This window comes from Noviherbaspirillum album (genome assembly GCF_035916955.1).
Lineage (GTDB): Bacteria > Pseudomonadota > Gammaproteobacteria > Burkholderiales > Burkholderiaceae_D > Noviherbaspirillum > Noviherbaspirillum album.
On sequence record NZ_JAWIIV010000031.1, the window covers coordinates 1 to 55743 of the forward strand.

Annotated in this window: 57 protein-coding genes and 1 riboswitch (1 of these 58 only partly in view); of the genes, 21 read left to right on the forward strand and 36 right to left on the reverse strand. The window is 61.0% G+C overall.

Annotation, left to right across the window (positions count from 1 at the left end; translation table 11 throughout):
• A partial coding sequence (tssI, locus tag RY831_RS25295; RefSeq protein ID WP_326509153.1) for a type VI secretion system tip protein TssI/VgrG occupies positions 1-1295 on the forward strand: 1295 nt, incomplete at its 5' end.
• Positions 1292-1597, forward strand: a complete 306-nt coding sequence (locus tag RY831_RS25300; RefSeq protein ID WP_326509154.1) for a contact-dependent growth inhibition system immunity protein — start codon at positions 1292-1294, stop codon at positions 1595-1597. The genes tssI and RY831_RS25300, both read left to right, overlap by 4 nt.
• 132 nt (positions 1598-1729) lie before the next feature.
• Here the strand turns inward: RY831_RS25300 and dxs are convergent, their stop codons facing one another.
• From dxs to RY831_RS25315, 3 genes are read right to left on the reverse strand one after another with little or no spacing between them, the layout of a single operon-like run.
• Positions 1730-3598 carry a 1-deoxy-D-xylulose-5-phosphate synthase gene (gene dxs / locus RY831_RS25305; RefSeq protein WP_326509155.1) on the reverse strand — a complete coding sequence of 623 codons (1869 nt, stop codon included), beginning with the start codon at positions 3596-3598 and terminating at the stop codon, positions 1730-1732.
• A 1-nt stretch (position 3599) separates the two neighbouring features.
• Complete coding sequence (locus RY831_RS25310) at positions 3600-4508, reverse strand: polyprenyl synthetase family protein (protein WP_326509156.1); 909 nt, start codon at positions 4506-4508, stop codon at positions 3600-3602.
• Positions 4505-4768, reverse strand: coding sequence for an exodeoxyribonuclease VII small subunit (locus RY831_RS25315; protein ID WP_326509157.1), 264 nt, complete (start codon positions 4766-4768; stop codon positions 4505-4507). Before RY831_RS25315 ends, RY831_RS25310 begins: the two co-directional genes overlap by 4 nt.
• Before the next feature lie 442 nt (positions 4769-5210).
• Between RY831_RS25315 and RY831_RS25320 the strand changes: the two genes are divergently transcribed.
• The 3 genes from RY831_RS25320 to RY831_RS25330 all read left to right on the forward strand — a co-directional run bounded on the left by RY831_RS25320 (position 5211) and on the right by RY831_RS25330 (position 8421).
• Positions 5211-6311: an aromatic ring-hydroxylating oxygenase subunit alpha gene (locus tag RY831_RS25320; RefSeq protein WP_326509158.1), complete on the forward strand. Its 1101-nt coding sequence runs from the start codon at positions 5211-5213 to the stop codon at positions 6309-6311.
• A gap of 273 nt (positions 6312-6584) precedes the next feature.
• The gene (locus RY831_RS25325) at positions 6585-7538 is read left to right on the forward strand and encodes a DMT family transporter (protein ID WP_326509159.1); all 954 of its coding nucleotides are present in this window, start codon (positions 6585-6587) and stop codon (positions 7536-7538) included.
• A 28-nt stretch (positions 7539-7566) separates the two neighbouring features.
• On the forward strand, positions 7567-8421 hold the full coding sequence (locus RY831_RS25330) for a sulfurtransferase (protein WP_326509160.1): 855 nt from the start codon (positions 7567-7569) through the stop codon (positions 8419-8421).
• A 22-nt stretch (positions 8422-8443) separates the two neighbouring features.
• Here RY831_RS25330 and RY831_RS25335 read toward each other — a convergent pair whose 3' ends face one another.
• From RY831_RS25335 to polA, 3 genes are all read right to left on the reverse strand, one after another.
• Positions 8444-9226: a ZIP family metal transporter gene (locus tag RY831_RS25335; protein WP_326509209.1), complete on the reverse strand. Its 783-nt coding sequence runs from the start codon at positions 9224-9226 to the stop codon at positions 8444-8446.
• Positions 9227-9377: 151 nt separating this feature from the next.
• Complete coding sequence (locus RY831_RS25340) at positions 9378-10262, reverse strand: dienelactone hydrolase family protein (RefSeq protein WP_326509161.1); 885 nt, start codon at positions 10260-10262, stop codon at positions 9378-9380.
• Positions 10263-10375: 113 nt separating this feature from the next.
• On the reverse strand, positions 10376-13126 hold the full coding sequence (gene polA, locus RY831_RS25345; RefSeq protein ID WP_326509162.1) for a DNA polymerase I: 2751 nt from the start codon (positions 13124-13126) through the stop codon (positions 10376-10378).
• Here polA and RY831_RS25350 point away from each other — a divergent pair, their 5' ends adjacent.
• The 5 genes from RY831_RS25350 (at position 13127) to RY831_RS25370 (ending at position 17549) form a co-directional block, all read left to right on the forward strand.
• On the forward strand, positions 13127-13864 hold the full coding sequence (locus tag RY831_RS25350) for an LOG family protein (RefSeq protein ID WP_326509163.1): 738 nt from the start codon (positions 13127-13129) through the stop codon (positions 13862-13864).
• A gap of 117 nt (positions 13865-13981) precedes the next feature.
• Positions 13982-14422, forward strand: coding sequence for a DUF2782 domain-containing protein (locus tag RY831_RS25355; protein WP_326509164.1), 441 nt, complete (start codon positions 13982-13984; stop codon positions 14420-14422).
• A 35-nt stretch (positions 14423-14457) separates the two neighbouring features.
• A complete protein-coding gene (locus tag RY831_RS25360; protein WP_326509165.1) occupies positions 14458-15414 on the forward strand; it encodes a homoserine kinase in 957 nt (318 codons plus the stop codon).
• A 2-nt stretch (positions 15415-15416) separates the two neighbouring features.
• Entirely contained in the window at positions 15417-16208 is a 792-nt protein-coding gene (locus RY831_RS25365) for a BPSS1780 family membrane protein (protein WP_326509166.1), read from the forward strand.
• Positions 16209-16322: 114 nt separating this feature from the next.
• Entirely contained in the window at positions 16323-17549 is a 1227-nt protein-coding gene (locus RY831_RS25370) for an HD-GYP domain-containing protein (protein ID WP_326509167.1), read from the forward strand.
• Positions 17550-17835: 286 nt separating this feature from the next.
• Here the strand turns inward: RY831_RS25370 and RY831_RS25375 are convergent, their stop codons facing one another.
• The 3 genes from RY831_RS25375 to RY831_RS25385 all read right to left on the reverse strand — a co-directional run bounded on the left by RY831_RS25375 (position 17836) and on the right by RY831_RS25385 (position 19365).
• Positions 17836-18045: a cold-shock protein gene (locus RY831_RS25375; protein WP_151638882.1), complete on the reverse strand. Its 210-nt coding sequence runs from the start codon at positions 18043-18045 to the stop codon at positions 17836-17838.
• A 269-nt stretch (positions 18046-18314) separates the two neighbouring features.
• Positions 18315-18575: a translation initiation factor IF-1 gene (gene infA, locus RY831_RS25380; protein ID WP_326509168.1), complete on the reverse strand. Its 261-nt coding sequence runs from the start codon at positions 18573-18575 to the stop codon at positions 18315-18317.
• A gap of 517 nt (positions 18576-19092) precedes the next feature.
• On the reverse strand, positions 19093-19365 hold the full coding sequence (locus RY831_RS25385; protein WP_326509169.1) for a DUF1488 family protein: 273 nt from the start codon (positions 19363-19365) through the stop codon (positions 19093-19095).
• A 470-nt stretch (positions 19366-19835) separates the two neighbouring features.
• Here RY831_RS25385 and RY831_RS25390 point away from each other — a divergent pair, with 470 nt between their 5' ends.
• Positions 19836-20219, forward strand: a complete 384-nt coding sequence (locus RY831_RS25390) for a hypothetical protein (protein ID WP_326509170.1) — start codon at positions 19836-19838, stop codon at positions 20217-20219.
• A 92-nt stretch (positions 20220-20311) separates the two neighbouring features.
• Here the strand turns inward: RY831_RS25390 and RY831_RS25395 are convergent, their stop codons facing one another.
• Both RY831_RS25395 and RY831_RS25400 read right to left on the reverse strand, forming a co-directional pair.
• Positions 20312-21529 (reverse strand): extracellular catalytic domain type 1 short-chain-length polyhydroxyalkanoate depolymerase, encoded by a 1218-nt coding sequence (locus tag RY831_RS25395; protein ID WP_326509171.1) that lies wholly within the window; start codon positions 21527-21529, stop codon positions 20312-20314.
• A 20-nt stretch (positions 21530-21549) separates the two neighbouring features.
• Positions 21550-21963, reverse strand: a complete 414-nt coding sequence (locus tag RY831_RS25400) for a CopG family transcriptional regulator (protein WP_326509172.1) — start codon at positions 21961-21963, stop codon at positions 21550-21552.
• A 185-nt stretch (positions 21964-22148) separates the two neighbouring features.
• On the opposite strand from RY831_RS25400, the gene RY831_RS25405 reads away from it, so the two are divergent.
• Entirely contained in the window at positions 22149-22406 is a 258-nt protein-coding gene (locus tag RY831_RS25405) for a hypothetical protein (RefSeq protein WP_326509173.1), read from the forward strand.
• A gap of 345 nt (positions 22407-22751) precedes the next feature.
• Here the strand turns inward: RY831_RS25405 and RY831_RS25410 are convergent, their stop codons facing one another.
• Entirely contained in the window at positions 22752-25025 is a 2274-nt protein-coding gene (locus tag RY831_RS25410; RefSeq protein ID WP_326509174.1) for a UvrD-helicase domain-containing protein, read from the reverse strand.
• An 83-nt stretch (positions 25026-25108) separates the two neighbouring features.
• The gene (locus tag RY831_RS25415; RefSeq protein WP_326509175.1) at positions 25109-25486 is read right to left on the reverse strand and encodes a cupin domain-containing protein; all 378 of its coding nucleotides are present in this window, start codon (positions 25484-25486) and stop codon (positions 25109-25111) included.
• Positions 25487-25629: 143 nt separating this feature from the next.
• On the opposite strand from RY831_RS25415, the gene RY831_RS25420 reads away from it, so the two are divergent.
• Positions 25630-26571: a LysR family transcriptional regulator gene (locus tag RY831_RS25420; RefSeq protein ID WP_326509176.1), complete on the forward strand. Its 942-nt coding sequence runs from the start codon at positions 25630-25632 to the stop codon at positions 26569-26571.
• On the opposite strand, the gene thiE is transcribed toward RY831_RS25420, so the two are convergent.
• From thiE to thiC, 5 genes are all read right to left on the reverse strand, one after another.
• Positions 26514-27122 carry a thiamine phosphate synthase gene (gene thiE / locus RY831_RS25425; RefSeq protein ID WP_326509177.1) on the reverse strand — a complete coding sequence of 203 codons (609 nt, stop codon included), beginning with the start codon at positions 27120-27122 and terminating at the stop codon, positions 26514-26516. The two genes, RY831_RS25420 and thiE, sit on opposite strands and share 58 nt — an antisense overlap.
• Positions 27119-27910 carry a bifunctional hydroxymethylpyrimidine kinase/phosphomethylpyrimidine kinase gene (thiD, locus tag RY831_RS25430; RefSeq protein ID WP_326509178.1) on the reverse strand — a complete coding sequence of 264 codons (792 nt, stop codon included), beginning with the start codon at positions 27908-27910 and terminating at the stop codon, positions 27119-27121. Before thiD ends, thiE begins: the two co-directional genes overlap by 4 nt.
• Positions 27907-28707, reverse strand: coding sequence for a thiazole synthase (locus tag RY831_RS25435; protein ID WP_326509179.1), 801 nt, complete (start codon positions 28705-28707; stop codon positions 27907-27909). The genes thiD and RY831_RS25435 overlap by 4 nt, the downstream gene beginning before the upstream one ends.
• Before the next feature lie 574 nt (positions 28708-29281).
• Positions 29282-29482 carry a sulfur carrier protein ThiS gene (thiS, locus tag RY831_RS25440; protein ID WP_326509180.1) on the reverse strand — a complete coding sequence of 67 codons (201 nt, stop codon included), beginning with the start codon at positions 29480-29482 and terminating at the stop codon, positions 29282-29284.
• 3 nt (positions 29483-29485) lie between these two features.
• Positions 29486-31399, reverse strand: coding sequence for a phosphomethylpyrimidine synthase ThiC (gene thiC, locus RY831_RS25445; protein WP_326509181.1), 1914 nt, complete (start codon positions 31397-31399; stop codon positions 29486-29488).
• A gap of 61 nt (positions 31400-31460) precedes the next feature.
• Positions 31461-31577: riboswitch (TPP riboswitch) on the reverse strand.
• Positions 31578-31688: 111 nt separating this feature from the next.
• Here thiC and RY831_RS25450 point away from each other — a divergent pair.
• From RY831_RS25450 to RY831_RS25460, 3 genes are all read left to right on the forward strand, one after another.
• Positions 31689-34502, forward strand: a complete 2814-nt coding sequence (locus RY831_RS25450; RefSeq protein WP_326509182.1) for a valine--tRNA ligase — start codon at positions 31689-31691, stop codon at positions 34500-34502.
• A 90-nt stretch (positions 34503-34592) separates the two neighbouring features.
• Positions 34593-35054 carry a DUF2147 domain-containing protein gene (locus RY831_RS25455; RefSeq protein ID WP_326509183.1) on the forward strand — a complete coding sequence of 154 codons (462 nt, stop codon included), beginning with the start codon at positions 34593-34595 and terminating at the stop codon, positions 35052-35054.
• 212 nt (positions 35055-35266) lie between these two features.
• A complete protein-coding gene (locus tag RY831_RS25460; protein ID WP_326509184.1) occupies positions 35267-36247 on the forward strand; it encodes a phytanoyl-CoA dioxygenase family protein in 981 nt (326 codons plus the stop codon).
• Between the two features lie 52 nt (positions 36248-36299).
• Here the strand turns inward: RY831_RS25460 and RY831_RS25465 are convergent, their stop codons facing one another.
• The 3 genes from RY831_RS25465 to ruvA form a co-directional block, all read right to left on the reverse strand.
• Positions 36300-37130 carry a 2-keto-4-pentenoate hydratase gene (locus tag RY831_RS25465; RefSeq protein ID WP_326509185.1) on the reverse strand — a complete coding sequence of 277 codons (831 nt, stop codon included), beginning with the start codon at positions 37128-37130 and terminating at the stop codon, positions 36300-36302.
• A 386-nt stretch (positions 37131-37516) separates the two neighbouring features.
• Positions 37517-38578, reverse strand: a complete 1062-nt coding sequence (gene ruvB, locus RY831_RS25470) for a Holliday junction branch migration DNA helicase RuvB (RefSeq protein WP_326509186.1) — start codon at positions 38576-38578, stop codon at positions 37517-37519.
• A 30-nt stretch (positions 38579-38608) separates the two neighbouring features.
• Positions 38609-39187 (reverse strand): Holliday junction branch migration protein RuvA, encoded by a 579-nt coding sequence (gene ruvA / locus RY831_RS25475; RefSeq protein WP_326509187.1) that lies wholly within the window; start codon positions 39185-39187, stop codon positions 38609-38611.
• A gap of 125 nt (positions 39188-39312) precedes the next feature.
• Here ruvA and RY831_RS25480 point away from each other — a divergent pair, with 125 nt between their 5' ends.
• Positions 39313-39888 (forward strand): hypothetical protein, encoded by a 576-nt coding sequence (locus tag RY831_RS25480; RefSeq protein ID WP_326509188.1) that lies wholly within the window; start codon positions 39313-39315, stop codon positions 39886-39888.
• Between the two features lie 46 nt (positions 39889-39934).
• On the opposite strand, the gene ruvC is transcribed toward RY831_RS25480, so the two are convergent.
• From ruvC to tyrS, 8 genes are all read right to left on the reverse strand, one after another.
• Entirely contained in the window at positions 39935-40477 is a 543-nt protein-coding gene (gene ruvC, locus RY831_RS25485; protein ID WP_326509189.1) for a crossover junction endodeoxyribonuclease RuvC, read from the reverse strand.
• A 250-nt stretch (positions 40478-40727) separates the two neighbouring features.
• Positions 40728-42293, reverse strand: a complete 1566-nt coding sequence (gene purH, locus RY831_RS25490) for a bifunctional phosphoribosylaminoimidazolecarboxamide formyltransferase/IMP cyclohydrolase (RefSeq protein ID WP_326509190.1) — start codon at positions 42291-42293, stop codon at positions 40728-40730.
• 158 nt (positions 42294-42451) lie between these two features.
• Positions 42452-42685, reverse strand: a complete 234-nt coding sequence (locus RY831_RS25495) for a Fis family transcriptional regulator (protein WP_326509191.1) — start codon at positions 42683-42685, stop codon at positions 42452-42454.
• Between the two features lie 26 nt (positions 42686-42711).
• The gene (dusB, locus tag RY831_RS25500; RefSeq protein WP_326509192.1) at positions 42712-43728 is read right to left on the reverse strand and encodes a tRNA dihydrouridine synthase DusB; all 1017 of its coding nucleotides are present in this window, start codon (positions 43726-43728) and stop codon (positions 42712-42714) included.
• A gap of 99 nt (positions 43729-43827) precedes the next feature.
• On the reverse strand, positions 43828-44481 hold the full coding sequence (locus RY831_RS25505; protein WP_326509193.1) for a histidine phosphatase family protein: 654 nt from the start codon (positions 44479-44481) through the stop codon (positions 43828-43830).
• A 34-nt stretch (positions 44482-44515) separates the two neighbouring features.
• A complete protein-coding gene (locus RY831_RS25510; RefSeq protein WP_326509194.1) occupies positions 44516-45154 on the reverse strand; it encodes a YbhB/YbcL family Raf kinase inhibitor-like protein in 639 nt (212 codons plus the stop codon).
• A 59-nt stretch (positions 45155-45213) separates the two neighbouring features.
• Complete coding sequence (gene dtd, locus RY831_RS25515; protein ID WP_326509195.1) at positions 45214-45669, reverse strand: D-aminoacyl-tRNA deacylase; 456 nt, start codon at positions 45667-45669, stop codon at positions 45214-45216.
• 4 nt (positions 45670-45673) lie between these two features.
• Positions 45674-46930: a tyrosine--tRNA ligase gene (tyrS, locus tag RY831_RS25520; RefSeq protein WP_326509196.1), complete on the reverse strand. Its 1257-nt coding sequence runs from the start codon at positions 46928-46930 to the stop codon at positions 45674-45676.
• 262 nt (positions 46931-47192) lie between these two features.
• Between tyrS and RY831_RS25525 the strand changes: the two genes are divergently transcribed.
• Positions 47193-48575: a M23 family metallopeptidase gene (locus RY831_RS25525; protein ID WP_326509197.1), complete on the forward strand. Its 1383-nt coding sequence runs from the start codon at positions 47193-47195 to the stop codon at positions 48573-48575.
• Positions 48576-48654: 79 nt separating this feature from the next.
• Positions 48655-49791, forward strand: a complete 1137-nt coding sequence (locus RY831_RS25530; RefSeq protein ID WP_326509198.1) for an anhydro-N-acetylmuramic acid kinase — start codon at positions 48655-48657, stop codon at positions 49789-49791.
• 82 nt (positions 49792-49873) lie between these two features.
• Here RY831_RS25530 and erpA read toward each other — a convergent pair whose 3' ends face one another.
• The 6 genes from erpA to rplM form a co-directional block, all read right to left on the reverse strand.
• Entirely contained in the window at positions 49874-50224 is a 351-nt protein-coding gene (gene erpA, locus RY831_RS25535; protein WP_326509199.1) for an iron-sulfur cluster insertion protein ErpA, read from the reverse strand.
• 56 nt (positions 50225-50280) lie between these two features.
• Complete coding sequence (locus tag RY831_RS25540; protein ID WP_326509200.1) at positions 50281-50670, reverse strand: bactofilin family protein; 390 nt, start codon at positions 50668-50670, stop codon at positions 50281-50283.
• An 11-nt stretch (positions 50671-50681) separates the two neighbouring features.
• On the reverse strand, positions 50682-51410 hold the full coding sequence (locus tag RY831_RS25545; protein ID WP_326509201.1) for a DUF6776 family protein: 729 nt from the start codon (positions 51408-51410) through the stop codon (positions 50682-50684).
• Between the two features lie 51 nt (positions 51411-51461).
• Positions 51462-52505, reverse strand: coding sequence for an N-acetyl-gamma-glutamyl-phosphate reductase (argC, locus tag RY831_RS25550; protein ID WP_326509202.1), 1044 nt, complete (start codon positions 52503-52505; stop codon positions 51462-51464).
• 230 nt (positions 52506-52735) lie between these two features.
• Positions 52736-53128 (reverse strand): 30S ribosomal protein S9, encoded by a 393-nt coding sequence (gene rpsI, locus RY831_RS25555; protein ID WP_194725346.1) that lies wholly within the window; start codon positions 53126-53128, stop codon positions 52736-52738.
• Positions 53129-53137: 9 nt separating this feature from the next.
• Complete coding sequence (gene rplM / locus RY831_RS25560; protein WP_326509203.1) at positions 53138-53566, reverse strand: 50S ribosomal protein L13; 429 nt, start codon at positions 53564-53566, stop codon at positions 53138-53140.
• 292 nt (positions 53567-53858) lie between these two features.
• On the opposite strand from rplM, the gene RY831_RS25565 reads away from it, so the two are divergent.
• The gene (locus RY831_RS25565; protein ID WP_326509210.1) at positions 53859-54305 is read left to right on the forward strand and encodes an OsmC family protein; all 447 of its coding nucleotides are present in this window, start codon (positions 53859-53861) and stop codon (positions 54303-54305) included.
• Between the two features lie 103 nt (positions 54306-54408).
• Here RY831_RS25565 and coq7 read toward each other — a convergent pair whose 3' ends face one another.
• On the reverse strand, positions 54409-55035 hold the full coding sequence (gene coq7, locus RY831_RS25570) for a 2-polyprenyl-3-methyl-6-methoxy-1,4-benzoquinone monooxygenase (RefSeq protein ID WP_326509204.1): 627 nt from the start codon (positions 55033-55035) through the stop codon (positions 54409-54411).
• Positions 55036-55434: 399 nt separating this feature from the next.
• Between coq7 and RY831_RS25575 the strand changes: the two genes are divergently transcribed.
• Positions 55435-55743, forward strand: partial view of a porin gene (locus RY831_RS25575; RefSeq protein ID WP_326509205.1) — the 5' portion only. It continues 750 nt past the right edge of the window; only the first 309 of its 1059 coding nucleotides appear in the window; its start codon is at positions 55435-55437; its stop codon lies beyond the right edge, outside the window.

The following is a 55743-nucleotide window of genomic DNA, read 5'->3' on the forward strand; positions in this document are numbered from 1 at the left end:
ATGCGTATGGCCGCATCAAGGTGCAGTTCCCCTGGGACCGCTATGGCCGGCATGACGAGCGCAGTTCGTGCTGGATCCGTGTGTCACAGCCATGGGCCGGCGCTGGCTGGGGGACGGTTGCGATACCACGCATCGGCCAGGAAGTGATCATCGATTATCTCGAAGGGGATCCGGACCGGCCGATCTGCACCGGGCGACTGTACAACAGCGCGCAGCCGCTGCCGTATGCATTGCCGGGCGCGGCGCACGTGATGGGCTTCAAGAGCCGCTCGACGCCTGGCGGAGGTGGCTATTGCGAGATGGTGATCCATGACAAAAAGGGTCAGGAGCTGATCAATATCCATTCGCAGAAGGACATGGTCACTACGGTGCAGCACACGCAGGCCACGGTGGTGAACGGGCCGCACCAGACCAATACGGTGACGAACGGCTTTCAGGTGACGAAGGTGAAGAAGCGTGTGGAACTGGAGTCGCAGACGGAGTTTATTCAGCTGAAGGCGGCGACGGAGATCGTGCTGGAGGCGGGGGCGAGCCGGATACGGATGGAAGCGAATGGGAAGATCACGATACAGGGCTTGCATGTGGATGTGATCGGGACGCAGCGGATTGATCTGAATACGAATGCAAACGCGGGAACAGCCCAACCATCGAAGGTAGCTGAGCCGGCAACCGGCAGGCATGGGCAACCGGTGGTCGGCTCCAAGGAGTGGCAGGCCGAGCGGCAGCGGGCGCAAGCCTTGCAGCAACCGATCATTGCGCCGGACGACTTGATTGGCGGGCCGCTCAAGCTGGGAGCGAAAGGGATCGCTGTGGGTGCTGGCGCGGTGATGGGAGCGATGAAGGGCATTGGAGCGAAAGAAAGCAGTGTATTGTTGCGAGGCGGAGCAAATACGGCAGCGCCTTTCAGCCGTCTTGTTGACGGCGGAGGGTTAGTTGCTCACGAAGCTGCTGGAGGGCATTTGTTGGAACGGCACGTCGGTAAGAAGGCAGATGATCTACTAGACCGATTGATGAAGGATCCGACGATTGCTGGCTCCTCATCGTTCTATAACCGTGCGACTGCTGAATCAGCGATTGCCAAGACGCTAGATGCAAATCAGGCAAAAATCAATAAATGGCTAAGTGGCGGCCAAAGGGATTTGAAGATTGAAAGCACCTTATCTGAAAACATAGGAGTGACTATCTCCAAAGGGAGCGCAAGTGCCCTAGACACAGCAAACATGCGGCTCATTCTGCGCCGCGATCCAACTATGCCTAACGGTTTCCGCATTCAAACAGGGTTTCCAACACGATGAATACTGACTACCCGAATCTCGATAATTTGATTGGCTGCTACTTCCATCAGGATTGGCAGACCGAAGGGCCAACTGTTGATATTGTCCTGGAAAATTATTTAAAGGAGTACTCAACGGAATATCCTCCGCTTGTTCTTGCTGAATTGCGCGCTCTTTTACGGAGAAGTGATGCAGAAGTAGAAGCTGAACTTGACAAGATGGGCTGCGAGTACGCCCCAGAAGGTGACAATACCACTTATCGGGAATGGCTTAATCGCATAGAGGCCCGGTTGAGCCAGGAAGTAAAATCGAACGGGGAATAGCCCTGAATCGAACGGTGTAACGAGAAAAAAGTGGGTAGGCGCAGTTAGCTCTCAAAAAAGATCGCCAGTACAGTCAGTCGAAAAACTTCCTGACGGCAGCAATGAAAACTGTTAACTGCGCCGCCCTACCCCTCAGTTGTTCACCACCAGCCGCGGCTCCCCCTTGCTGCCGAAACGCTTGCGAATCGATTCCACGATCCCTTTCGCATCCAGCCCGCACATAGCCAGCAACTGCCCTGCATCGCCATGATCGATGAACTTGTCCGGCAATCCCAGATGCAGGATGGGCTTGACGATGCCGGCTTCAGCCAGCGCTTCGGCGACGGCGGAACCGGCGCCGCCCATGACGGCGCCTTCCTCGACGGTGACCAGCGCTTCATGGGTAGCCGCCAACTGCTTGACCAGTTCCACGTCGAGTGGCTTGACGAAGCGCATGTTGGCCACGGTGGCGTCAAGTTCGTCGCCCGCGGCGAGGCTGGGCGCGACCATGGTGCCGAAGGCGAGGATGGCAATGCCCTTGCCTTCGCGCCGGATTTCGCCCTTGCCGAGCGGCAGCGTGGCGAGTTCCTTGTCGATCGCGGCGCCGATGCCGGAGCCGCGCGGATAGCGCACCGAGGCTGGACCCGGATAGTGATAGGCGGTGGATAGCATCTGCCGGCATTCGTTTTCATCCGACGCCGCCATGACTACCATGTTGGGAATGCAGCGCAGATAGGGAATGTCGTAATTGCCCGCGTGCGTCGCACCGTCGGCGCCGACCAGTCCGGAGCGGTCCAACGCGAAGGTCACGTCCAGGTTTTGCAGCGCAACGTCATGGATCAGCTGATCGTAGGCGCGCTGCAGGAAAGTGGAATAGATCGCCACCACCGGCTTCATGCCTTCGCAGGCGAGGCCGGCGGCGAAGGTCACCGCATGCTGCTCGGCGATGCCGACGTCATAGTAGCGGTTCGGGAAGCGCTGTTCGAACTGCACCATGCCCGAGCCTTCGCGCATGGCCGGCGTGATGCCGATCAGGCGCTCGTCCTGGGCCGCCATGTCGCACAGCCAGTCGCCGAACACCTGGGTGTAGGTCAGCTTGCCCGCCGCGGAAGGCTTGATGCCTTCGGCCGGATTGAACTTGCCCGGACCGTGGTACAGCACCGGGTCGGCCTCGGCCAGCTTGTAGCCCTGGCCCTTGCGCGTGACCACGTGCAGGAATTGCGGGCCTTTCAGGTTCTTCAGGTTCTGCAGCGTCGGCACCAGCGATTCGAGATCGTGGCCGTCGATCGGGCCGATGTAGTTGAAGCCGAATTCCTCGAACATGGTCGCCGGAACCACCATCCCCTTCGCATGCTCCTCCAGTCGCTTGGCCAGTTCCAGCATCGGTGCCGGCAGCACGGTCTTGCCGACGTTCTTGGCGGCGGCGTAGAACTTGCCCGACATCAGGCGCGCCAGATAGCGGTTGAGCGCGCCGACTGGCGGCGAGATCGACATGTCGTTGTCGTTGAGGATGACCAGCAGGTTGATGTCGTTGTAGACCCCGGCGTTGTTGAGCGCTTCGAAGGCCATGCCGGCGGTCATCGCGCCGTCGCCAATCACCGCGATCGCATGGCGGTTCTCGCCCTTGGTCCTGGCCGCCATGGCCATGCCGAGCGCCGCCGAGATCGAGGTCGAGGAATGCGCGGTGCCGAAGGTATCGAACTGGCTTTCGTCGCGGCGCGGGAAGCCGGAAATGCCGTTGAACTGGCGCAGCGTGTGCATGCGGTCGCGGCGGCCGGTCAGGATCTTGTGGGGATAAGTCTGGTGGCCGACATCCCAGACGATGCGGTCTTCCGGCGTATTGAAGACGTAATGCAGCGCGATGGTAAGCTCGACCGTGCCGAGATTCGACGACAGATGTCCGCCGGTCTTCGATACCGAATCCAGCACGAAGGCGCGCAGCTGGTCCGCGAGCGGCTTGAGCTGCCCCCGGGAGAGTTTGCGCAGATCTGCGGGTCCGTCAATATTCTTCAACAAGTCCATGCTAGGCTTTCCGTTGCACGATCAGATCGGCGATTTCGCGTAGCCGACGTGCTTTTTCTCCGAACGGCTCGAGCGCGCGATGCGCGTCATTCCGCAGTGTCTCCGCCAGCGTCCTCGATTCCTCGAGACCGAGGATCGATACATAGGTCGGTTTGTTGTCCGCCGCATCCTTGCCGGCGGTCTTGCCCAGGGTCACCGAATCGGCGGTGGCATCCAGCACATCGTCGACCACCTGGAACGCCAGCCCGGTCGCCGCGGCATAGGCATCGAGCGCCGCGTTCTCCTCCTGCGTCAGCGACTTGCCGGCCAGCGCGCCGAGCAGCACCGAGGCATGCAGCAGGGCTCCGGTCTTGAGCTGATGCATGTGCTCCAGGTCGGCAAGCGACAATGCCTTGCCGACGCTGGCAAGGTCGATCGCCTGGCCGCCGCACATGCCGGCCGAGCCCGAGGCCCGCGCCAGCAGCCGGAACATCGCCAGCCGGCGCTGCGTATCGGCGCCGGCTTCCACGGCACCCTCCGACAGCACGATGAAAGCTTGCGACTGCAATGCGTCGCCGACCAGCAGGGCGGTAGCTTCATCATACTTCACATGGACGGTCGGCTTGCCGCGACGCAAGGCGTCGTCGTCCATGCACGGCATGTCATCGTGGACCAGCGAATACGCATGGATCATTTCCACCGCCGCCGCCGCGCGCGCCAGCAGGTCGGCGTCGGCGTCGAACAGGTCGCCGGCCGCGAATACCAGCAGCGGACGCACCCGCTTGCCGCCGTCGAGCACCGCGTAGCGCATCGCATCGTGCAGCCGCTCCGGCACGTCTGCGGCTGCGGGCAGCAGGGCCGACAGCGCCTCTTCCATGGTCGACTGGATGTGTTTCATCCAGTCGCCGAATGCGAGTCCGGCGACATTCATTCGTCGGCCTCGCCGTCGTCGTCTTCACCATCGACGGCAAACGGCTTAAGCATTTCGCCTTCCAGCACCTTGACCTGGTGGTCGACCTTGTCCAGCTGCCCGGAACAGAACTTGACCAATTCCGACCCGCGCCGGTACGCCGCAACCGAGGCTTCCAGCGGCAATTCCCCTGCTTCCATCTGGGCAACGAGCTGTTCCAGCTCCGCCATGGCCGCTTCGAACGACGCCGGTTCTCCAGAAGGCACTGTTTTCTTTGACATATTGGACAATCTTGATAAGTAGCCCGTTATTTTAGAACAAACGACCTGATGCAGTTGAGAAGCAGAAACCGCAAAAGCAGCAAAAATCGCCTTGAATCCGGCGTTCTTATGCGCGGCATCAAGTCGAATTGAAGAATTTGCAATGCCGTTTCAAAAAAGAAGTAACATGGGCATCTTCTTCCTCGGTGCCCAGCCGCTACCGCCACTGCACCTGGAATCCGAACCCTGAACCCCGAATCTTTACCGGATTTCCCAATCCCTTTCCGACATGGCCCGGCGGCTTTTTATCCCTCTTCCTCGCGACGGACCCAAGACAGTCTGAAAAGCAATGTCTCGGGTATAATTCCCGGTTCTGTCCAAAATTTCCGTTTCATCTTATTTGATACTGGTTTTTGCGGATTCTTTCTCTCTTAGGTTGGTGCAAATTAATTTGGGGGTGGGGATGTCCGATCTGGCTACTGTCGCCAAGCTCGCGCGATCCAACGCGCAACTTCCTGTAAACGTCTATTTCGACGACACGCTGTTGCAGCAGGAAATACGACAACTCTTTCAAAACGGCCCGCGCTACGCCGGCCACGAACTCCAGGTGCCGAATGTGGGCGACTATGCCACACTGCCCTGGGAAAACGAAGGCCGGATGCTGGTGCGCAATGCGCACGGCATCGAGCTGCTTTCCAACGTCTGCCGCCATCGCCAGGCCAAGATGTTCGATGGCCGCGGCAATGCGAGCAACATCGTCTGTCCGCTGCATCGCTGGACCTACGATCTCAAGGGTGAACTGATCGGCGCGCCGCATTTCGGCGAAACGCCGTGCATGAACCTGTCACGCACGCCGCTGCAGAACTGGAACGGATTGCTGTTCGAGCAGAACGGTGTCGATGTCGCGCGGATCATGTCCAGGCTCGGCGTGACCAAGGACCTCGATTTCACCGGGTACATGCTCGATCATGTGGAAGTGCATGACTGCGATTACAACTGGAAGACCTTCATCGAAGTCTATCTCGAAGACTATCATGTCGAGCCCTTCCATCCGGGACTGGGCAGTTTCGTCACCTGCGACGACCTGCGCTGGGAATTCGGCGAGCACTACAGCGTGCAGACCGTCGGCGTCAATCATGCGCTGGCAAAGTTCGGCACGCCCAAGTACAAGAAGTGGCAGGAACAGGTACTCCAGTTCCGCAACGGCGTGCCGCCGCCCTATGGCGCGATATGGCTGACGCTGTATCCGAACATCATGGTCGAGTGGTATCCGCATGTGCTGGTGGTATCCACCGTCTGGCCGAACGGGCCGCAAAAGACCCGCAATGTCGTCGAGTTCTATTATCCGGAAGAGATCGTGCTGTTCGAGCGCGACTTCATCGCGGCGGAACGCGACGCCTACATGGAAACCTGCATCGAGGACGACGAGATCGGCATGCGCATGGACGCCGGCCGCCGGATCCTGATGGAGCGCGGCGTCAATGAAGTCGGGCCCTACCAGTCGCCGATGGAAGACGGCATGCAGCATTTCCACGAGTGGTACCGCAGGCGCATCGCGGTATAGGGAAAGGAAACCGCTCCCATATCCGCTGCAAAGCGTCGCTGCACAGCGCGGCAAACAACGGGCGTCACCGGGAGGTTTCGCCCGTTTCGCATCATGCACGCGCATTTGCCGATAATCTCCGTTGCAGCCGGCCCACTGCCTGACTGCCTGACTGCCTGACTGACTGACTGACTGACTGCCTGACTGCGCGAATCGGCGTATCATCGAAGGCTTTTCAATCATCCCGGTTATACGGCTGTACCTGCCGGGCTCATCCGTCTTTCCCGCCGTTCTATGCAATCACTCTGGATGCTGGTCGCCACCTTCATGTTTTCCATCATGGGGGTCTGCGTGAAGATCGCATCGGACATGTACTCCGTTTCCGAAATCGTCATGTACCGCGGCCTGGTCGGCACGGTGGTCCTGGGCGTGCTGATCGTTGCCCGCGGCGGCAGTTTCAGGACCCGTCTTGCCTGGCACCATGCATGGCGCGGCCTGATCGGCGTGGTCTCGCTGTGGCTGTGGTACTGGTCGATCGGCAAGCTGCCGCTGGCCACCGGCATGACGCTCAACTACATGTCGCCCATCTGGATCGCGGCGATTCTGTTCGCGGCCGGCTGGTGGCGCGGACAATCCCGCTTCGAGCCCGGGCTGACCGGCGCCATCCTCTGCAGCTTCGCCGGCGTGACCATGCTGCTGCAGCCTGCCTTCCATGCCGACCAGTGGCAGGCCGCGCTGGCCGGCTTGGCCTCGGGGCTGATCTCGGCCATCGCCTATCTGCAGGTGCGCCGGCTGGGGCTGCTGGGTGAGCCGGAGTACCGGGTGGTGTTCTATTTCTCCCTCACCGGCATGCTTGCCGGGCTGGCGGGCGCCTTTGTCGACGGCGACGGGCTGCGCACGCTGTCGCTGAGCAGCCTTGGCGGCCAAGGCGTCCACGGCATGAAGGGCTGGCTGCTCCTGCTGGCCATCGGTGTCAGTGCCATGGTGGCGCAGATGGCCATGACGCGCGCCTATCGTCTCGGCAAGACGCTGGTCACTGCCAACCTGCAATACACCGGCATCGTCTTTTCCAGCGCCTGGGGCATCGTGTTGTGGGGCGACGCGCTGAGCCTGCTGGCCTGGTGCGGCATCGCCGTCATTCTCGGCAGCGGCCTGGCTGCGACCTATTACAATACCCGCGTCGCTTCCGTGCCGGCCGCCAAGGCCAAGGTCACCGAAGCCAACGATCCCATCGCTACCGAAGTGTAGAGTAGAAAAGTATAGAGGAGACCCCGCCATGCCTTATACCACCCTGATCGCCGCGGAAGACTTAGCCAGACATTACCAAGACCCGAACTGGGTCGTCATCGACTGCCGCCATGACCTGATGAACCCTTCCGCCGGCGCGCAAGCCTATGCCGCCGGCCATATTCCGCTGGCGCAGCATGCCAGCCTCGATACCGACCTGTCCGACAAGAGCCCCGGCCCGAACGGCGAATTCCGCGGCCGGCACCCGTTGCCGGAGCCGCGAACCTTTGTCGAAACGCTGCGTCGCTGGGGTGTCAATCACGGCTCGCAGGTCGTGGTCTACGATGCTCAGGGCGCGATGTTCGCCGCTCGCCTTTGGTGGATGCTGCGCTGGGTCGGACATGAAGCGGCGGCGGTGCTCGACGGCGGCCTGCAGGCCTGGCAGGCGCTCGGCCTGCCGCTGTCCACCGCCGTCGAAACACGCCCGCGCGGCAATGTCGAGCCGCATGCGCCGCTGATGCGCACGGTGGATGTGAAGGATGTGCTCGCCAACCTGCAGACGCCGGCGCGCACCGTCGTCGATGCGCGCGCCCCGGACCGTTTCCGCGGCGAGAATGAAACCATCGATCCGGTCGGCGGCCATATTCCCGGCGCGAAGAACCGCTTCTTCAAGGACAATCTGGACGCTGCCGGCCGCTTCAAGCCGCCCGCGCAATTGCGCGCGGATTTCGCGGCGTTCATCGATACACCGCAAAATGCCATCATGCAATGCGGCTCGGGCGCGACCGCCTGCCACAACCTGCTGGCACTCGAAATCGCGGGCATGTCGGGCGCGGCGCTGTATCCGGGTTCCTGGAGCGAATGGTGCGCCGACCCGGCCAGGCCGGTGGCGCGCGGGGAATAGGAATAACCCAGGGCCCGGAGGCTCAATGCCCGTGGGTTTGTCCGGTCAGGAAGAGGACGATGCCCACGCCCACGGCGATGAGCACGATCTGCGGGATGGTTTCCCTGAGTGTCGCGCGGCGCTGCATCTGCGGCATCAGGTCGCTGACCGCGATATAGATGAAGCCCGATGACGCGAACACCAGCACGTAGGGAATCCAGTCGGTCGCGCGCTCCAGCATGACATAGCCGAACACGCCGCCTATCACCGCCATCAGGCTGCAAAGCAGGTTGTACACATAAGCCCGGGTGCGGCTGAAACCGGCATTGAGCAGGACGATGAAGTCGCCGATCTCCTGCGGAATTTCATGGGCGATGATGGCAACGCCGGTGATGATGCCCAGGCTGGGATCGGCCAGGAAGGCCGCCGCGATCAGGATGCCGTCGGTGAAGTTGTGCAGGCCGTCGCCTACCAGGATCATCCAGCCGGCCTTGCCGGCCTCGTGCGCATCGTGGCCATGCTCGTGGCCGTGGCCGTCGCCCTCGTAATGGTGGGAATGGCGCAGGATCGCGAATTTTTCCAGCAGGAAGAACGCGAGCAGGCCGCCCAGCAGCGTGGCGAACAGCGCATGCGTGTCGGCATCGGATTCGAAGGCTTCCGGCAAGGCATGCAGCAGCGAGGTCGACAGCAGGATGCCGACCGACAGGCTGACCATGCGCTCCACCACCTTGGAAAGCAGGGAAAAGGAAAAAATCGCCGCAGCGGAAATGCTGATGACGCCGGCGATCGTAGTAGCCAGCAGGATGGAAAGAAGCGCGGAATCGATTTTATGCCCCGTCGGATGTGCAACAAAGTTGCAAATTAAAGCACAGACACGAGATTTCGGCAAACGGGGCGATTAAAAACCGTGCCATTGCTTGAAAAATCCCGGCAGGCGCCGGGATTTTCAGATGGAGCGGGAAATGAAGCAGGCGGCCTCAGGCAACGCCATGCGTCTTGAACCACTCGGTGCAGCGTTTCCATCCTTCCTTTGCATCCGCCTCGACGAAGCTCGGACGATAGTCGGCATGGAAGGCATGGCCGGAATTCGGGAACACCACGAATTCGGACTTGCTGCCGCCCTTGGCCAGTTCCGCCTTCATCTTTTCGACGGAATCTAGCGGAATGCCGGCATCCTTGCCGCCGTACAGGCCGAGCACCGGCGTCTTCAGCGACGCGCCGATATCGACCGGATGCGCTGGCGCCAGCGCGGTCTTGTCGCCCACCAGGCGGCCGTACCAGGCCACGCCTGCCTTGACCTTGGGGTTGTGCGCGGCATACAGCCACGTAATGCGGCCGCCCCAGCAGAAGCCGGTGATGCCGAGCTTGTCGGTGTTGCCGCCGTTGTCCTTCGCATAGGCCACCAGCGCATCGAGGTCGCCCATCACCTGCGCATCCGGCACCTTGGAGATGATGTCCTTCTGCAGTTCGGGGATGGAGGTATAGGTCAGGGGATTGCCCTGACGGATGAACAGGTCGGGCGCCAGCGCCAGGTAGCCGAGCTTGGCGAAGCGCCGCGCGACGTCGGCGATATGTTCGTGCACGCCGAAGATTTCGGAAATCACCAGCACCACCGGCAGGTTGGTCTTGCCTTCGGGTTGCGCGCGGTAGACCGGCACTTTTTGCCCATTGACGGTGATGCTGACCTCGCCCGCGGTCAGGCCGGCGGTATCGGTCTTCACCACGTTCTGGGCAGAGACCGGCAGGACGGCGGCGGCAAAGCCGGTGCCCAGCGCGGTTTTCAGGAAGCCGCGGCGGTCCACGCCGTCGGACAAGGAGGTTTTGCCGACCAGACTATCGAAATCTTCTTTGAAATTCTGCATTGCCCATTCTCCGATTATTCATTGTTGTCACTGCGGCGGATGCCGCCTTCGTTCCCTGCACTGCATTTAACTGCATTTCACTTCGGTTCACTTCAGCTGCCAGGGCGCCGGCATCAATGCGCCTCGTCCCAGTTCTTGCCGATGCCGACTTCGGCGATCAGCGGCACCTTCAGCTCGGCAACGCCGCGCATCAGGTCCGGGACCTTCTGCTGGATGGTCGACAATTCGTCCTCCGGCACTTCAAGCACCAGTTCGTCATGCACCTGCATGATCATTTTCGACTGCATGCGCTCATTCTCCAGCCACTGCTGCACCGCGATCATCGACAGCTTGATCAGATCGGCGGCGGTGCCCTGCATCGGCGCATTGATCGCCGCCCGCTCGGCCGCCTGGCGGCGAGGTCCGTTGGGGGAATTGATCTCCGCCAGCCACAGGCGGCGGCCGAACACCGTCTCGACGAAGCCGTGCGCCTTGGCCTGGGTGCGCGTCTCGGCCATGTATTGCGCGACGCCGGGATAGCGCTGGAAATACTTGTCGATGTACATCTGCGCGGCGGAACGCTCAATGCCGAGATTGCTGGCCAGCCCGAATGCGCTCATGCCGTAGATCAGGCCGAAGTTGATGACCTTCGCGTAGCGGCGCTGCTCGCTGCTGACCTCGGCCGGCGCGACGCCGAAGATTTCGGAGGCGGTCGCCCGGTGCACGTCCTCCCCTTCGGAAAACGAGCGCAGCAGGCTGGCGTCGCCGGAGATGTGCGCCATGATGCGCAGCTCGATCTGCGAATAGTCGGCCGACACGATCACACTGCCCTCCGGCGCGATGAAGGCTTCGCGGATGCGCCGGCCTTCGGCGTTGCGGATGGGGATGTTCTGCAGGTTGGGCTCGTTCGACGAGAGGCGGCCGGTGACGGCCACCGCCTGCGCATAATTGGTGTGCACGCGGCCGGTATTGGGGTCGACCATCTTCGGCAGCTTGTCGGTATAGGTCGACTTCAGCTTGGACAGGCCGCGATAGTCGAGCAGGATCTTCGGCAGCGGATAATTTTCCGCCAGCTTCTGCAGCACTTCCTCGTCGGTCGACGGCGTGCCCGACGGCGTCTTCTTCACCACCGGCAATTGCAGGCGCTCAAAGAAGATTTCGCCGATCTGTTTCGGCGAGTTCAGATTGAAAGGCTGGCCCGCGAGTTCGTAAGCCTGCTTTTCCATTTCAAGCATGCGCATGCCGAGATCATGCGATTGCCGCGCGAGCTGTTCGCTATTGATCAGCACGCCGTTGCGCTCGATCTTCTGCAGCACCACCGAGGTTGGAACCTCGATCTTTTCATAGATGAACCTGAGCCCGTCGTTCTTCGCGACATGCGGCCACATTGCCTGGTGCAGCTGCAGCGTGATGTCGGCATCCTCGGCCGCATATTCGGTGGCGCGCTCGATGCTCACCTGGTCGAAGCCGATCTGCGACGCCCCCTTGCCGCACACTTCCTCGTAGCTGATGGTCTTGCGGTTCAGGTGGCGCAGCGCCAGGCTGTCCATGTCATGGCTCTTGTGCGACTCGAACACATAGGATTCGAGCAAGGTGTCATGCACGATGCCGCGCACCGTAATGCCGTAGTTGGCGAAGATGTGGCTGTCGTATTTCAGGTGCTGGCCGACCTTGGCCTTGCCCGCGTCTTCCAGCCAGGGCTTGAGCCTGGCCAGCACCGCTTCGCGCGACAGCTGCTCCGGCGCATCCTGATAACGATGCGCGACCGGAATGTAGGCGGCAATGCCGGGCGTGCAGCAGAGCGAGATGCCGACCAGCTGCGCCTGCATCGCATTGAGCGAGGTGGTCTCGGTGTCGACCGAAGTCAGTTCGGAGGCATCGATGACAGCGAGCCAGCGGTCAAGCTGCTCCTCGGTGAGCACCGTTTCGTATTCCTTGACGGTCGGCGCGGCCGGAGCCTCGATCAGGCTGCCCTGTGCATCGGCCTGCTCCGGCGCCGCGGTCGGACGGCCGCCGGCGGTGGGGTCGCCGGTGAGTTCGCGCAGCCAGGTCTTGAAACCGTAGCGCTTGAAGAACTCGATCATCGCGTCATTGTCGACCGGCTTGGCCACCAGCGATTCCGGGATCGACACCATGTGCTTGGCGAGGTCGCAGTCGGTGCGGATCGTGATCAGCTTGCGCCCCGTAGGCAGCCAGTCGAGCGCCTTGCGCAAGTTCTCGCCGACCGCTCCGCCGACGTCGGCTGCCTGGGCGATGATGTTGTCGAGCGAGCCGTACTGGGTCAGCCACTTGACCGCGGTCTTGGGACCGACCTTCGCCACGCCCGGCACATTGTCGACAGTGTCGCCGATGAGCGTGAGGTAATCGATGATGCGCTCCGGCGGCACGCCGAACTTGGCGATCACGCCTTCGCGGTCGAGCTTTTCATTGGTCATCGTGTTGATCAGCGTGACATGCTCGTTGACCAGCTGCGCCATGTCCTTGTCGCCGGTGGAAATCACCGCTTCCATGCCGTGCTCGACCGCCTGCGCGGCCAGCGTGCCGATCACGTCATCGGCTTCCACCCCTTCGACGCTCAGGATGGGCCAGCCGAGCGCGCGCACCGCTTCGTAGATGGGTTCCACCTGGCGCGACAGGTCTTCCGGCATCGACGGCCGGTGGCCCTTGTAGTCGGGATAGAGTTCATCGCGGAAAGTCTTGCCTTTTGCGTCGAAAACACAGGCCATGTATCCTGCGGCGTAATCGTTGCGCAGCCGGCGCAGCATGTTGATCATGCCGTAGATGGCGCCGGTGGGCGCGCCTTCCGGATTGCGCAGATCGGGCATCGCGTGGAACGCGCGGTACAGATAGCTTGATCCATCCACTAACAACAGGGTTTTATTCATATGGTGTCAAAGGGAAAAAACGTGCCGCGCCTGCGGCAGGTGGCTGACATTTCACGCGCCACCGAGAAGAAGGCGCGCGAGTCGTGGCATATGCTCACGATTATGGCAGAGTTTATCGAGTCGACCGAAAGGCTGGCCGAGCTGCGTCCGGCGGTCTCGATTTTCGGTTCGGCGCGCACCCCGGCCGATCACCCCGACTACCTGAAGGCCATCGATATCGCGCGCCGCCTGTCCGATGCCGGGCTGGCCGTCATCTCCGGAGGCGGGCCGGGCATCATGGAAGCCGCCAACAAGGGCGCGTTCGAAGGCGCGTCGTCGTCGGTGGGACTCAACATCCAGCTGCCGCGCGAGCAGACCAGCAACGCATGGCAGGATATCTCGATCAGCTTCCGCCATTTCTTCGCGCGCAAGGTTGCCTTCGTCAAATATGCCGATGCCTACGTGGTGCTGCCCGGCGGCTTCGGCACTCTGGACGAGCTCACCGAAGTACTAACCTTGATCCAGACCGGCACCTCGCGCCGCATTCCTGTAATACTGGTCGGGACGACGTTCTGGAAAGGCTTGCTGGACTGGTTCCGCAGCGCCCTGCTGGCCAATGGCATGATCGAGGCCAAGGACATGAACTTGTTGCAGGTAATTGACGAACCAGCCAACATCGTCGATGCCATTTTTGCATTTTATGAAGCCAGGGAAGATCTGCTATCGACGCAAAGCAAGGAACCGGGTGCCTATTTGTAACTTCAGGTGCGAACCCTGGAGTGGGCTTTGTTAAAATGTTGCAGTCAGGCGAGTTGCGCGCTTTCAAACACAGACTCGGACCCGCCTGCCGGCATCTTCATCAATCGACAACATATTATGCGCACACTCAAGGCCTGGCCGATGTACGCGGCCTGCATGGCCGCCGCCGTACTACCGCTGGCAGCATCGGCCCAGCAGCAATCCGGCAACACGGCACCGCCGCCGCCGCAACTCGAAAAGCTGGAAGAAGGCGAAGAACCCGCCGTCACGATCCGCCAGCCCGACCAGCAGCGCGCCCGCACCGTGGAAAAGCGCGCACCCGGCGGCAAGGTGACGGAAGTTCAGGTCACCAGCGGCAAGAGTACCTATGTGCTCAAGGCCAACGACTCTTCCGGCAGCGCCCTGCCCGGCGATGCCCAGGGCAGCTTCCTGCGCGCACCGCAATGGCAGGTGCTGGAGTTCGACCTGGGCCGCCCGCAGGAAGACAAGGAAGGCAGGGAAGCCGAGGCGGCGGAAGCTGCGCAGGTACCCGCTCCGCCCCCGCCGGCCGCCAAGTAATCGCCGATTTTCCGAACCCACTCTAGATTTCGCTCATGGCAGTTTTCACCCCGGTCAGCCTTGATGACCTTACCGACTGGATGCCCCAGTTCAATCTTGGCAAACCCCTTGCAATCAAAGGCATTTCCTCCGGCATCGAGAACACCAACTTCTTCCTGACCACCGAGACGGGCGAATACGTACTGACCATTTTCGAAAAGCTGACCTTCGCGCAGCTACCGTTCTACCTGCACCTGATGCGCCACCTCGCCGAGCGCGGCGTGCTGGTGCCGGCCCCGGTGGCCAACCACGCCGGCGAAATTCTCCACTCCCTGCACGGCAAGCCGGCCTCCATCGTCACCAAGCTGGAAGGCAGTTCGCAGCTCGATCCGCGTCCGGCGCACTGCGCGGCGGTCGGCGCGATGCTGGCGAAGATGCACCTGGCCGGCCGCGACTTCGGCATCCGCCAGCCCAACCTGCGCGGCCTGGACTGGTGGCGGATGACCACGCCGACCGTGCTGCCTTACCTGTCGGAGTCCAACCAGCACCTGCTGCGCGCCGAACTGCATGCGCAGGAAGCGTTTGCCGCCTCCGCAACCTACCGCGAACTGCCGAACGGTCCGGTGCATGCGGACCTGTTCCGCAACAACGTGATGTTCGACGGCGAGCGCCTGACCGGCTTCTTCGATTTCTATTTCGCCGGCTGCGACACCTGGATCTTCGACGTCGCGGTCACGGTCAACGACTGGTGCATCGATCTCGACACCGGTGCCCTCGATGCTGCGCGGGTGCGCGCCCTGCTGGACGCCTATCATGCGGTGCGTCCGTTCAGCGCCGCAGAACAGGAAGCCTGGCGGCCGATGCTGCAGGCCGGCGCGCTGAGATTCTGGCTGTCGCGCCTGTACGACTTCCACCTGCCGCGTGAAGCGGAAATGCTGACGCCGCACGATCCCACGCATTTCGAGCGTATCCTGCGCCAGCGCATCGACAACCCGGTTCCGGAACTGTTTTGAACATGGAAAAATTGCCCGCAAACGCTGGCTGGCTCTGGGTCAAGCAGGGATTCGCCCTGTTCCGCAAGCAGCCGGCCGAAATGTCGACGCTGTTTCTCGCCTACATGTTCCTGATGCTGGTGGTCGGCATCCTGCCATTGCTGGGGCAGATTTTGCCGATGGTGCTGATCCCGGTATTTTCGATGGCGTTCATGCAGGCCTGCCTGCAGGTCGAAGACGGCAAAAAGGTCTATCCCAACCTGCTGCTGACCGGGTTCCGCTCGCCCGCATTCCTGTCGCTGGTGAAACTCGGCTTTCTCTACCTGATTGCCGCGGTGGCCGCGATCGCGGCATCGGCGCTGATCGACGGCGGCGTGTTCTGGCAGGTCATGAGCAGCAACAAGGCGATGGATACCGAAACCATCCGCAACTCCAACATGTCGCTCGGCATGATGTTCTCGGCGCTGATCTACACGCCGATGGCGATGGCTTTCTGGTATGCGGCGCCGTTGATCGCCTGGCAGAAGATGGGCATCGCCAAGGCGATCTTCTACAGCTTCTTCGCCGTCAAGCGCGCCGGCAAGGCCTTCCTGGTGTACGGGCTGGCCTGGCTCCTGATCGGCGTGCTGGTGCCGGTGATCGTGAGCAGCATCGTGGCGCTGCTGATTTCCAAGGCTTTCATCGTGATGCTGGTACTCCTGCCGCTGTCGCTGATACTGACGGTGGTAATGTACTGCTCCTTCTATCCCACCTACACGGCCGTGTTCGGGCGGCCGGATGCGATTGCCGCGCCAGTGGCCGATTTCGAACGCTGACAGCGCCGATAAACGACGGCGCGGTCCGGGATTGGCATCTCCTGGCGATACGGGAATATACTTGCGCATGTTGCCAGGCCGCACTTATTCGACTGGCCAATCAGGGGAAATCCGGTGATCAAGAAAATCGGCGTGCGCGAACTGCGGGTAGGCATGTTCATTCATGACTTCAGCTGTCACTGGATGGATCATCCCTTCGCGCGCAGCCGCCTGATGCTCACGTCCGAAGATGAAATCCGCAAAATCATCGACGCCGGCATCCACGAAGTGTATATCGACACCAGCAAGGGCCTGGACGCCGCGCATGCGCCGACCGCGGAGGAAGCCCGCCGCGACCTGGAGAAGGAACTGGTCGCCATTGCCGGGCGCGAACCGGCTCCGGTGATCCGGGTATCGGTCGCCGACGAACTGGCCCGCGCCGCGCAGATCAGGAACCAGGCGCACCAGCTGGTGCGCACCGTGATGCATGATGCCCGCCTCGGCAAGGCAATCGAACTCGACCAGGTCGAGCCGGTGGTGCAGAACATTACCGAATCCATTCTTCGCAATCCCGGGGCGTTGACCGGCCTGCTGCGCATCAAGAACAAGGACGACTACACCTTCCTGCATTCGGTCAGCGTCTGCACCCTGCTGGTGGCCTTCTGCCGTTCGTCCGGCATGGATGCGGAGCTGACCCGCCAGGCCGGCCTCGGCGGCCTGCTGCACGATACCGGCAAGGCCCTGGTGCCCGACGAAGTGCTCAACAAGCCGGGCCGGCTGACCGATGAGGAATTCGAGATCATCCGCCGCCATCCGAAGGACGGCTACGACATCCTGCTGAAAACGCCCGGGGTCGGCGAGATCCCGCTCGACATCACTCTACATCACCACGAGCGCATGGACGGCAGCGGCTATCCCGACAAGCTGCCCGCGGACAAGATCAGCACCATGGCGCAGATGGCTGCGATCGTCGACGTGTATGACGCAATCACCGCCGACCGCTGCTATCACAAGGGCATGCCGGCGGCGGAAGCGCTGCGCAAGATCTTCGAATGGAGCAAGTTCCATTTCAATCCGCAGCAGGTGCAAAGCTTCATGCGCTGCGTCGGCATCTATCCCGTCGGCACCCTGGTCCTGCTGGAATCGGGCCGGCTCGGCGTAGTGACCGAGCCGCACGAGACCAACCTGCTGTCGCCCAAGGTCAATGTCTTCTTCAGCACCAAGTCCAATACCTACATCAAGCCGGTGCAGGTTGATCTGTCCAAGCCGCTGGGCATGGGCGGGGGCGACAAGATACAGAGCTACCAGTCGGCTGAGAAGTGGCGGGTCGATCCGATGAAGTTTTTTGTGCTGCCTGCATGATGGGATGATTGGGCAGGCACAGGATGTCGCAGATATACGTATTGTCCGCCCCAAATGAAAAAAGCCCGCCGAAGCGAGCTCTCTTGTCTACTACCGGAACAGGCCCGGCAACCCATGCTATCTGCGTGGTGTCACCGGTTTGGTATTTCTAGGGCCCATGCTATCTGCATGGTGCCTTTCCCGTTGCATGTCAGGTAAAGTGGTTTGGACAGGCTTCAGTCATGAAGGTCATGCGCAAACGTATTGCACACCTTTGGCCTTCTAAACCGAGCATGTTCCTGAAAATTTAGATAACGCGGATGTTGCTTGCCTTCTCGCCCTTCGGGCCAGTGCTGCGCTCGAACGAGACGCGCTGATTTTCGCTCAGGCTCTTGAAACCGTTCGATTGAATATCCTGGAAATGCGCGAACAGATCGCCGCCGCCATTGTCGGGTGTAATGAAGCCGAAGCCCTTGGCGTCGTTGAACCATTTGACCGTGCCGGATTGAGTACTCATTTGTTTGAATCTTTCTTAAAAATAGGGGTGTATCACCCAGGACGCACCTGACATCAAGAAAGACTACCGAAGGAATTCAAACAGGAATGGCTCAGCAACGAGCAAGACGGGAAAGAGACCAACAACAACGACTTGATACAAGCACGAAACCCACTATACAGGCCAAACCTGAAAAGACCTAGCGATACTTCGTTTATTTCCGGTCCGCGCTTGGATACGGAAAAAATTCTATCCATGTCAGGTTTGATGCCGCTGCGGGAAATCCGCAATCAGCGGCGGCGCTGGTAGCCGGTGGGTGCGGGACCGCGCTTTTCGAGATGGCGGAAGGTAATGCGACCCTTGCTCAGGTCATAAGGAGACATCTCAATGGATACCTTGTCTCCGGCGAGTATGCGTATGTGATGCTGGCGCATTTTCCCCGAGGTATAGGCGATCAGCCTGTGTCCGTTTTCGAGGTCCACGCGAAAACGCGAATCCGGGAGCACTTCGGCGACTTGGCCCATCATTTCCAGCAGATCTTCTTTTGCCATAAAAAATTCCAGTATCGTTTTCCGCTCGCAGTATCTGGCCGGAGGCCGAGCGACCGATCAACCGCAGGATCGTGTCCGGAGCGCGAATCTGCGCATCTGGCGGACATGCAAGCGACATCGTGAATGGCCAGCACATCTCTCGCCTGTCGCGGTGGACAGCCGGCTATGCTGGTGCGAATCGACTGCCTGTGACAGGCAGTGACGTAATGCAGTAGCGAACGATGAAGGTGGTCGGATCATGCATGGGACATCAACTTCTCCCTGCATGGCCGAAGGACGGGAAGAGACGGGATACGAACACCTGACTCTGACCTGACGGGCAAACTGCCATCGGACGGGCAGACTATAACACGGCACGGCAACTTACCCGCAAGCCTTTTCTCCCGCGGGCGACGCTCCGCGCTACCGTCCGTGCAATGGCCGATGCCGAACCGGCCATCATTTGCGGCTTATTGCGATTGCAAGCCATGACCTCACAAATGCGATCGATGGCTCGAGCTTGAGCACTGGCTTGGACTTAGCGCGGGGGAGCGGCAAAAGTATTGCGGCTCAGTACCAGCGGCGTGCCTTGCACGCCCGCGGCGACCAGGCGTCTCGCCACTCCATTGATCTTTCCTTCGAATGCATGAAAGACATCCATCATGCCGACGGTGGAAGCTTCGGTATTCTTCGATGACAGTTGCTGCAGCGCCTCTTCCTTGATCAGGCATTCGCGCTTGAGAGAATCGACGACAACGGTAAAGATCACGCCTTCACTGGTCTGGTAAGGTTCTTTGGTGAGTTGGCTCATGGCATGTTCCTTGTAAAAATAATTGATGGGAAGATGTTCGGCGCGCATTGATACCGGCGCCGTCAGTCCTGCGTGCGGTCTTGCAGAACGCCGCCCTGCGAATATTGGCAGGCCGGCTGGAGAAGAGGCGGAGATAAGAACGATTGGCGTCAGCGATGCGCAGACGATCTTCCTTGAGCCATGATGCGGGTCATCGGCACGGATAACCTTGATAATTCTCTCCCCTTGCATTCGTTCGGACATCAATCTCCTGCGAGGGTTCGGTTCGATTGTACCCGAGTCGAAACATTCACCTGCTGCATGAGCTTTCGCATGCCAACCGGGGAAGGTCAATGCCGGCCAAAATAAGCCTGGGCCAGTAGCCGACTGGCCACTATAGTGAAAGATGAAAACGGGACGTTGATCTCATGCGGCGCCCTGCTTCCTTGTCGCGCGGCGTAGAGCGCTTACTCTTTTTGCAGGGGTGGAACATGATGAATACCGATGCGGCAGGCTTGCCGTCACAGCCGCGACGCACTGCGGCGATCGACCTGTGTCAGCCGTCGGAAACCGATGCCGTGCAAATGTCGGATCTGAATGTTCGCTTCGACGGACGCGCTTACCGTTACGGTCCGTATTGCTACGACACCCTGAAGGATGCCCTGGCCTATGCAAGACTCGATCAGGGACGTCCCGGTTACCCGGCCGTTCCCAGCGACGATCTTCCGGTATGGACGCCGCCCGCACTGCCGACAGATGCCGAACAGCAGCAGATGGACCTGCTTGGCATCACGTTCGACGGCAGGCACTACCATTATCAAAGTTATCGCTATGATCGTCTTGCCGATGCGCTTGATTACGCGCACCGCGCATGAACCGTGAAGCGGCCTGATCTTGAGGCGAATCGTTCACCGCATGGAGAACGCTTCGCATCGTCATCCCGCCGGAGACCGCCGGGTGCCGCGCATCATTGCCGCGGCTGCTTGTTCGCATGCGCGAGGAAGAAGCGCATCATTTCGGAGGAAGCATCGGGCCCCTTCGGATCCGTATAGGAGCCGGCCTTGCTGCCGCCGAACCATGCATGTCCCGCTCCATGCGTGACCCAGTGCTCGGCAACGGCCTGTCCCTGCTGATCCAGATACACGGTTTGCGTATAGGCGCGCCCATGCGCAGTCTTGCCTTTCGTGGACGTGCTGCCGCATGCCTTCGCTTCCGCCGCTCCCATGCATTGGGCAAGGACCTTGCGGCCATTGTCGGGATGAACCGTGCGATCGCGGTCCCCATGAAAGACGATGATCGGAACGGGCCGGGAGTAGGCTGAACCGACCGATCCCGCTCCTCCGCTCATTGCACCAAAGGCCGATGCCACATCATGCGCCGAGCCGACCGGAAGACCGGAATGCACCGCGACTGCCGCATACACTTCGGGATACCTCGCCGCCATGATAGCTGCCATCGCCCCTCCCGCGGAGAGTCCTGCCACATAGACGCGCTCCGGATCGATGCTGTATTCCTTCATGATCTGCCGAGTCATGTCGGCAAGAATGGAAGGCTCCCCGTGGTCGCGGCGCTGGTCAGCCGGGCTGAACCAGTTCCAGCAATTGGAGCCGTTGGCTTTTGCAGCCTGGGCCGGATAAAGAACCAGGCAGTTATGCTGCTCGGCCAGGCGGTTCATTCCCGTGCCGGCGGCAAAGTCATCCGGATTCTGCTTGCAGCCATGCAGCATCACCACGAGGGGAAGCGGTTCGCCGCGGTAGGTGCTCGGCACATAGAGCCTGTAGGTTCGCGTTCCCGCGCGGCTGGTGCAGGATCCGGAGAGAAAACGGCCGCCTCCATTCTCGTTCGTGCGCTGCGTCCCGGTTGCCTCCGCATCGGCTTCGCCATGCACTTCCGCATCTTCGAATTCCGGGGTCGGGAATGGCGCCCGCCATTTTCCGCCGGTACGGCTGCGCAGGCGCTCAAGCAAGCCATGCAATCCCGCCTTCGGCGTCGCGGTTTCCTGCGAAGCAGGATTAATGTCGATGAAATCTTCGTGGCCGGGAGATGCGCCGCCGGGGTTGGTGCCGGTGAGACCCGCCGCACCCAGCGCGCGCTGGATGACGTCATTGGCCGCCGCCGGACCGGAAGTCTGGAGCAATGCGGTGGCTTCGCGCATCTGCGCGAGAAATTGTTCATTGAGTTTCATAAGAGACTTTCAGGGATTCGTTATCGGATTCGGCCTGCCAGAGCGGCCTTGACCGCCGGGCTTGCATGAAATGCGCCCAGCACGGTAATGGATTCAATGGTTTCCTGTGCGAGTTCCGGCGTGACATCGCTGTCGATGCTCGCCATGCCCAGGACCCTGATCTGCAGCATCTGTCCGGCTTGCCGGACCGCCTCCAGATCGGAACGTGAAAAATGCTGCAAACCGAGTACTAGGCTCTTGCGCATGACGGTCTGGCGGACAGCCTCGGCATGGGAAGCGATCTGGTTGCGGATGGCGGTGCGGATCAGGTCGGTACGGTTCGCATAGAAACCTTCCTGTACCAGCAGATCGATCTGCCCAAGGTCGATGGGACCGAGATTGATGGTGATCTTTTCGCTATCCACGACTTTGGTTCGCAGCTCGATTTCTTTCATGTTTCTTGGGGAAAATATAACGCTTGGTTCATAAAACCATCCACGTGGATGGTGCTTGGATGTTTTCCAGCATACTCGCATCAATTGAAATGTCAAGACAAAGCGAAGCCGCGTGGATTGTCCGCTGCATGTCCCTGCCGGCACCGTAGCGGCGTACACTGACGGATTCCACTCTGGAGAGCGATATGACACAGGACGAAGTCATTGATATGTTTCGGGAGCGCGCCAGGACCGATTCGACGGAATTGCCGTTGCTGAACACGATTATTCTTGACCTCGCCGGCCTGCTCGCTGAATCTCGCGGCAGGTTATCCAAGGAAAACTTCGATGCGCTGATACGGATAGGCGGCGCCTTGTACAAGGAAGGGAACAGCCAGTATCAGGCACGCACGGATGTGGGCGACATCATGAAGAATGCCACGGAGAATGAACGGGAGAACTAGAGCGGACTGCGGGTGGGAATAGGGAAGAATCGGTTTGTCCTGGGATTCAGGGCAAGGCGAGAGGAGCGCCGTGTGGCGGGCCACACAAGCGAGGAACAACGCTGCCATGCGTCCAAGGCAGGCCTAGGCGACCTTACACCCATTCGCAAGCCGCTCTAGGCATTGCGTTTTGCGGCGTGACGCATTCCGGCCCGCAGGCCGCCATTTTGGATGCAGCGCAGAAATGGCAGTGCATCGCCTGCTCCTTGAACGGGGAAATGAAAAAGAGCCGCATGCAATGCGGCTCTTTTATTGCCGGCAACGGCAGCGTCAACGACATTGCCGCTGCCCCGGCCACCTCGATTTTTATCCGGCGACCCGCTCCAGCTTTGCGATGTTGAGGTCCAGCAGCTTCATGCCATGCTTGCCGAAATTGATATGCGCGCGCGAGTTGGTGCCGCCGCCTTCGATATTGACAATCACGCCTTCGCCGAACTTCTGATGGGAGACAGTTTCGCCGATGCGCCAGCCGACGTCCTTGCGGGCGAAACTTTGCGCGATGTTGTTGGCGCCGACTTCCGGCGCATCGTCCCAGGCGCTCTTCTTGTTGCCGAACCATTGGTGCTGCACCTTCGGCGACAGCCACTTGAGCGCCGCCTCGGGCAGCTCGTCGAAGAAGCGCGACTTCATGTTGTAGCGAGTCTGGCCGTGCAGCATGCGCGTCTGCGAGAAGCTCATGTACAGGCGCTTCTTCGCGCGCGTGATCGCCACGTACATCAGGCGCCGCTCTTCTTCCAGGCCGCCCTGCTCCTGCGCGCTGTTCTCGTGCGGGAACAGTCCTTCCTCGAGGCCGGTGATGAACACCGCATCGAACTCCAGGCCCTTGGCCGAATGCACGGTCATCAGCTGCAGCGCATCCTGGCCGGCCTGCGCCTGGTTGTCGCCGGCTTCGAGCGAGGCATGCGACAGGAAGGCCGACAATGGCGACATCACGGTCACCAGCGGCGCATCGGCATCGATCAGCTCGTCGCCGTTGGGCAGCGGCGTGCCGGCCACTTCCTGCGCCTTCGGGCCGAGGAAGGCGGGCGTGTCGATGCCGAAGCCTTCTTCGTTCACGAACAGCATCGCCGCACTGACCAGCTGCTCCAGGTTCTCGATGCGGTCGGCGCCTTCCTTTTCGGTCTGGTAATGCGGGATCAGGCCGCTCATGTCGAGCATCACCTTTACCATTTCCTGCAGCGGCAGATTCTGGGTTTCAAAGCGCATGCCTTCGACCAGCTTGACGAAGGAACCGAGCGAGCTGCCGGCCTTGCCTGCCACATAAGGCACCGCCGCATAGAGCGAGATGCCGTACTGGCGCGCCGCATCCTGCAGCTGCTCTATGGAGCGCGCACCGATGCCGCGCGTCGGAAAATTCACCACGCGCAGGAAGGCCGAATCGTTGTGCGGATTGTCCATCAGCTGCAGGTAGGCGATCGCATGCTTGATCTCGGCGCGCTCGAAGAAGCGCTGGCCGCCGTACACGCGGTAGGGAATGCCGGCGGTGAACAGAGCATGCTCGATCACGCGCGACTGCGCATTGGAACGGTACAGGATCGCGATCTCGCTGCGCAGCGCGCCTTCGCCGATCAGGCTCTTCGATTGCTCGATGATCCACTGCGCTTCCTGGATATCGCTGCTGGCCTCGTAGATGCGCACCGGTTCGCCGTGGCCGGCATCGGTGCGCAGGTTCTTGCCGAGGCGCTTGCTGTTGTTGGCGATGAGCGTGTTGGCGGTATCGAGGATGTGGCCGTGCGAGCGGTAGTTCTGCTCCAGCTTGATCAGGTTCTGCACCCGGAATTCGCGCTCGAAGGCCACCATGTTGCCGACGTTGGCGCCGCGGAACGCATAGATGCTCTGGTCGTCGTCGCCCACCGCGAACACCGCATTGTGTTCGCCGGCCATCAGCTTGAGCCAGTTGTACTGCAGGTTATTGGTGTCCTGGAACTCGTCGACCAGGATATGCCTGAAGCGCGCCTGGTAATGCTCGCGCAGCGGCTGGTTGCGGCTCATCAGCTCATAGGTGCGCAGCAGCAGTTCGGCAAAGTCGACCACGCCTTCGCGCTGGCACTGGTTGTCATAGGCCTCGTACAGCTGCACGAAACGGCGGTTGTAGTCGTCGTTCGCTTCCACCTCGTGCGCGCGCAGGCCCTGGTCCTTGGCGCCATTGATGAAGTACATCAGGTTGCGCGGCGGATATTTTTCATCATCGACATTCAATGCCTTCAGCAGGCGCTTGATTGCGGCGAGTTGGTCGGCGGAGTCGAGAATCTGGAAAGTCTGCGGCAGCCCGGCGTCGCGGTAATGCGCGCGCAGCAGCCGGTTGCATATGCCGTGAAAGGTGCCGATCCACATGCCGCGTGTATTGATCGGCAACATTGCCGACAGGCGCGACATCATTTCCTTGGCTGCCTTGTTGGTGAATGTCACGGCCAGCACGCCGGCTGGCGAGACCTGGGCGGTCTGGATCAGCCAGGCGATGCGGGTGGTCAGGACGCGCGTCTTGCCGGAGCCGGCGCCTGCGAGAATCAGCGCGGATTGCGCGGGCAGAGTGACGGCGGCGAGTTGCTCGGGGTTGAGATTGTGAAGAAGATTTTGCATCCCCAGATTATAAGCCCGGAGGGGAAGGCCTTCCGGCAATTTCCGTCCCTCCCTTCACGCATGCAACGTGCAGTTTTGGCATCTCATGTGCGCCATGGCAATGCGATCGGAGTGCCGTCGGGAAAATAGGCTTGCACCGGGCTGACGCTGAATACGGCGACGAAGCGCAGCGGCTCCTTGCCGACGCTCAGGATCTGATGCTGGGCATTGGCCGGAATGACAACGATCTGCTCGGCAGTGAAGCGTTCGACGCGGCCGTCGATATGCAGTTCGCCGGTGCCCGCTTCGCACATCACGACTTCCTCGCAATCATGGCGATGCGGCGGCGTGGCAGCGCCCGGCGCCACCGACTGCTGCCAGATCGACATCGCGCGCAGCCCTTCGGCGGCACCGGCCAGCGTGACGTGTTCGATGCCGGGAAAACCGGTCGCTGCCGGTTTGCTCTGGGTAATCACATGCATGTCTGTTCTCCTCGTTCCTGAAAGCCGTCGGCGACGGCATGACAGGCAGTATGCCCATTCCGCGCTGCCACTTGAACAACATGGAATGTCGTAACATTGAAGAAAATATTTCCTCAATCCGCATCAACTACCGGCAGGTCATCATGAGTGGATTCACGCAATTCATTGCCTTCGCCAGCGCAGCCCGGCATCGCAGCTTTGCCCATGCCGGCCGGGAACTCGGCATCACGGCATCCACGGTCGCCAAGCGCATCCTGCGGCTGGAAGAGCAGCTCGGCGTCAAGCTGTTTCACCGGACGACGCGCCAGGTGACGCTGAGTTCGGACGGCGAGGCGCTGTATGCCCGTTGCGAAAAGATTCTTGCCGATATCCATGAACTGGAAACCCTGGCGGCGGGCACCCATGGAGAGCCGCGCGGGGAGCTGCGCATCAATGCGCCGATCACTTACGGCAAGCATGTGGTGCTGCCGGCGGTATCTCGCCTGCTGCAGGCGCATCCGGACCTGAGCGCCGATGTGCGCCTGACGGATCAGTTATGCGATGTGATCAAGGATGGCATCGATGCGGCGGTGCGTATCATGCCGCTGATCGATTCGCGGCTGGCGAGCAAACGGATCGGCTGGCAGCACCTCGTCGTTTGCGGCAGTCCGGATTACCTGGCGCGGCGCGGCAAGCCCAAGCATCCGGCGCAGATGGATGGGCATGCCTTCATCGTGTTTCGCGTTCCCACCTCCGGACGCGAGCGCCCGTTGCAGTTTTCCGTGGATGGAGAGGTGCTGGAACTGCATCCGCGCTACCGGATGCTGATCGATGACGGCGAAGGCATGGTGGAGAGCGCCTGCCACGGCACCGGGCTGATCCAGGTGCCGGATTACATGGCGGCCGAGTCCATTGGCAGCGGCAGGCTGGTGGAAGTGCTGCGGGACTTCCGCCCGCCGCCGCTGCCGGTCAGCATCGTCTGGCCGGGCAACCGCCTGCTGCCCGCCCGCGTGCGGCTGCTGATCGATGCGCTCTCTTCAGGCGCCGATCAGCCGAACAGGACGGCAAATCCGCGCGCCGCCGATTCCGGATCGTTGGCCATGTAGACGCTGCTGATGGCGGCCACCATGTCGGCGCCGAGCACCACCAGGGGCGTGCAGTTTTCCTGCGTCATGCCGCCGATCACCACCGCCGGCAAGGGAATCTCGGCCTTGGACTGCGCGACGATCTCGGGCGGCGTCTTCATGTCGTATTTCTTCACCCGAGACGGATAAAAGCCGCCGAAAGCGACATAGCTGGCGCCGGCCGCGTGCGCTTCGCGCGCCAGCTGCAGCGTGCCGTAGCAGGATGCGCCGACGATTTTGTCCGGTCCCACCGCGGCGCGCACCTCGGCCACCGAGGCATCGGTGCCGCCGACATGGATGCCGTCGGCGCCCAGCTCGATGCACAGCTCGACATGGTCATTGATGATGAAGGGCTTGCCATGCTCCCTGCACAAGGCCTGCAGCGCCGCCGCCTGCTCCTTCCGCAATTGGGGCGACGCCGACTTGTGCCGGTACTGCACCAGCGCCGCGCCGCCGCGCAGGCCGGCCTCGGTGACCTGCAGCAGCTTCTGCGTATCGTCCCAATCGGGCGTGACGAGATATAAACCTTTCATGTCCTGTTCTCCAGAGTGATGCCGCGGTCGGGCATGCGCTGCCCGTCGGCGATGGCATAGGCGGACGCCAGCGCATGCTGGCAATACGATTGTCCCTGGTCGAGCGCGTCACGCATCGGCATGCCGCGCGCCAACAATGCCGCGATGGCAGATGCCAGCGTACAGCCGCTTCCGTGATAGCCGCCGTCGAGGCGCGGCCAGGTCCAGGTGCGCTGATCGCTTCTTGAAAACCAGCGGTTGACCACGTCCGGGCCCTCGCCGTGCCCGCCCTTGATCAAGACGTTGCGGCAGTGTTCCAGCAACAGTCCGGCCTGGGATTCCGCGCGTTGTTCTCCATCGCACAGCGCCGCGGCTTCCGGCAGGTTGGGCGTCACAAGGGTAGCCAGCGGCAGCAGCCGCAGGATGGTCTCGCGCGGATCGTCCGCCGACAGCCTGTCGCCATGCCCGCTGGCCAGCACCGGATCTAGCACCACGTGCAGGTTTGGACGGCGCTGCCTGAGCAGGCCGATCGCCTCGGCGATCGCTTCCGCGTTGGCCCCGTTGCCGACGATGCCGATCTTGACCGCGGCGATGTCCATCTTGTCGATCAGGGCCTTTGCCTGCTGCAGCACCAGGTCGGCCGGCGTCGGGTGGATCCGGTAGACGCGGTCGTTGTCCTGCACCGTCAGCGCGGTGATCGATGTCAGCGGATGCGCGCCCAGCGCGGCGGTCGCCTGCACATCGGCCTGGATGCCCGCGCCGCCGCTGGGGTCGGAGCCGGCAAACACGAGAACGCTGGGGCGAATCACGTTGCGCGGCCTTCCATCGGCGACGACGGCGAAGCACTGAAGCGCTTCGGTATGCGCCCGGCGAGATAGGCTTCGCGGCCTGCCTCGACCGCCAGCTTCATCGCGCGCGCCATGCGGATCGGATCTTTCGCGCCGGCGATCGCGGTGTTCATCAGCACGCCGTCGCAGCCGAGCTCCATCGCAATCGCCGCGTCGGACGCGGTGCCGACGCCGGCATCGACCAGCACCGGCACCTTCGACTGCTCGATGATCAGCGACAGGTTCCACGGGTTGAGGATGCCCATGCCGGAACCGATCAGCGAGGCCAGCGGCATGACGGCCACGCAGCCGATGTCTTCGAGCATTTTGGCCTGGATCGGATCGTCGCTGCAGTACACCATCACGTCGAAGCCGTCCTTGACCAGCGTCTCGGCCGCTTTCAGGGTTTCCGGCATGTTGGGGAACAGCGTTTTTTCATCGCCCAGCACTTCCAGCTTGACCAGCTTGTGACCGCCCAGCAGTTCTCGCGCGAGCTGCAATGTGTAGACCGCGTCCTTGGCGTTGTAGCAGCCGGCGGTGTTGGGCAGGATGGTGTACTGCGACGGCGGCACCACGTCGAGCAGGCTGGGCGCCTTCGGATCCTGCCCGATGTTGACGCGGCGGATCGCCACGGTAATGATTTCGGCGCCGCTGGCCTCGGTGGCCAGTCGGGTCTGCTCGAGGTCGCGGTACTTGCCGCTGCCCACCAGCAGGCGCGAGCGGTAGGTCTTGCCGGCGATGGTGAGGCCTTCGGATTGGGATTGCTGCGGATTGCTCATGGTGCTCTCCTGTTACATCTGCCGTTCTTTGTAGGAGGAACGGAAAAAATTGAAATGCTTCTGCCGAAGTTTTGCTTGGTCTGTCTTGTTTCTCATGCAAATCGGATTCTGCAGGTGCATGCAGTGCATTATGAAACCCTCGCTCCCGTCCACGTCGCCGCTTGCAAGCCGCTCCGAGTCCGCGAGCGCAACGCATGCGTTGCGAAACCCTCGCTCCCGTCCACGTCGCCGCTTGCAAGCCGCTCCGAGTCCGCGAGCGCAACGCATGCGTTGCGAAACCCTCGCTCCCGTCCACGTCGCCGCTTGCAAGCCGCTCCGAGTCCGCGAGCGCAACGCATGCGTTGCGAAACCCTCGCTCCCGTCCACGTCGCCGCTTGCAAGCCGCTCCGAGTCCGCGAGCGCAACGCATGCGTTGCGAAACCCTCGCTCCCGTCCACGTCGCCGCTTGCAAGCCGCTCCGAGTCCGCGAGCGCAACGCATGCGTTGCGAAACCCTCGCTCCCTCCCCTTGAAGGGGAGGAAACATCCTTTATCAGCGCGTCAGTATGCGGAAGCAGGTATGGAAACTTTAAACATCACCCACCCCCGATCGCCCGCACGATATCCACGCAATCATCCGGCCGCAGCATCCGCTCCATCCACAAGTGCCGCGGCACCACTTCGCGATTGATGGCCACCGCGAGCGACTTGCCGGCGAGGTCCAGCGCAGCGATCAGCCCTTGCACGTTTTCGTTGTCGGCGACCGCATGCGGCGCTCCGTTCAACTGGATCTGCATGGCTTACTGCTTGCGGTAGAGTTCGGCGCCGGACTTGACGAATTCCACCGCCTTGACTTCCATCCCCTTCTTCAGCGCCTGCTCGTCCGAAATGCCCTGGCTGGCCGCATAATCGCGCACATCCTGGGTGATCTTCATCGAGCAGAAATGCGGTCCGCACATCGAGCAGAAGTGGGCCACCTTGGCGGAATCCTTGGGCAGGGTCTCGTCGTGGAATTCGCGCGCCTTGTCCGGGTCGAGGCCGATGTTGAACTGGTCTTCCCAGCGGAATTCGAAACGCGCCTTCGACAGCGCGTTGTCGCGGATCTGCGCACCCGGATGGCCCTTGGCCAGGTCGGCGGCATGCGCGGCCAGCTTGTAGGTGATGATGCCTTCCTTGACGTCGGCCTTGTTCGGCAGGCCGAGATGCTCCTTCGGCGTGACGTAGCACAGCATCGCGGTGCCGTACCAGCCGATCATCGCGGCGCCGATGCCGGAGGTGATGTGGTCGTAGCCGGGTGCAATGTCGGTGGTCAGCGGGCCCAGCGTGTAGAACGGCGCTTCATGGCAGTCCTTGAGCTGCAGCTCCATGTTTTCCTTGATCAGGTGCATCGGCACATGGCCGGGGCCTTCGATCATCACCTGCACGTCGTGCTTCCATGCGATCTGGGTCAGTTCGCCCAGCGTCTTCAGCTCGCCCAGCTGCGCCTCGTCATTGGCGTCGTAGATCGAGCCGGGACGCAGGCCGTCGCCGAGCGAGAAGGACACGTCGTAGGCCTTCATGATTTCGCAGATGTCTTCGAAATGCTCGTACAGAAAGGATTCCTTGTGATGCGCGAGGCACCATTTCGCCATGATCGAGCCGCCGCGCGAGACGATGCCGGTCATGCGCTTGGCTGTCAGCGGCACGTACTGCAGGCGCACGCCTGCGTGGATGGTGAAGTAGTCCACGCCCTGCTCGGCCTGCTCGATCAGCGTGTCGCGGAAGATTTCCCAGGTCAGGTCCTCGGCCTTGCCGTTCACTTTTTCCAGTGCCTGGTAGATCGGCACCGTGCCGATCGGCACCGGCGAATTGCGGATGATCCATTCGCGGGTTTCATGGATGTGCTTGCCGGTCGACAGGTCCATCACCGTGTCGCCGCCCCAGCGGATGGCCCAGGTCATCTTCTCGACTTCCTCGCCGATCGAGGAGGTGACGGCCGAGTTGCCGATGTTGGCATTGATCTTTACCAGGAAATTGCGGCCGATGATCATCGGCTCGATTTCCGGATGGTTGATGTTGGCGGGAATGATGGCGCGGCCGCAGGCGATTTCGGAGCGAACGAATTCCGGCGTGATCTCGGCCGGAATCGCGGCGCCGAAGCTCTGGCCCGGATGCTGGCGGCCCATCAGGTCGGCCAGCTTCTGGCCCATCGGGCCGGACGCCTTGAGTTCTTCGAGATATTCCCTGCGGCGCAGGTTTTCGCGGATGGCGATGTATTCCATCTCCGGCGTGATGATGCCCTGGCGCGCATAGTGCATCTGCGATACGTTCTTTCCGGGCAGCGCGCGGCGCGGCTTGCGATGCAGGTTGAAGCGCAGCTCGGCGAGCTTGGGATCGTTCAGGCGCTCGATGCCGTATTTCGATGTCGGTCCGGGCAATTCCTCGGTGTCGTTACGCTCGGCGATCCACTTCGCGCGCATTGCCGGCAGGCCGGAACGGATGTCGATCTGCGCCTGCGGATCGGTGTAGGGGCCGGAAGTATCGTAGACATAGATCGGCGGATTCTTTTCGGCGCCGAAGGATGCCGGCGTGTCGGACTGGCTGATCTCGCGCATCGGCACGCGGATATCGGGGCGGGAACCTTCGACGTAGATCTTGCGGGAATTCGGCAGCGGCTGGATTGCGGCTTCGTCAACCTTGGCGGTCGCGGCGAGGAATTGGGGATTGGCGTTCATGTTGCTCCTTTGCTAAAACGAAAAAGCGAAGGAGCGGCGGAAGGATGGTGCGTAGACAACGCATTTATTCCGGGTGCTTCCCTTCGCTGGCATTATCCAGATCAGGTTCAAGGGTATTTCTCACCCGGCGCGCATTGGCAATCTATTGCAATGCTGGCCAGGACCCCTAGCAGGTAGTCATCAAGGAGCAGGCTCCGTAACGACTTCGGCGAATTATACGCGCATCCGCACCGATGTCGGCATGCGCCTCATTTATAATGCCTAGTTTCGCAGAAACATAAGTCAAATCATGGAATTAGCCAAGTCTTTCGAGCCCGCCGAGATTGAGAAACACTGGCGCACCCTATGGGAACAGCGCGGTTACTACACCGCGACCACGGATGCCGGCAAGCCTGCGTTCTCCATCCAGTTGCCGCCGCCCAATGTCACCGGCACGCTGCACATGGGCCATGCATTCAACCAGACCGTGATGGATGGCCTGACCCGCTATTACCGCATGCGCGGCCACAACACCGCCTGGATCCCGGGCACCGACCATGCCGGCATCGCCACCCAGATCGTGGTCGAGCGCCAGCTGGATGCGCAAAAGATTTCCCGCCACGACCTCGGCCGCGAGAAATTCCTGGAAAAGGTTTGGGAATGGAAGGAGCATTCCGGCTCCACCATCACCGGCCAGATGCGCCGCATGGGCGCCTCCACCGACTGGAGCCGCGAATACTTCACGATGGACGAGAAGATGTCCAAGGCGGTTTCCGAAGTGTTCGTGCGCCTGTACGAGCAGGGCCTGATCTACCGCGGCAAGCGCCTGGTCAACTGGGACCCGAAGCTGCTGACTGCGGTGTCCGACCTGGAAGTGGTGTCGGAAGAGGAAGACGGCCACATGTGGCACATCAGGTATCCGCTCGCCGACGGCAGCGGCCACATCACGGTGGCGACCACGCGTCCGGAAACCATGCTGGGCGACGTCGCGGTCGCGGTCGATCCGACGGATGAGCGCTACACCCCGCTGCTCGGCAAGCTGCTGACATTGCCGCTGACCGGCCGCCAGATCCCGATCATCGCCGACGAGTATGTCGACAAGGAATTCGGCACCGGCTGCGTGAAGATCACGCCCGCGCACGACTTCAACGACTATGCGGTCGGCCAGCGCCACAACCTGGAAAAGATCAGCATCTTCACGCTCGACGCGAAGATCAACGAGAACGGCCCTGCGAAGTACCAGGGCATGGACCGCTACGACGCGCGCAAGCAGATCGTGGCCGACCTCGAAGCCGAAGGCCTGCTGGAGTCGGTCAAGCCGCACAAGCTGATGGTGCCGCGCGGCGACCGCACGAATGTCGTGATCGAGCCGATGCTGACCGACCAGTGGTTCGTCGCGATGAGCAAGCCGGCTCCGGAAGGCACGCACTTCCCCGGCAAGTCGATCGCCGAAGTGGCATTGGAAAAAGTCTCCGGCGGCGAAATCAAGTTCGTCCCCGAGAACTGGACCACTACCTACAACCAGTGGCTCAACAATATCCAGGACTGGTGCATCTCGCGCCAGCTGTGGTGGGGCCACCAGATTCCCGCCTGGTATGACGACGAAGGCAACATCTACGTCGCCCGCAGCGAGGAAGAGGCGAAGGCCCAGGCCGGTGGCAAGGCATTGAAGCGCGAATCCGATGTGCTCGACACCTGGTTCTCGTCGGCGCTGGTGCCCTTCTCCTCGCTCGGCTGGCCGGAAGAGACGCCCGACTACAAGACCTTCCTGCCGTCGTCGGTGCTGGTCACCGGCTTTGACATCATCTTCTTCTGGGTGGCGCGCATGGTCATGATGACCACCCACTTCACCGGCAAGGTGCCGTTCGAGACCGTGTACGTGCACGGCCTGGTGCGCGACGCGTCGGGCCAGAAGATGTCCAAGTCCAAGGGCAACACGCTCGACCCGATCGACCTGATCGACGGCATCGATGTCGAGTCGCTGGTCGGAAAACGCACCACCGGCCTGATGAATCCGAAGCAGGCGGAAAGCATCGCCAAGGCCACGCGCAAGGAATTCCCGAACGGCATTCCCGCCTTCGGCACCGATGCATTGCGCTTCACGATGGCCAGCTATGCCTCGCTCGGCCGCAACATCAACTTTGACCTGAACCGCTGCGAAGGCTACCGCAACTTCTGCAACAAGCTGTGGAACGCGACCCGCTTCGTGCTGATGAATACCGAAGGCAAGGACTGCGGCTTCGACGGCGCCTCCTGCGGCGAAGGCGGACGCGACTTCTCGCAGGCCGACCGCTGGATCGTGTCGCTGCTGCAGCGCACCGAGGCCGAAGTGGAAAAGGGCTTCGCCGACTACCGCTTCGACAACATCGCCTCGGCCATCTACAAGTTCATCTGGGACGAGTACTGCGACTGGTACCTGGAAGTCGCCAAGGTGCAGATCCAGACCGGCAACGAAGCCCAGCAGCGCGCCACCCGCCGCACCCTGCTGCGCGTGCTGGAAACCGTGCTGCGCCTGGCGCATCCGATCATCCCGTTCATCACCGAGCAGCTGTGGCAGAAGATCGCGCCGATGACCGACCGCCAGCTCGATCCGAACGGCGAATCGATCATGCTGCAAGCCTATCCGCGCCCCAGCGCCGACAAGCTCGACGAGAAGGCGGAAGCCTGGATGGCCCAGCTGAAGTCCATGACCGATGCCTGCCGCAACCTGCGCGGCGAGATGCAGCTGTCGCCGGCGCAGCGCGTGCCGCTGGTCATCGAAGCGTCCGCGGATGCCAAGGCCGAGGCGCAATCCTTCGCGCCCTACCTGCAGGCGCTGGCCAAGCTGTCGGAAGTCCAGGTGGTCGATGCGCTGCCGGAATCGCCGGCGCCGGTGTCGGTAGTCGGCACCGCCAAGCTGATGCTCAAGGTGGAAATCGATGTCGCCGCCGAACGCGAGCGCCTGAGCAAGGAGATCACGCGCCTCGAAGGCGAGATCGCCAAGGCCAACGCCAAGCTCGGCAATGAAAGCTTCGTCGCCCGCGCGCCCGCGCAGGTCGTGGCGCAGGAAAAGGAGCGCGTCGCCGCCTTCGGCGCCACGCTCGACAAGCTGCGCGAACAGTTTGGCAAACTGCAAAAGAGCTGAAACGCCAGCGCGTAGTATCGGAATCTGCACCGCCGGTTGATTGATGGCCGGCGGCGCGGATCCTGTCCAACCAGAGGAGACAAACCTGACATGAGAAAAACATTTCTGTCCACGTTCGGCAGCTTCGCCGCGCTGGCACTGACCGCCTCGCTCGCATGGGCGCAGGACGCCTCGCCGGTCGGGCTGTGGAAGACCATCGACGACGAGACCGGCAAGCCGAAATCGCTGGTGCGCATCACGGAAAGCAACGGTGAACTGCGCGGCAAGGTTGAGAAACTGTTCCGCGACGCCGGCGAAGACCAGAATCCGAAATGTGAAAAATGCGAGGATGTGCGCAAGGACCAGCCCATCATCGGCATGACCATCATCACCGGCATGAAGAAAGATGGCGACGCCTATAACTACAGCGGCGGCCAGATCCTGGACCCGGCCAGCGGCAAGATCTACAAGAGCAAGATGTCGCTGGGCGACGGCGGCAAGAAGCTGGATGTGCGCGGTTATGTCGGCGTGCCAATGCTCGGCCGCACCCAGACCTGGGTGCGCGCCGAATAAGGCGGCATCGGCAATCGCACTATGGGGCGCCGGATGGCGCCCTTTTTTCATCCTGCCGCTGCGGGCAATCCGTAAATGCCTGTGCCCCTCGGAACCGCCGCGGCCTCCCCCGCCACTGATGAAAAGGCAGGCGCGCTTCGCCTGCCGCCGCTCCATCGGCCGGTCCTTCATGGACGGTGCCGGGCAGAGTTCAACACAACGGGGGAACCGGGATGAATACAGCAACTGAACCGCGCCTGTCCGCGCCGCTCGCGCAGGCGGCAGACGAGTCATTCTGGCGAGCACTTCATCCCGACCTGCATATCAGTCCGCTCCCGCTGGCCGCCAAGCTGGCGGGCGCCTCTCCTATCTCCGGGCCGGTCGCCGAACGCTGCGCGCAACGCATGATCAAGGACGGTTATTTCGACACGCCGCCCATCATGTCCCAGGCCCGGGCGGCCAGGCTGGCCGGTGTCGTCGGCGACCTCGCCGCCCGGGGCATCGCACCGGTATTCGCCTTTGTCTACGATGAATTCTGGCAAATGGCCTGCGGGATGAGTCCCGTATTGGCTTCCCTGCTGGGCGACGATTTTCAGATGACACCCAGCGATATCTGGGCCTGGCATGTCACGCCATCTTCAACTGCCGCCGGCTGGGGCCCGCACCGGGACATGTTCGCCGGCGAAGCCGTGCGGGAAGACGGGCGGCCGCGGGTGGTCAATGTGTGGATGCCGCTGACGGATGCGACCCCGCTCAATTCCTGCATGTATGTGCTGCCGATGCGGCACGACCGCAATATTCCCGGGAACCTGGAGGAAGCCCCCTCGTTCGGCAATTTCATGGCCATCCAGAATATTCGCGCCGTGCCCGCGGCAGCCGGCTCGGCGCTGGGATGGAATACGCATGTGATGCACTGGGGAGGCCGCAGCACCGAATGGGCGGAACAGCCGAGGATCAGCGTCGCGATCTTTTTCCACAGCCGGGATTGTCGGCTCAACGACATCGATTACGACCGCGCGCGGGAAGGATTTGCCTCGCAGGATTTCGGCCACCGCTTCGAGATGCCGTTCGCCAGCCGCCTGCGCGCCATTGCGGGCGCCATCTGTCTCTACCACCAGAAGGTGAGAATCGACTTTCCCCACGCCTGGCAGGACTTGTACGCTTTTTCGGAAAAATACATCGGCGCCTGGTCAGGCAGCGCCGCAGGCCGCTGAGGCCTGTGCCTTTGGACCTGCCCGGCAATGCGTTCCGGGCGAACGATGCACTTCAGACGAAGGAAATCGTCAGGCCCGGCAGGCTCAGGCCGGAAAAGGCCGAGGTCCAGGTTTCTCCCGGCTTGATCGGGCAGACATCGGTCCAGGTGCCGGTGGTGATGATTTCACCCGCCGCCAGCCCGGAAAACTGCGGCTGCTGGTTCAGCAACTGATGCAGGTGCCACAACGCGTGCAGCGGGCTGCCCAAAACGTCGCTGCCGAAACCGGCCGAGCGCAACTCGTCGCCGCAGGACAGAGACAGGCTGGCGTTGGCGAGCACTTCGCCGAGGCTGCGCCGGCTGGCCTCGGACAGTATCTTCGGTTCGCCGACGATCAGCGCGCCATGCAAGCCGAAGGCGGCGATCGAATCGGCCATCTCGAATTTCCAGTCCGGAAACGGACAGGTGACGATCTCGAATGCATGCGCCATCCATTCGATGCACTGGGCCAGTTCTTCCATCGTGGCGTCCGGCGCCGGCGTCGACCCCAGCTTGAATACCAGTTCCGGCCCGATGCGCGGCTGCTGCGCGCCGAGCAGGCTCTGGATGCCGCGGTTGTCTTCGGTAAAGCGCACCGTCTCGTTGAAGACCGGAGTCCAGATCGGCATGCTGATCGGTTCCTGCTGCCCGTATTTCGACCAGATCTTGCGGTTGGCAAAACCGATCTTGCGGCCCGCCAGCGTCTCGCCCTGGGCAATGCGCACATCCATGATGCAACGGATGATGTCGTAGCTGTCGGCAATGGAAAGCGGAGACTGGGCGGACAGGGGCGGCATCAATTGCGCCTGCGCACGCGCATCAAGCAGTTGATACGCGTAACGATTGGCTTGCGTGGACATGAGCATGGTGGAACTCGATCGGAGCTGGGGAACGGGTTGAACACCGCAACCCGAGACAAACCCTGAACTCTACCGTTCAGAGGCATCACAGGCTTGCGCTTTCTCAAATAAAAAAGTGCGATCGTGCTTTAGCGGACAATTATAAATTGTCTTTGCCCGATTGTTAGCATAGTTAACAATCTCCGCTGCAGCCTTCGTAGTACTACGGATGACAAAATATCAATCTGTGCAGTCTGGATGGGCGGTGCATCGAACGAGTTGGTGTGACTATCCAGTCAATGGAAGGTTGCAGGGTGTGTCCATGTCTGCCCCGCTCCGCTTTCGTCATTCCCTAGGCGCGACGGTGCCACGCAAGCCCAGCTTGATTCAATGCAATGCTGCGAAATGCAAGCTCAGGCCGGCGGCAGGTCCCAGAGGTCGCCGCTCGGCCCGCGCGGCGCGGCAATGCCGAAATGAGTATAGGCGGTGGGGGTGGCGATGCGTCCGCGCGGCGTGCGCTGCAGGAAACCCTGCTGGATCAGGTAGGGTTCCAGCACGTCCTCGATGGTGTCACGCTCTTCGCCGATGGCGGCGGCAAGATTGTCCAGGCCGACCGGGCCGCCGTTGAACTTGAACAGCACGGCTTCCAGCAGCTTGCGGTCCATCAGGTCGAAGCCGACAGGGTCGACATCAAGCATCTTCAGCGCCGCGTCGGCGATAGGCTTGGTGATTTCGCCGTTGCCTTTTACTTCCGCATAGTCGCGCACACGGCGCAGCAGGCGGTTGGCGATGCGCGGCGTTCCGCGACTGCGCTTGGCGATTTCCAGTGCGCCGTCGGGCACGATGGCGGCGTTGAGCAGCGAGGCGCTGCGGGTGACGATGCGCGCCAGTTCCTGCGGCGTGTAGAACTCCAGCCTGGCGACGATGCCGAAGCGGTCGCGCAGCGGGTTGGTCAGCATGCCGGCGCGAGTGGTGGCGCCTACCAGGGTGAAGGGTTGCAAGTCGAGGCGCACCGAGCGGGCCGCCGGACCTTCGCCGATCATGATATCGATCTGATAATCTTCCAGCGCCGGATACAGGATTTCCTCCACTACCGGCGACAGGCGGTGGATCTCGTCGATGAACAGCACGTCGTTCGGTTCGAGATTGGTCAGGAGCGCGGCCAGGTCACCGGCCCGTTCCAGCACCGGTCCGGACGTCTGCCGCAGGTTGACGCCCATTTCGCGCGCGATGATGTGCGCCAGCGTGGTCTTGCCGAGACCGGGCGGCCCGAACAGCAGGGTATGGTCCAGCGCCTCGCGCCGCTGGCGGGCGGCGGTGATGAAAATTTCCAGCTGGCTGTGAATCTTTTCCTGCCCGACATATTCGTCGAGCTGCTTGGGCCGCAGCGCGCGCTCGATCGCTTCCTCGTTGGGGGAAGCCGGCGTCGCCGCAATGATTCTCTGCTCGCTGAAGTCGTCGGTCTGTATGCTCATGGTGTCACTGCTTCCTTGCTGTTACTGCATCTATGCTTTCGAGAGCGCCTTCAGCGCCAGCTTGATGCCTTCCGATACGCCGGTGCCGGCTGGCACCTGCTTCAACGCCAGCACCGCTTCCTTCTCGGAGTAGCCCAATGCCAGCAGCGCATTGGAAATGTCGGCAGTCGCGTCGCTGTGCGCGATGCCGCCGACCGACCCGAGGTCGGCGCCAAGCTTGCCTTTCAGTTCCAGCAGCAGGCGCTCGGCGGTTTTCTTGCCGATGCCGGGAACGCGCGTCAGCCGCCCGGCTTCCTGCAGCGTGATCGCCTGCGACAGGTCGGCGACCGACATGCCCGACAGGATGGACAGCGCCGTGCGCGCGCCGACGCCGGAGATCCGGATCAACTGCTTGAAAACGTTGCGCTCCTCGACCGTGCCGAATCCGTACAGCAGGTGCGCATCCTCGCGCACCGCCATATGCGTCAGCAGGACCACCTTCTCGCCCATGGCCGGCAGGTTGTAGAAGGTGCTCATCGGCACATCCACTTCATAGCCGACACCATTGCAATCGATCAGCAACTGGGGCGGATTTTTCTCAAGCAGCGTACCGGAAAGGCGTCCTATCATGGTCTCTATATGGGGATAAAAACTGTTTAATCATACAGTAGTTTTGCCGCCCTGCCCGGCAAAAACCGGCACGGCCGGCATGGCGGAAACGCCTTCCGGCGCCTTCTGACCAAGGATTTTTTCCAATGCGCGACGCTCCAATGGAAATAGAAGAACTGGACACGGACCTGAGCGAATTCAAGTTCACGCCGAGACGCGCTGCCGCTTGCGACGGCCTTCGGCATCTGATCAAGCGCCGCATGCTGCAAACCTTACAACGACTTTTCCAAAGCCCGCTGATCCGCCTCCCCCTCTCCTGGAGCGGAACCCTGCTCGGCATCGTCTGGGCTTCCCCGCTGACTGCCTTCGGCGTTGTGCTGGCGGTACCGATCGTGGTCTTCAGTGGCCATGCGCAGCTGATACGCGGGCATACGCTTGCGCTGCTGGTGCGTGGCAGGCTGGCCGACTTCATGCTGCAGCGTCATCCGTTCGGCGCGATGAATGCGATGGCCATCGGCCATGTCGTCATTGCCGAGAAGTCGGGCCTGTCGTCACGGGTACTGATCCATGAACTGGCCCATGTGCGCCAGGCGGCATGGTGGGGTCCGCTCTTTCCCTTCGCTTACTTGGCTTCCAGCGCGTGGGCGGCATTGCGCGGAAAGAATGCCTATTGGCACAACCGATTCGAGGTGGCCGCGCGCAAGGCGGAAAAGCATTTCTAGGATGAAATGACCGCAAGGCCGGCCGTGCTCAAACCGAACCAAATCCTCAGCCGACCAGCCTGCCGCCGCGTACGCGCAAACCTTTTTTTGCGAGGGCCGGCGCCAGTCCGCCGAGGGTGGCCAGGGTTTCTCCGCTGTGCGCATGGCAGATCGCCACGCCCAACGCATCTGCCGCATCGGTGCCGGGCATGCCGGAAAGCACCAATAGCCTTTGCACCATGTCCTGCACCTGCTGCTTCTGCGCCTTGCCATGGCCGACCACGGCTTGCTTGACCTGCAAGGCCGTGTATTCCGCCACTGCAAGATCGGCATTGACCAGCGCGCAGATGGCCGCGCCGCGCGCCTGCCCAAGCAGCAGCGTGGACTGCGGATTGACGTTGACGAACACCTTCTCGATCGCCGCGCAGTCGGGGTGATAGGTACGAATGATTTCCGAAATGCCGGCAAGAATGGTCTTGAGACGCTGCGGCAGATCGGCGTCCGGCGTCTTGATGGTGCCGGATGCGATGTAGCTGAGCTTGTTGCCCTGCTTGTGGATTACCCCGAAGCCGGTGGTGCGCAGGCCGGGGTCGATGCCGAGGATTTTCATTGAGTGGCGCGCTGGCCGATGCCAGCGCGAACAGGTTAGGCAAACTGGGCGCGGTTCCGTTGCAGCAGGAGCGATGATGCTTCACCACACCGAAGACCAGCGCGCTTGAGTGCCGATTCTATCGAATCGGCTTGCCCATACCAAATAAATCCGGACAAATTTGTTGCCGCCGCCGCGAAACGTGCACGGAGTTGATGCTTTGTCATGCATTGGCGGCAACGACAACCGCAACGACAGCGACAGACGCCGATCAGTGGCGGAAGTGGCGCGTGCCGGTGAACAGCATGACGACGCCGCGCTCGTCGGCCGCATCGATGACTTCCTGGTCACGCATCGAACCGCCCGGATGGATGACGCAGGTGGCACCGGCATCGACCACCACGTCGAGGCCGTCGCGGAACGGGAAGAACGCATCCGACGCCACCGCGGTATTGGCCAGCGACAGGCCCGCATTCTGCGCCTTGATGGAGGCGATGCGCGCGGAGTCGATGCGGCTCATCTGGCCGGCACCCACGCCCATGGTCATGCCGTTGGCGCAGAACACGATGGCATTCGACTTCACGAACTTGGCCACGCGCCAGGCGAACATCAGGTCCTGCATTTGCTGCGGCGACGGCTGCTTCTTGGTCACGACCTTGAGTTCGGCGACCGCGACGTTCTTCGCATCCGGCGACTGCAGCAGCAGGCCGCCGCCGACGCGCTTGAAGTCGTAGGCGTTGACGGCATTATCGAGCGGAATTTCCAGCAGGCGGACATTCTGCTTGGCGGCGAACACCTGCTTGGCTTCGGCGGTGAATGCGGGCGCGATCAGCACCTCGACGAATTGCTTGGCGACCGCTTCGGCAGCCTTGCCGTCGAGTTCGCGGTTGAAGGCGATGATGCCGCCGAAAGCCGATGTCGGATCGGTCTGCAGCGCCTTGCCGTAGGCTTCCAGCGGCGATGCGCCGACCGCCACGCCGCATGGGTTCGCATGCTTGATGATCACGCAGGCGGTTTCCTCGAAAGTCTTCACGCATTCCCAGGCGGCATCGGCATCGGCGATGTTGTTGTAGGAAAGCTCCTTGCCCTGCAGTTGCCGGTAGTTGGCGAGCGAGCCGGCCACCGGCGCGAGGTCGCGGTAGAAGGCGGCGGACTGGTGCGGGTTTTCGCCATAGCGCATTTCCTGCACTTTTTCGAAGTGCAGGTTCAGCGTCTGCGGATAGGCGCTGCGCGTCGCATGCTGCTTGTCTTCGCCAAGCGCAGTCAGGTAGTTGGTGATCGCGCCGTCGTACTGGGCGGTATGCGCGAACACTTTCTTGGCGAGCGCAAACTTGGTGTCATAGCCGACTTCGCCATTATTGGCCTTCATCTCGTCGAGCACGCGGCCATAGTCGGCCGGATCGCAGACCACCACCACGTCCTTGTGATTCTTGGCCGAGGAACGCAGCATGGTCGGGCCGCCGATGTCGATATTCTCGATCGCGTCTTCCAGCGTGCACTGGTCCTTGGCAACCGTCTGCTGGAACGGATAAAGATTGACCACCACCATGTCGATGGTCGGAATGCCGTGCTGTTCCAGCGCGGCGACATGCTCGGGCAGGTCGCGGCGGGCCAGGATGCCGCCGTGGACCTTGGGATGCAGGGTCTTCACGCGGCCATCCAGCATTTCCGGGAAACCGGTGTAATCGGCGACTTCAGTCACTTTCACGCCATTGTCGGCGAGCAGCTTGGCCGTGCCTCCGGTGGAAAGGATATTGACGCCTTGGGCGGCAAGCGCCTTGGCAAACTCGAGCACGCCGGTCTTGTCGGACACGGAAATGAGGGCTTGTTTGATCATGATGGACTGGCAGTTGAAGGTAAGTAGGGAAAACGGTGATGGAAAACAGTGGTCGCAGGCTTGGATGCTTGGCGCCAACTGCACGGCAATTCATGTGGCAGGCAAACAGCTTCGGGAGGCGGCGCGGCCATCCCGCCAGGGCACGGAGCTATAAAGCCCTACAGCAAGCCGTGCTGCTGCAATTTCTTGCGCAAGGTATTGCGGTTGATGCCAAGCATCTCGGCGGCCAGCGACTGATTGCCGTCCGCGCGCTCCATCACCGCTTCAAGTACCGGCTTTTCCACGGTAAAGACCACCATTTCATAGACGTTCGACGGCTGCTGCTCGCCGAGGTCCTTGAAATATTTTTCAAGGCTCTTCTTGACGACGTCCTGGATATTGTCTTTGCTCATGAGAATCTGTATTGGTATTTTTAGGGTCAGGCGGCCAGCTTGTGCGCGGCGAGGCCGTATTGTAACCGCTCGCCGAAGGCGGCCTGCGATTCGAAAAAGGCATCGACCGCCGCCAGTTGCTCCTCGCAGCTTTCCAGCCGGTTCATGCGCTGCCTGAAAGGCTCGCCGCCTTCCAGGTCGCGCATGTACCAGCCGATATGCTTGCGCGCGGTGCGCAGTCCCATGAAGTCGCCGTAGAACGCGTAATGCGCGCGCAGATGTTCCTGCATCAATGCGCGCACCTCGCTCACCAGCGGCGGCGGCAGGTGTTCGCCGGTACGCAGGAAATGATCGATCTCGCGGAAAATCCACGGCCTTCCCTGGGCCGCGCGTCCCACCATGACCGCGTCGGCGCCGGTATGGGCCAGGACCAGCCGGGCCTTTTCCGGCGAAGTGATGTCGCCGTTGGCAACGACGGGAAGCGAGACCGCCGCCTTGACTGCGGCGATGGTGTCGTATTCCGCGTCGCCGCTGTAGCCGTCGGCGCGGGTACGCCCGTGCAGGGTCAGCATCGCAATACCGGCCGCTTCGGCCATCCTGGCGATGGTGAGGGCGTTCTTGTTCTGGCGGTCCCAGCCGGTGCGGAACTTCAGCGTCACCGGCACGTCGACCGCGCCGACAACCGCGTCGAGGATCTGCCCGACCAGCTTTTCATTCTGCAGCAGCGCCGAACCGCACCAGCTGTTGCACACCTTCTTGACCGGGCAGCCCATGTTGATGTCGATGATCTGCGCGCCGCGCTCGACGTTGAATTTCGCGCTTGCGGCAAGCATCGCCGGGTCGGCGCCGGCGATCTGCACCGCCTTCGGCTCCATCTCGCCCTCATGGTTGATGCGGCGCGACGTCTTTTCGCTGGCCCACAGGCGCGGGTCGGAAGCCGCCATTTCTGACACTGCGTAGCCGGCGCCGAGCTGCTTGCAGAGTTGACGGAAAGGCCTGTCGGTCACCCCAGCCATCGGGGCGACAAAGACGTTGTTGCGAAGTAAATGGGGACCGATGTTCACAGGAGGGGCGGATTCCGGGCAAACCGCTATTTTAGCCGGTTCAGCCTGCCTATCAAATAAGCAGCTCAGGGAATTTGCGGCCGCCGCCGGGGAGATTCGTCAGCGCGCCACTTCATCGAGCGTGGAGACATCGAGTTTCGCAAGATGCGAAACATCGCCCCATTGCAAAAGCTTCAACTCGCTGCCATTCCAGGAGAAGCGATTGACGCTGGCATTGAAGATGTCGAAGCTGCGTTCCTGTGCAAAATCCATGTTCTGCGCCGCCCGGTAAGCGCATTCCAGCACGCCGCCATGCGCCACCATGGCAATCCGCTGATGACGGCCATCGCCTGCGATGCGCTTGATCGCATCGATCGTGCGTGCCGCGAATTCGCGCATGGTTTCGGCCACATGCACGCCAGGCGGAAAGCGGGCATCGATGTCGCGCGCCTTCCATGCGGCAAATGACTGCGGATAACGCTTGCTGATTTCCGCATACAGCATGCCCTCGAACGCGCCGTAGCAGCGTTCGCGCAAGCCCGCATCGGACCGCACCGGCAAGCCATGATGGCCGGCAATGGCGGCTGCGGTCTGGCGTGCGCGCTGCAGGTCACTGGAGAAGACGGCGTCCAGCCTGGCGCTGGCAAGGCTGCGGCCGAGCGCCGCCGCCTGGCGTTCACCTTCCGCGTTGAGCGGAATGTCGAGATGGCCCTGCAGGCGCTTGATGGCGTTCCACGCGGTTTCCCCGTGGCGGATCAAGAGTATTTCTGTCACGGGGACTCCGTTCTTGCTTCGATTGTGGTCTTGCCTATTTCGCCGCCACCTGGGGATTGAGCGTGTAGGTACCGGTGATTTTCGCTTCACCAAGGATATGGCCCTGCATCGCCTCGCGCACCTGGGCGCCGGTGAACTTGCCGTCGACCGGCAGGCGCTCGACGTCGAGCGCATAAACGGTGAAGACATAGTGATGAATGATGGAATCATTCCACGGCGGGCACGGGCCGTCATAGCCGTAATAGTCGCCCGACATGTCGCCGTCGCCGGCGAACCAGCCGGTGTAATCGTTGATGCCGTGGCGTCCGGCGCGTCCGCCGCCGATTTCCGGGCCCGGCTTGCCGCGCGCGGTGACTTCGCTGCTGTACTGCCCCGCCGCGATGGCCTGCGTATTGGCCGGCAGATCCACCAGCGTCCAGTGGAAGAAGTCCACGCGCGGAAGATCGGCAGGAACGGTCTTGCCTTCCTGGTTCACATCATCGCCGCGCGAGGGCACGTCGACATCATGGCAGATCAGCGCGAACGATTTGGTGCCGGCCGGCGCCTCGCTCCAGGCAAGATGCGGATTGCGGTTGGAAGACATCGCCACATGCGCGGCGGGATCGATCACGCAGAATGCGAATTCGCCCGGAATCGGTTCGCCGTCCTTGAAAGACTCACTCCATAGCTTCATCGTAGCCTCCTCTTCATCACTGGTTGAATGGTTGCAAACACGGAAACGCCTATTGTCCATCAAGTGGGAATTTGCGGCTTGACCTGCAGCCAGAAGGTCACCGGGCCGTCGTTGGTCAGCGAGACCTGCATGTGCGCGCCGAAGCGGCCTGTTTCCACCGCGGCATGGCGCGCGCGCGCCGCTTCCACGAAATGGTCGAACAGGCGGCGGCCGTCTTCCGGCGCCGCCGCGGGCGTGAATGACGGCCGGGTGCCGGAGCGGGTGTCGGCGGCCAGCGTGAACTGCGGCACCAGCAGCAGTCCGCCGCCTGTGTCGGCGACGCTGCGGTTCATCTTGCCCGCATCATCGGCGAACACCCGGTACGCCAGCAGCTTGGCCAGCAGCGCCTCGGACTCCTTCGCGGTATCGTTGCGCTCGGCGCAGACCAGCACCATGAGGCCGGCGCCGATGGCGCCCACCACTTCTGCGTCGACGACCACGCGCGCCTCCAGCACGCGCTGCAGCAGTGCGATCATGAGGTCAAGCCAGCGTGACGCGCGCGAACTTGCGCTTGCCGACCTGCAGCACGAAGGTGCCGGCTTCCACCTTCAGGCCCTTGTCGCTGACGGCGTCGCCGTCGATGCGCACGCCGCCCTGCTCCACCATGCGCAGCGCTTCGGAAGTCGACGGGCACAGGTTGGCCTGCTTGAGCAGCTGGCCGATGCCGAGCGGCGCGCCGGACAGGCTGATCTCGGGAATGTCGTCGGGAATGCCGCCCTTGGCGCGGTTGTTGAAGTCGGCCAGCGCATCCTCGGCGGCCTGCTTTGAATGGAAGCGGGTCACGATTTCCTGCGCCAGCAGCACCTTGATGTCGCGCGGATTGCGGCCGCCTTCGACTTCCTTCCTGAAAGTAGCGATTTCATCCAGCGAGCGGAAGGACAGCAATTCGTAGTAACGCCACATCATGTCGTCGGAAATACTCATCAGCTTGGCGAACATGGTGTTGCCGGGCTCGGTGATGCCGACATAATTGCCCTTGGACTTCGACATCTTCTCGACGCCGTCCAGTCCTTCCAGCAGCGGCATGGTCAGTATGCACTGCGGCTCCTGCCCGTAATCCTTCTGCAGCTCGCGGCCGACCAGCAGGTTGAATTTCTGGTCGGTGCCGCCGAGTTCGAGGTCTGACTGCAGGGCAACGGAATCGTATCCTTGCATCAACGGGTAGAGAAGTTCATGCACGGAAATAGGCGTGCCAGCTTTGAAACGTTTTGTAAAATCCTCACGCTCCAGTATGCGTGCTACCGTATATTTTGCGGATAGCTGGATCATTCCGCGCGCACCCAGCGGATCGCACCATTCCGAGTTGTAACGGATCTCGGTGCGGGCCGGGTCCAGCACCAGGCTGGCCTGCGCAAAGTAGGTCTTGGCGTTTTCCTCGATCTGTTCCCGTGTCAGCGGCGGACGCGTGATGTTCCGGCCCGAAGGGTCGCCGATCATCGATGTGAAGTCGCCGATCAGGAAAATGACCGTATGGCCCAGATCCTGCAGCTGGCGCATCTTGTTCAGTACGACGGTGTGGCCAAGGTGCAGGTCCGGAGCGGTGGGGTCGAGCCCGAGCTTGATGCGCAGAGGCTTGCCGGTTTGCTCGGAGCGCGCCAGCTTCTGGGCGAATTCGGATTCGATCAACAGCTCGTCGACACCGCGTTTGGTGATTGCCAGCGTTTCCATGACGGAATCCGACAAGGGCAATGACTGCTGCGGGATATTGTTGTTTTGCAATGTCTTGGAGGTGTCCATGTGCTGACCAAAATTAATATTTAACTGTGAAAAATCAATACGATCGGTTTGATATAATCCCTGCTACTTTTCAGTCGTGCAACGTGTTGTTCTTATTGCATGACAGAACTAGCGAAGCTTGTGACAGATCATCAATTCTTCGGACTGAATCAGGAAGTGCCGCCGGCATTCCCTCACTGGCAATAGCCGTCAGCCCACATGATCGAAACAGAAACAGCGCATCACGGGCTTCTTGGCTAAACCGCAAATTCTAACTTATTGCATGCTCCCTACAGACAAATTCATGAGCCTGGACTCGAGCAGCAAGTCACAACCCGGCGGATCGCGCAAGACGCGCATCATTTCGGCCACTGCCATCTTCCTCGCGGTATGCGCCTTCGGCGCGGCCGGCGTGGCGCCAATGGCTCCCGACGCATCCGACCTTCCGGTCACTTCCATCACCGAAGAACTGAACGTTCCCAGCCTCTCCGAGCAGATTGCGCAGTTGCAGTCCGACAGCCAGAGCTATCTGCGCGAGGAAAGAGTGCGGCCGGGCGATACGCTTGCCACGCTGCTGTCGCGGCTTGGCGTCAATGACGATGCCGCCACGAGCTTCATCAAGTCCGACAAGCTTGCGTACAACGTGCTTCAGCTCAAGGCAGGCCGCCGCGTTCAGGCGGAGACCAACAAGGATGGACAGCTGCACCGCCTGATGACTACGCTGAGCGACAACAACGGACAACTGCTCAGAAACATCGTCATTGCCCGCAACGGCGATGGCTTCACCGCGAAGGAAAGCCCCGCCGCGCTCGAGCGCCGCGTCGAAATGCATTCCGGCGAGATCCGCTCCTCGCTGTTTGCCGCGACCGACGCCGCGCAGATTCCCGATAGCGTGGCAAGCCAGATTGTCGACATGTTTTCCACCAACATCGACTTTGCCTCGGACCTGCGCAAGGGTGACCGTTTCAACGTGGTCTATGAAACCTTCTGGCAGAACGGTGAATTCGTTCGTGCCGGCCGCGTCCTTGCCGGCGAGTTCGTCAACAACAACAACCGCTATCAATCGGTATGGTTCGACGAACCTGAAAACAAGCAGGGCGGCGGCTATTATTCCTTCGACGGCAAATCACTGAAAAAGGCCTTCCTCAAGTCGCCGCTCGAGTTCTCCCGTGTCTCCTCGGGCTTCTCGATGCGCCAGCATCCGATCTCGGGACAGTGGCGACGGCATGAAGGCGTGGATTTCGCCGCGCCCACCGGCACGCCGATCCGTGCTTCCGGTGACGGCGTGGTCGACTTCGTCGGCGCTCAAACCGGCTACGGCAACGTGGTCGTCCTCAAACACTGGAACAATTATTCGACCGCCTATGCGCACATGAGCCGCTTTGCTGCCGGCCTGCGGAAGGGAGCGAAGGTCAACCAGGGCGAGGTCATCGGCTATGTCGGCAGCACCGGCTGGTCGACCGGACCGCATCTGCATTACGAGTTCCGGGTCAACAACCAGCCGCGCGATCCGATGTCGATCGACGTGCCCAATGCCCAGCCGCTGGTTGGAGCCGATTTGCAGCGCTTCCGCGAAGTGGCCAGCGAAATGAGCCACCGCTTCGCATTGCTGAACCCGACGGAAAAGCAGGACAAGGACATCGGGCCCAAACTGGCATCGAAATAATTCGCATAAAGGCGGCCGCCGACCGGCGGAGAACCGTTGATGAGCCTGTAAAATCAGCAGGCACATCAACGGTTTTTTTATGCCTGATTCTTCTACTCAATTTTTCATCGGCCTCATGTCGGGCACCAGTATGGATGGCATCGACGGCGTGCTGGCGGCGTTCTCAGGCGACGACGGCGAGAGCATCTCGACGCTCTGCACCTCGTATCTTCCCTTTCCCGAAGCGCTGCGCGGCGACCTGATGGCGCTGCAGGCCCCCGGCGAAAATGAAATCCACCGCGAAGCGCTGGCTGCCAATCAGCTCGCAAGACAATACGCCCAATGCGTACGCATGCTGCTTGCCGAAGCGGCAGTTGATGCGTCGCGGGTCGAGGCCATCGGCGTCCACGGACAAACGGTGCGCCATCGCCCGGATCTGGGCTATACGCGCCAGACGAACAATCCTGCCCTGCTGGCGGAACTCACCGGCATCGATGTGATCGCCGATTTCCGCAGCCGCGATATCGCGGCGGGCGGACAAGGTGCCCCGCTGGTCCCGGCATTTCATCATGCCGTTTTCAGCAGCCAGGATGAAGTGCGAGCCGTGGTCAATATCGGCGGCATGAGCAATATCAGCGTACTAGGCGAAAGCGGCAGCATCCTTGGATTCGATACCGGACCCGGCAATGTGCTGATGGATGCATGGATTGCCGAACACCAAGGAAAAACCTACGATGCAAACGGCTCGTGGGCTTCGGGCGGCATGACTGTGCCGGCGCTGCTGCGCGAATTGATGGCCGAAGCTTTCCTTGCGCTGCCACCGCCCAAGAGTACCGGGCGCGACCTGTTCGACCGCGCCTGGCTGGACGCGCGCCTGCAGGCTTGCCCCGGCAATTCCGCCCAGGACGTACAGGCGACGCTGGCAGCCTTCACCGCGCAGACGATTGCTGATGCGATTGCAGCCCATGCGGCGGATGCGCGCAATGTCTATGTGTGCGGGGGCGGCGCATACAACGCGCACTTAATGCAGTTGTTGCAGCAGGCTCTCGGGGAGCGGAGCCATCGAGGCCTTGTACATTCAACCGATCTGCTGGGCATCTCGCCGAATCATGTGGAAGCGCTGGCATTTGCCTGGCTTGCGTGCCGGCATGCACGGCACAGGCCGGGCAACCTGGCCGCCGTCACCGGAGCTGCGGGACCGCGCATACTTGGCGCATGCTATCCAGGCCGCGGATGAAGGCGCAACGTTGAAAGTCATGAAGCCGGAAATAAAAAACGCAGGCCTGGCCTGCGTTTTTTATTGAATCGTCAAACGTGTTTCATGCGGAGAATGAAGAGCCGCATCCGCATGTCGTGGTGGCATTCGGATTCTTGATCACGAACTGCGCTCCTTCGAGGTCATCCTTGTAATCGATTTCCGCGCCGACCAGGTACTGGTAGCTCATGGAATCGATCAACAGTTGAACGCCATTCTTTTCCATGGTGGTATCGTCTTCATTGACGATCTCATCGAAGGTGAACCCGTACTGGAATCCCGAGCATCCGCCGCCCTGCACGAACACGCGGAGTTTCAGATCGGGATTGCCTTCTTCATCTATCAACTGTGCAACTTTCGCTGCGGCACTGTCGGTAAAGACAATCGGTGCGGGCATTTCGGTAACTGCATTCATGTGAGAGCTCCTGCAAAAGCAAAGGTCAATGCCTGATTATAGACGCTTGGCGCATTTCACGTATTTGACATCGCCAGCTTGAGTACCGGCTCGCCCACCTGGTCATGGGTCAGCTTTCCGGAAACAAGCGCACCGCCGTGCATTTCAAGCGCCTTGTAGAACACATCTCCAGTTATGCGGGCGCGCGGCTGCAATTCAAGCAGTTCCGACGAATGAACCGGCCCGATGATTTCGCCATTCACGACCAGATGCGCGACTCGCACCTCGCCTTCGACTTTTGCATGTTCGGAGATCACCAGCATGCTCGGCTCATCGCCTGTCGCGACTACATTCCCCTTCACGTGGCCATCGATACGCAAGCCGCCCTGGAAGTGCACGTTTCCCTCGATCTTGGTCGATATGCCAATCAGACTGTCAATCGTGCCTTTTGTTTTGCGGCCTAACATGGGGCTCTCCTTTAAAAATTGGCAGATAGCTGCGCCCGAACTTGTCCTTTGTCGAGGACGCGCGCCTGTACCATTTTCGCTACACTTCCTTCTGGCAGGGTGAGGATCCCTTCAACGCGCTGATAGTGACGAAAGCTGAGCTTGAACTTGTCACGCTCGGAAGAATTGCCTTCTGGAAAAACCATCATAGCACTCTTGCCCGTCTGCAGCGTATTGACACTCAGTTGCAGGCTTCCAGTAAATAACTGGTCACCCTTTCCTCCCTGCATGATCAGCAAACGATACCTTACCTGGTTCGGCGCAATTTGATCAATCTTCAATCGGCGAATCGTAATCCCTTGCGGGCCTGTCGCATTTGGCAGCAGACTTTCAAAAAAAGCAAGATCCTCCTTGAGCCGTACGTTTTCCGATTCCAACGCCTTAACCTGTGCGGCCAGCTGTTTCTGAGCCGAACGCTCGATGTTCAACTGGCTTTCCGCGGCATTGGCAGTGGCCGAGTACTTGTCGCGTTCGGCATTCAGGGTTTCGATCTGCGTCTTATGGCGCGACAGCTGGGCCCGGAGAGTATGTGGATCGGCGCCGGGAAGCACCGGGCCATTCTCGAAAGCCCACATCGCAGCGGCGCCCGCCAGTCCGATTGCTGCAACTAGCAGCGCCCGAACCGGCCACGGCAGCGCGCGCTGCACGGTAAGCCTGGGCAGCGCCATCGGTGCGCGACGGCGCAATAGCCGATACTTCATGGTTGTCAGGGAAACAGATGGTTAATCGACAGGTATCGCGACAGGTATCGCTTACGGCAGTACCGGAACCTGCGTCAGCCCAGTTGTTTCATCCAACCCGAACATGATGTTCATGCATTGGACCCCCTGACCGGCAGCACCCTTCACCAGATTGTCCTCGACCACCAGAATGACAAGCAGGTCACCGCCATCCGGGCGATGCACCGCGATCCTCAATTTGTTGGAAGCGCGCACCGAACGGGTCTCCGGATGGCTGCCGGGCGGCATGACGTCGACGAACTTTTCGCCTTCGAAGTGACGTTCATACAAGGCCTGGAAATCCACATCCCGCGCTTCCGGAAGAATATGCGCATAGAGGGTCGAATGGATGCCCCGGATCATCGGCACCAAGTGGGGCACGAAGGTCAGCGCAATCTTGCGGCCGGCGATCGCCTGTAAGCCCTGCGTGGTTTCCGGCAGATGCCGGTGACCCTTGACGCCGTACGCCTTGAAGTTGTCCGCCGCTTCCGCCAGCAGCGTATGCACTTCCGCCTTCCGGCCCGCGCCGGAAACGCCGGACTTGCAGTCCGCAATCAGCATGGATTCATTGACCAGCGGCTTGCCTTGCGCAAGAAGCGGAGCATAACCGAGCTGCATCGAGGTCGGGTAGCAACCCGGCAGACCGATGAGGCGCGCATTTCTGATGGCTTCGCGGTTTACTTCCGGCAAGCCGTAGACGGCTTCCTCGAGCAGATCCAGGCAGGAATGCGGCATGCCGTACCATTTATCGAACATGGCGGGATCCTTGATACGGAAATCCGCAGCAAGGTCGATCACCTTGACGCCCGCCGCCAGCAATTCCGGCGCCTGCGCCATCGCCACGCCATGCGGGGTGGCGAAGAACACGACGTCGCATTCGTTCAGCCTGGCCTTGTCAGGCGAAGAAAAGGCGAGCGACACATGGCCGCGCAGCGACGGAAACATGTCGGCCACCGGCATGCCGTCTTCCTTGCGCGACGTGATGGCAGTGAGCTGCACACCAGGATGCGCTGCGAGCAAACGCAGCAGCTCGACGCCCGTGTAACCCGTCCCGCCGACGATACCGACCTTGATCATGTTATTTCCTTGCCAAAAAATGATTTCACTTCGAAATTCTAACAGCACGAACGATTTGGTTCTGTCCGCGTTCGCGATCAAAGTCGATCAACCCGAGCAAGTTGACGGACTTGAAGCCTCGGCCACAAGTATCCGAAGCCGGCATTGCATCGGCATGCTGGCGGCCATCCGAAAAACAAAAAGCCGCCAGGCGCAAACCTGGCGGCTTTTCGATGCTCTGAAAACGCAGATTAGCGCTTGGAGAACTGTTTTGCGCGGCGTGCCTTGCGCAGACCGACTTTCTTACGCTCGACTTCACGTGCATCGCGTGTGACGAAACCGGCTTTTGCCAGTTCCGGCTTCAGGCCTGCATCATAGTCGATGAGTGCGCGAGTGATGCCGTGGCGCACAGCGCCTGCCTGACCGGACTCACCGCCGCCATGCACATTGACCAGGATGTCGAAACGCTCGACATTGCCGGTCAGCTCGAGGGGCTGACGAATGACCATCAGACCGGTTTCGCGGGAAAAGTATTCCGCGGCCGGCTTGCCGTTGACAACGATATTGCCGCTGCCGGATTTGATGAAAACACGCGCCACTGCACTCTTGCGACGGCCGGTTCCGTAGTTGTAGTTACCGATCATGTCCGTTCCTTAGATTTCGAGTGCCTTGGGTTGCTGAGCCGCATGCGGATGGGTGCCATCTGCATAGACCTTCAGCTTCTTGATCATCGCGTAGCCAAGCGGGCCCTTGGGCAGCATGCCCTTGACAGCCTTCTCCAGCGCACGACCCGGAAAACGCTGCTGCATTTTCAGGAAATTGGTTTCGTAGATACCGCCCGGATAGGTCGAGTGACGGTAATAGATCTTGTCCAGTGCCTTGTTGCCGGTCACGCGCAGCTTGCCTGCATTGATGACGACGATGAAGTCGCCCGTGTCGACGTGGGGAGTGAACTCGGGTTTGTGCTTGCCGCGCAGTCGGAGTGCCACTTCGCTGGCAACACGTCCGAGGACTTTGTCCGTTGCGTCAATCACGAACCACTCGCGCTGTACCTCATGGGCTTTAGCGGAAAAGGTTTTCATGATGATTTCCTAAAATATAAAAAACGCTCAAATTGGCGGTTCCGGTTCGATACTGTCTGCCGGACTCTTCCTTGTTGTCTTTTCCTGAGCGAACGGAAAGCCCGAAAGTATAGCCTTTTCAAAGACTTGCCGTCAAATGATTATCGGGCCACCGAGAATGGCAGAAACGCCAAGACTGTCATACCTGCGGCCCTGGATGAAGCTTTGGCACCTGTTGCCGTGGTGCGACCGGCAATGGAAGCCGGCTGAAAATAGTTACAATACCGCCTTCCGACTTGAGCGAGATGAGAAAATGGAATGCACAGTACGCTGGACCGGGCTTTCTGGAATGACCTTTTTGGCAGAAACGGGCTCCGGCCATGTTGTCACAATGGATGGAGCGCCCGAAGGCGGCGGGCGGGATCTGGCACCGCGTCCGATGGAAGTCGTACTTGCCGGCACCGGCGGCTGCACTGCTTATGATGTCGTCCTGATCCTGCGAAAAAGCCATCAGGACGTGCGTGGCTGCGACGTCACGCTCAAGTCCGAGCGCGCCGAAAAGGATCCCAAGGTGTTTACCAAGATCCATTTCCATTTCACCGTGCGCGGCCGCAATCTCAAGCCAAACCTCGTTGAACGGGCGATCAAGCTTTCGCATGAAAAGTATTGCTCGGCCTCGATCATGCTTGAGAAGACTGCGGAAATGACGCATTCCTTCGAGATCGTGGACGACTTGGCGGAAATCGAGCCGCAGGCTTAAGGCAACTGTCTTTACTGCTTGGATGTACAAATTTGGCGTTTCCAGGATGCGCAAGCTTCCTGGAAGCACCGGAAGCCCGGGTGCCAGCGGCTGTGCTCAGGTGTCAGATGTAATACGCAGTGCCGGTCATCACTTTTGACATGGCCTTCATTACCATGCGCACCGGGGCCGGAACCTCGGCCGCGCCCAGCGCCTTCGCATGGGCGCCATGCGCTGCCTCGTCTTCCCGCATCTGGTCAACGATGATGCGCGACTTGCCGTCGTTCGCCGGCAGCGTCCCCAGGTGCTCCACGAGATGCGCCTCGACCTGGCGCTCGGTTTCCACGACAAATCCCAGACTGTGCGCGTCCCCCATGCGCGCCGCAATCGCGCCGATCGCATAAGACCCCGCATACCAAAGGGGATTGAGCAGGCTGGTGCGGGAGCCGAGTTCCCGCAGGCGCTCCGAGGTCCATGCGAGATGATCCTCCTCCTCCCGGCCCGCTTGCCTGAACTGCTCCTTCAAGTACTCGCTTCTGGCGAACTGCGCCTGCGAGTCATAGAGGGCCTGCGCACAGACCTCGCCGACGTGGTTCACCCGCATCAGCCCCGCACTATGGCGGCGATCGGCCTCCTGCAATTCTCCATCCGTCACCCTGGCTGCAGGATTTTGTCGCGATGCATGAGATACGCCGGCGACAACACGCAGCATTTTGTCAAAACCAATCAAGACATCGTCCAAATGCGGCATTAAAAAAAATCCTTTCGAATAAATTACGTCAGCACACGCATGACGCTTTTGCCAGATAAAAAATACTGTCCAACTCAGTTAAATCTGACGAATAAAAGTTGGCAGCCAGGCAAAATATTTAGTACGACCGTACCTAAAAATAGTGTTGCACACCGCGAATTCATTGCTAATAAGCCATGAAACGCGATTAATTTGTTGTTACCCTGCCACATATTCACCGGAAAATTGTCATATCCGCCAAATTCCCTTTGCTCAAAGCGGCCACTTTTGATGAAATCACCTTAACTTCTTTACCAGCAGGTCGGAAGTTCCAGTGGTGACACCGGCGTTTGCCGGCGTGACGATTGAGGTAAAAAGGCAACAAAAAAATTTTAGCATGCCAACCCTTGGAGATAATTAATGAAAAAGTCGCTTCTCGCACTGGCAGTCATTGGTGCATTTGCAGGTGCAGCTCAAGCACAAACCAGCGTAACCATCTACGGTTCCATCGACGCTGGCGTACGCTACACGAACAATGCTGATGCTGCTGGCAATAGCCGGGTTAGCATGGGTACAGGCACATTCGGCAACGGCAACTTCAACCGTAACCGCCTCGGCTTTAAGGGCGTTGAAGATCTGGGCGGCGGCATGAACGCCCACTTCACAATCGAGACCGGCTTCAACTCCGGCACAGGTACGCTGGATAACGCTGCAAACAGGCTTTTCAAC

Excerpts from the sequence above, each read along its gene's own strand:
- dxs (WP_326509155.1), bottom strand. The coding sequence starts at position 3,598 with ATGGACTTGTTGAAGAATATTGACGGACCCGCAGATCTGCGCAAACTC.
- RY831_RS25525 (WP_326509197.1), top strand. The coding sequence starts at position 47,193 with ATGCTCCCTACAGACAAATTCATGAGCCTGGACTCGAGCAGCAAGTCA.
- RY831_RS25530 (WP_326509198.1), top strand. The coding sequence starts at position 48,655 with ATGCCTGATTCTTCTACTCAATTTTTCATCGGCCTCATGTCGGGCACC.
- argC (WP_326509202.1), bottom strand. The coding sequence starts at position 52,505 with ATGATCAAGGTCGGTATCGTCGGCGGGACGGGTTACACGGGCGTCGAG.
- RY831_RS25340 (WP_326509161.1), bottom strand. The coding sequence starts at position 10,262 with ATGCAGAATTTCAAAGAAGATTTCGATAGTCTGGTCGGCAAAACCTCC.
- RY831_RS25435 (WP_326509179.1), bottom strand. The coding sequence starts at position 28,707 with ATGAGCAATCCGCAGCAATCCCAATCCGAAGGCCTCACCATCGCCGGC.
- RY831_RS25420 (WP_326509176.1), top strand. The coding sequence starts at position 25,630 with ATGAGTGGATTCACGCAATTCATTGCCTTCGCCAGCGCAGCCCGGCAT.
- RY831_RS25385 (WP_326509169.1), bottom strand. The coding sequence starts at position 19,365 with ATGAGCCAACTCACCAAAGAACCTTACCAGACCAGTGAAGGCGTGATC.
- erpA (WP_326509199.1), bottom strand. The coding sequence starts at position 50,224 with ATGAATGCAGTTACCGAAATGCCCGCACCGATTGTCTTTACCGACAGT.
- RY831_RS25395 (WP_326509171.1), bottom strand. The coding sequence starts at position 21,529 with ATGAAACTCAATGAACAATTTCTCGCGCAGATGCGCGAAGCCACCGCA.
- RY831_RS25325 (WP_326509159.1), top strand. The coding sequence starts at position 6,585 with ATGCAATCACTCTGGATGCTGGTCGCCACCTTCATGTTTTCCATCATG.
- RY831_RS25355 (WP_326509164.1), top strand. The coding sequence starts at position 13,982 with ATGCGCACACTCAAGGCCTGGCCGATGTACGCGGCCTGCATGGCCGCC.
- tyrS (WP_326509196.1), bottom strand. The coding sequence starts at position 46,930 with ATGGACACCTCCAAGACATTGCAAAACAACAATATCCCGCAGCAGTCA.
- RY831_RS25310 (WP_326509156.1), bottom strand. The coding sequence starts at position 4,508 with ATGAATGTCGCCGGACTCGCATTCGGCGACTGGATGAAACACATCCAG.
- RY831_RS25375 (WP_151638882.1), bottom strand. The coding sequence starts at position 18,045 with ATGAGTACTCAATCCGGCACGGTCAAATGGTTCAACGACGCCAAGGGC.
- thiE (WP_326509177.1), bottom strand. The coding sequence starts at position 27,122 with ATGAAAGGTTTATATCTCGTCACGCCCGATTGGGACGATACGCAGAAG.
- ruvB (WP_326509186.1), bottom strand. The coding sequence starts at position 38,578 with ATGAGCATACAGACCGACGACTTCAGCGAGCAGAGAATCATTGCGGCG.
- polA (WP_326509162.1), bottom strand. The coding sequence starts at position 13,126 with ATGAATAAAACCCTGTTGTTAGTGGATGGATCAAGCTATCTGTACCGC.
- rplM (WP_326509203.1), bottom strand. The coding sequence starts at position 53,566 with ATGAAAACCTTTTCCGCTAAAGCCCATGAGGTACAGCGCGAGTGGTTC.
- thiS (WP_326509180.1), bottom strand. The coding sequence starts at position 29,482 with ATGCAGATCCAGTTGAACGGAGCGCCGCATGCGGTCGCCGACAACGAA.
- RY831_RS25400 (WP_326509172.1), bottom strand. The coding sequence starts at position 21,963 with ATGAAAGAAATCGAGCTGCGAACCAAAGTCGTGGATAGCGAAAAGATC.
- rpsI (WP_194725346.1), bottom strand. The coding sequence starts at position 53,128 with ATGATCGGTAACTACAACTACGGAACCGGCCGTCGCAAGAGTGCAGTG.
- RY831_RS25565 (WP_326509210.1), top strand. The coding sequence starts at position 53,859 with ATGGAATGCACAGTACGCTGGACCGGGCTTTCTGGAATGACCTTTTTG.
- coq7 (WP_326509204.1), bottom strand. The coding sequence starts at position 55,035 with ATGCCGCATTTGGACGATGTCTTGATTGGTTTTGACAAAATGCTGCGT.
- RY831_RS25410 (WP_326509174.1), bottom strand. The coding sequence starts at position 25,025 with ATGCAAAATCTTCTTCACAATCTCAACCCCGAGCAACTCGCCGCCGTC.
- RY831_RS25545 (WP_326509201.1), bottom strand. The coding sequence starts at position 51,410 with ATGAAGTATCGGCTATTGCGCCGTCGCGCACCGATGGCGCTGCCCAGG.
- RY831_RS25510 (WP_326509194.1), bottom strand. The coding sequence starts at position 45,154 with ATGAAGCTATGGAGTGAGTCTTTCAAGGACGGCGAACCGATTCCGGGC.
- RY831_RS25300 (WP_326509154.1), top strand. The coding sequence starts at position 1,292 with ATGAATACTGACTACCCGAATCTCGATAATTTGATTGGCTGCTACTTC.
- RY831_RS25455 (WP_326509183.1), top strand. The coding sequence starts at position 34,593 with ATGAGAAAAACATTTCTGTCCACGTTCGGCAGCTTCGCCGCGCTGGCA.
- infA (WP_326509168.1), bottom strand. The coding sequence starts at position 18,575 with ATGGCAAAAGAAGATCTGCTGGAAATGATGGGCCAAGTCGCCGAAGTG.
- purH (WP_326509190.1), bottom strand. The coding sequence starts at position 42,293 with ATGATCAAACAAGCCCTCATTTCCGTGTCCGACAAGACCGGCGTGCTC.
- RY831_RS25315 (WP_326509157.1), bottom strand. The coding sequence starts at position 4,768 with ATGTCAAAGAAAACAGTGCCTTCTGGAGAACCGGCGTCGTTCGAAGCG.
- RY831_RS25465 (WP_326509185.1), bottom strand. The coding sequence starts at position 37,130 with ATGCTCATGTCCACGCAAGCCAATCGTTACGCGTATCAACTGCTTGAT.
- ruvC (WP_326509189.1), bottom strand. The coding sequence starts at position 40,477 with ATGAAAATCCTCGGCATCGACCCCGGCCTGCGCACCACCGGCTTCGGG.
- RY831_RS25350 (WP_326509163.1), top strand. The coding sequence starts at position 13,127 with ATGGTGTCAAAGGGAAAAAACGTGCCGCGCCTGCGGCAGGTGGCTGAC.
- dtd (WP_326509195.1), bottom strand. The coding sequence starts at position 45,669 with ATGATCGCACTGCTGCAGCGCGTGCTGGAGGCGCGCGTGGTCGTCGAC.
- RY831_RS25365 (WP_326509166.1), top strand. The coding sequence starts at position 15,417 with ATGGAAAAATTGCCCGCAAACGCTGGCTGGCTCTGGGTCAAGCAGGGA.
- thiC (WP_326509181.1), bottom strand. The coding sequence starts at position 31,399 with ATGAACGCCAATCCCCAATTCCTCGCCGCGACCGCCAAGGTTGACGAA.
- ruvA (WP_326509187.1), bottom strand. The coding sequence starts at position 39,187 with ATGATAGGACGCCTTTCCGGTACGCTGCTTGAGAAAAATCCGCCCCAG.
- RY831_RS25360 (WP_326509165.1), top strand. The coding sequence starts at position 14,458 with ATGGCAGTTTTCACCCCGGTCAGCCTTGATGACCTTACCGACTGGATG.
- RY831_RS25320 (WP_326509158.1), top strand. The coding sequence starts at position 5,211 with ATGTCCGATCTGGCTACTGTCGCCAAGCTCGCGCGATCCAACGCGCAA.
- RY831_RS25450 (WP_326509182.1), top strand. The coding sequence starts at position 31,689 with ATGGAATTAGCCAAGTCTTTCGAGCCCGCCGAGATTGAGAAACACTGG.
- RY831_RS25480 (WP_326509188.1), top strand. The coding sequence starts at position 39,313 with ATGCGCGACGCTCCAATGGAAATAGAAGAACTGGACACGGACCTGAGC.
- RY831_RS25330 (WP_326509160.1), top strand. The coding sequence starts at position 7,567 with ATGCCTTATACCACCCTGATCGCCGCGGAAGACTTAGCCAGACATTAC.
- RY831_RS25405 (WP_326509173.1), top strand. The coding sequence starts at position 22,149 with ATGACACAGGACGAAGTCATTGATATGTTTCGGGAGCGCGCCAGGACC.
- RY831_RS25415 (WP_326509175.1), bottom strand. The coding sequence starts at position 25,486 with ATGCATGTGATTACCCAGAGCAAACCGGCAGCGACCGGTTTTCCCGGC.
- RY831_RS25460 (WP_326509184.1), top strand. The coding sequence starts at position 35,267 with ATGAATACAGCAACTGAACCGCGCCTGTCCGCGCCGCTCGCGCAGGCG.
- RY831_RS25540 (WP_326509200.1), bottom strand. The coding sequence starts at position 50,670 with ATGTTAGGCCGCAAAACAAAAGGCACGATTGACAGTCTGATTGGCATA.
- RY831_RS25495 (WP_326509191.1), bottom strand. The coding sequence starts at position 42,685 with ATGAGCAAAGACAATATCCAGGACGTCGTCAAGAAGAGCCTTGAAAAA.
- RY831_RS25390 (WP_326509170.1), top strand. The coding sequence starts at position 19,836 with ATGATGAATACCGATGCGGCAGGCTTGCCGTCACAGCCGCGACGCACT.